This window comes from Paraburkholderia rhynchosiae (assembly GCF_002879865.1).
Lineage (GTDB): Bacteria > Pseudomonadota > Gammaproteobacteria > Burkholderiales > Burkholderiaceae > Paraburkholderia > Paraburkholderia rhynchosiae.
The window spans coordinates 1-54038 of the sequence record NZ_PNXY01000003.1 but is presented as its reverse complement, the minus strand read 5'-3'; the positions used below and the strand labels follow the sequence as shown (position 1 = coordinate 54038).

Sequence of the window (54038 nt, the reverse complement as noted above, 5' to 3'; positions counted from 1 at the left end):
CGATGCAATCCTTCAGAACCAGCGCGCCCACCTTGATGTTCGCGACCGGTTCGAGCGCCGCGCTCTCGCCGCCGAAATACTGGAACTTGTCCGAATGCACCTTGGACATCACCTGCATCAGCCCTTGGGCGCCCACGCCGCTCTCGGCGTAGGGGTTAAAGCCGGATTCGATTGCCATCACCGACAGCAGCAGCAGCGGGTCGAGACCGACTTCGCGGCCGGTATCGAAAGCAGCTTTCACGAGTTCGCTGACGGGCTCCTGCGCCACGCGGTAGCGGCGCGCCAGGTAGGACGCGACCAGATTCTGCTCGCGCGACGAAACGAGCACGCGATCGTCGCGCGCGTCGGCGGTAACGCGCTGCGCCGGGATCAGCCGGGCCAGCGCGGCAACGCTTTGCATGGTGCGCGGATCGAGACCGTTGAGCGCGGCGATGCCCATGCCAGTCGAGCCGGTGCCATCGAACGCGCCGTCGTAGCTAGTATTGCTGACGGTCGCGCCGTTGTTCGCGCGGCTCTGAGCGTCTGTGCGGTTCGAATTGGAGGACAGCGTTTCGTCCGGGGAAGTACGGCCCGGCGGTCCGAAAGCCGGCAGCGGGTTGCCTTGCAGCAGGCGCGCGGGGCCGGCTTGCACGGCGGCGGAAAGGACCGGCATCAGCTTGGCCGCGAGGGCGCCCCGCCACGTCGGCATCAGCCACAGCGCGATTGCCAGCACGACGGCGATGCCGCCGACAATGCTGAACAGGTGATGACTCATTTGCGTCCCGCGACGCACGGCACCGCGCACGACTTGCGCGATACGTTCATCGGGACGCCACGATAACCAGGCGTTCATTCAGATCTCCCATGTTGCATGATCCGCGAACTCCGCCGGACAAACAGGCGGTAACACACGTTCGCAGAGTCAAGACATCGCGCGCTCTGTCTGGTTAGGGCAGCAGCGACGTCGGGAAAACGGCAAATACCGTTTGTGGGGAGCCATCCTGAAAAGCAGTCCGCGGCATGTCGAAAACATGCGGGCGGTGGCTCCCACGCGAAAAACCAGCGTCAGTTAACGCTGGCGAGGACATCAATAAGACCGTCGTATATCGTGCAGGCTTCGGTATACGGTGACGCGTTGCGTCTGATGGGACCGGGGGCAGTGGTAAAAAGGTTCACGCCCTGCAACCAATGTGGACGGATTCTATGCAGGGTTTTATAGATCGTCAACACTATAAATAGGCAAAAGTATAACTAATTGTAATAAAGACCCGCGTCTGGACCGTCCAAAAGACCGTGGCAAGCGCGTCTTCGGCAATTTCACCTCGTCCTTCCGTCCTGGGCCGTTCGGCCGATCTACGTGCGCTACCCAACGCAGGTAAAATCGACAATCGTTCTGGCGCCTCCAACCCCGTTGCGCCACACCCTTTCCGCCGCTCGCCGGCATTGAACCCGCATCAGATGAAATACAAAGACTTGCGTGACTTCATCGGCCGTCTCGAGACGATCGGAGAGCTGCGCCGTATCCCGCAAAAGGTCTCGCCGATCCTGGAAATGACCGAAGTGTGCGACCGGGTGCTGCGCGCCGGCGGTCCGGCTTTGCTGTTTGAGAACAGGGAACGGCATCCGTTCCCTGTTCTCGGCAACCTGTTCGGCACGCCGCGCCGCGTGGCGCTCGGCATGGGCATCGACGCACAGGCCGGGGAAGGCGACGGCGCCGCGCTCGAGTCGCTGCGCGACGTCGGCCGGCTGCTGTCCGCATTGAAAGAGCCCGAGCCGCCAAAAGGCCTGAAGGACGCGGGCAAGCTCTTCTCGCTCGCCAAGGCCGTGTGGGACATGGCGCCCAAGACTGTGAGCGCGCCGCCCTGCCAGGAAATCGTCTGGGAAGGCAATGACGTCGACCTCGAAAAGCTGCCCATTCAGACCTGCTGGCCGGGCGACGCGGGCCCGCTGATCACGTGGGGCCTGACCGTCACAAAAGGCCCGAACAAGAGCCGACAAAACCTCGGCATTTACCGCCAGCAAGTGATTGGACGAAACAAGTTGATCATGCGTTGGCTCGCGCACCGCGGTGGCGCGCTCGACTTCCGCGAGTTCGCGCTAAAGAATCCGGGCCAGCCATATCCGGTCGCCGTTGTGTTGGGCGCGGATCCGGCAACGATTCTCGGCGCGGTCACGCCGGTGCCCGATACGCTCTCGGAATACCAGTTCGCCGGTTTGCTTCGCGGCGGCCGGACGGAACTCGCCAGATGCCTTACGCCCGGCGTCGACGGCTTGCAGGTGCCCGCGCGCGCGGAAATCGTGCTCGAAGGCTTCATTTATCCGCAGGAAGGCGCACCCGCGCCTGCTCCGGCGGGCGCTCCCCCGCGGCCCGCCAAGGGTGCGTCGGCTGCCTACGAGCACGCGCTCGAAGGCCCGTACGGCGACCATACCGGCTACTACAACGAACAGGAGTGGTTCCCCGTCTTCACAGTCGAGCGCATCACCATGCGCCGCGATGCGATCTACCACTCCACGTACACCGGCAAACCGCCCGACGAACCGGCCGTGCTCGGCGTCGCGCTCAACGAAGTATTCGTGCCGCTGCTGCAGAAGCAGTTCGCCGAAATCACCGACTTCTATCTGCCGCCCGAAGGCTGCAGCTACCGCATGGCCATCGTACAGATGAAGAAGAGCTATCCGGGTCACGCGAAGCGCGTGATGTTCGGCGTCTGGAGTTTCCTGCGGCAGTTCATGTATACGAAGTTCATCGTCGTGGTGGACGAGGACGTGAATATCCGCGACTGGAAAGAAGTGATCTGGGCGATTACCACGCGAGTCGACCCGACGCGCGATACGGTGCTCGTGGACCGCACGCCGATCGACTACCTCGACTTCGCCTCGCCGGTCGCGGGACTGGGCTCGAAGATGGGGCTCGACGCGACCAACAAATGGCCCGGCGAGACCGATCGCGAATGGGGTCGCCCAATCGAGATGGACGCGGCAGTGAAACAGCGAATCGACAGTTTGTGGAACGAGCTGGGCCTGTGAGCGCGCCGACCGCATAACCGGATACCGCATAGCCGAATAACAAAACTGATGGAGCCGTTGCGCGGATGCACGCCTTTTCGATGATGTCGGACGGGTTTTTCCTGTCTTTGTCCTTGTGTCTGGACATCGGGCTCGTGAACGTCGCGATGATTTCGCTCGCGTTGTCGCACGGATTCAAACCGGGCTTCTGGCTCGGCCTTGGCTCGTGCGTCGGCGATCTGATTTATGCAGCGCTCGCGCTTGCCGGCATGGCTGCGCTGCTGCGATTCGAATCGGTGCGCTGGGTCGTGTGGATCGGCGGTGCGGCCGTCCTGCTCTTTCTCACGTGGAAGATGGCGCGTGAAGCGATGTTTCCAGCCTCGGCGCCACCTGTCGCCGGCGAGGCGAACGCGGATGCACCGCATCTCCCGGCATGGCGTGGCTTTTTACGCGGCGTGTTGCTGGCGGTATCGTCTCCGTCGGCGATCCTGTGGTTCGCGGCGGTGGGCGGCGCGTTGATCGCCAAGGCCGGCGCGACGAGCGTCGCCACGGCGCCGGTGTTCCTCGGCGGCTTTTTTCTCGGCGGCCTGTGCTGGACGATCTTTATCTGCGGGCTCGGCAGTCACGGCCGCAAACGTGCCGGCACCGGTTTGTTGCGCGCCTGCCATGTGCTGTCCGCGCTGCTGTTCGCCTACTTCTCATATAGCGTGATCATGAACGGTTATCGCGACCTGATCTTGCAAACCGCTCAACAGGCGCCAGTTGCGCAAACGGCGGGCTGACAAAAACCGCCCGCGTCGCGGGCCGGCGTCGATCAAATCAGGCAGGCAGAACGCCCGCAAAGCGCGATCAGGCCAGATACTGTGCGAGCTTCGGGAGGTCGACATTACCGCCGCTCACCACCACGCCGACGCGCTTGCCCTTCACCGGCACCACGCCGTTCAGCACGGCCGCCGCCGCGAGGCAACCGGTCGGCTCGACCACGATCTTCATGCGCTGCGCGAAAAAGCGCATCGTTTCGATCAACTGCTCGTCGGTGACCGTTTCGATTCGCGCAACCAGTTTGCGGATGATCGCAAACGTGTAGTCGCCGAGATGGGTGGAGGCGGCGCCATCGGCGATGGTGCGCGGCGTGTCGATATGCACGATCTCGCCGCGCGCCAGCGATTGCTGAGCGTCATTGCCGGCTTCCGGCTCAACGCCGACCACCGTGCACGCCGGGCTCAATGCCGCCGCGGACAACGCGCTGCCACCAGTCAGTCCGCCGCCGCCGAGGCACACGAACAACATGTCGAGCGGCCCGGTTTCATCGATCAACTCCTTCACAGCGGTGCCCTGCCCCGCGATCACATGCGGATGATCGTACGGCGGGATCAGCGTCATGCCGCGTTCCTCGGCGAGCCGCCGGCCGATCTGTTCGCGGTTCTCCTTATAGCGGTCGTAGGTGATGACTTCGCCGCCATAGCCTTTGGTCGCGGCGACTTTGGCCGCTGGCGCGTCGTGCGGCATGATGATCGTCGCACGGATGCCGGCGAGGCGCGCCGACAGCGCGATGGCCTGTGCATGGTTGCCGGACGAATAGGTCAGTACGCCGGCATTGCGCTGCTCCGCGTCGAAGTGCGAGATGGCGTTGTATGCGCCGCGAAACTTGAAGGCGCCCATCCGCTGAAAGTTCTCGCACTTAAAAAACACCGACGCTCCGGTACGCTCGTTGAACGTGCTGGAGGTCAACACAGGCGTGTGATGCGCGATGCCTTCGAGACGCGCGGCGGCGTCAAGTACGTCGTCGAATGTGGGAGCGGGGAGTGGCTGCATCGGCGGCATGGGCGGGATTCTCCAAAGCGGTAGCGAGGCAGCCATTGTCCCAGCTTCGCCAATGCTTTGGAACGTCGACGGACTTCACCCGGCGCTGTGCAAAACAAAAACGGCGTAACCGGCGATCAAGCCGGCATTACGCCGTTCACACATCCTTTCTGCCGGGTATTTGCGGAAAACTAGCCACTACCGGCTAACGCGATTAGCGCCGATAGTAGCCATGGCCATAACCGCCGCGATAGTAACCATGGCGATAGTAAGGGCGGCCATAACCGTAGTAGCCGCCCACCACGACTGGCGGCGGTTGATAGTAAACCGGCGGCGCATAGACGACCGGCGGAGGCGGCGGATAGTACACCGGCGGCGGCGCGGCATAAACCGGATAAGCCGGCGCGACCGGTACCCCAATACCGATACCGACAGAAACATGCGCCTGCGCGGCGGAGGCAAGCCCCACGCCTAGTGCGGCGGCAACGACAAACGGAACTATCTTTTTCACTTTGTTCTCCTGGCGCGGCCCATTGAAGGTCGCCGACTTCGCATGCGTTACATGCTACGAAATCAATCTATCTAAAAAGGCCACGCGACGCTGTGCACATTTGTTGCAAATTGCAATTGGCAGGAAGGTTTCGCGGCGCTGACCCGCGCGCGGGGTGTGCAGGAGACTGCCAATGTCGTGGAGAATCAAGCCGTTGCGCCGGTTTTCGCACGCGCCCAGCAGTGCTCGACGGCCGATGCCGGTTCATCGGACGCCGCCCCGGTAATCTTTGATTACAAATTAGCTTCAATGCTGACGGCGTAAAGCAACAGCTAATAAAAATGCCCGGCGCAAAGGCCGGGCATCTTCTGATTTCGACGCGGCGGGGAGTCAGCCGACTTTCACATACGCAAATTCGCGCGACACGTTAGGCGGCACATAAGCGCCGCTTATCCGCACACGTGGCTTCAGACGTTTTTTCTGATCCCACCAGCGACGGCGTTGCGCGTGCGTTAGAAACCGCAAGTGCTTCCGGTAAGAAAAAATGCTCATCGTAACCTCCCCGAATCCGATTGCGAAATTGCAAAGCGAGTACCCAATAAACAGCCACTGCCCAACCGGTCATGCGCAAATTGTGCGCAGTTTTCAAGCCCGCGGGGCGGGCGCGACGCAATGACGAACAGCGGGCGACATATCGTCGGCAAACTCATCTGACAACCGCCGCGACGGATCGCGCCGCGCGCTGGCCAATGCGCGATACTGCTGCTTTCCCGTCCACGTCCCGCCTGGAGCCCGCAAACATGTCTGAATCCTCTCTGCCGCGCCTGGGCTTCATTGGCGCCGGGCGGCTCGCGCGATGCGTCGCGCCAGGCTTTTCCCGCGCTGGCTACCCGGTGACGGCGGTGACGAGCCGAACGTCAGCGTCCGCCAGCCAGCTCGCCGGTCAAATCCCCGGATGCGTGGCGCTGGACGATCCGCAACAGGTCGTCGACGCCGCGGATGTTGTCTTTTTAGCCGTTCCCGACGACAGCATCGGTACGTCAGCGCACACACTGCGGTTCGCCCCGGACAGCGCGCACGGCAAGGCGCTCGTGCACTGCAGCGGCGCGTCGCCGGTAGAACTGCTGGCGCCGGCTCGCGACCAGGGTGCGGCGGTCGGCGGCTTTCACCCACTGTATCTCTTCAGCGGCGAGTTTGCGGACCTCGAACGTATCGCCGGCTGCTCGGTGACCATCGAGGCCGATGGCGCGCTGAAGGACACGCTGACGGCGCTCGCCGTGGCGCTGCGCTGCCATCCGCTGTCGATCCCGGCGGGCGGCCGCATGCTGTATCACGGTGCCGCGCACTATGCGGCGAGCTTCGCGCTGTGCAGTCTTGCCGAATGCGTTGCGCTATGGCGCACCCTCGGTTTTTCCGAGGACGACGCGCTGCGCGCGCTTCTGCCGATGCTCGCCGGGACTATCCAGACCGCTCGCGACAAGGGTCTGCCGAACGCGCTCGCCGGCCCTGTGTCACGCGGCGACATCAGCGTCGTGCAGAAGCAGCTGGCGCTGTTCGAAGGCCTGGGCGGCGACCATGCCGCGCTGTACGGCTTGTTGTCACGGCGCGCGGTCGCGCTCGCACAACGCCGCGCCACGCCGCCCGCCGCGATCGCTGCGATCGCCGACGCGGTCGAAGAATCGCTGAACCGGTCGCTGAATCAGGCGGCAGCAGGTGCAAGCGTCAAGTAAGCCGTGATAATGTGACGTCCGGCGCCGCGCGCAATCCGCCGGCGCCTCGCTTCGGGACCAACAGACGAGAACGCACAATGATCAAGGTCAGCATCCTCTATCCGTACCGGGAAAACGGCCACTTCGACGTGGACTATTACTGCACCACGCACATGCCGCTCGCGGCGCAGCTGTTCGGGCCGTCGCTGAAGGGCTGGTCCGTGGACGTGGGCATCAACGCGGGGCCGCCGGGCACGCCGCCGCCGTATGTGGCCGCAGGCCACTTCCTGTTCGATAGCACGGACGATTTCTACAAGGTCTTCAAACCGGCGTCCGAGCGCCTTCTTGCCGACATTCCGAATTACACCGACGGCGGCAACGGCGCGATTCTGATCAGCGAGATCAGAATTTCCGTGTGACCACGCGCGGCTGAGGCGGGCTTTCGCGGCGCATTGTGCTGGCAGTCCGCGTTCCACGTCGAACCAACGGCTCGACGTCGTCAGCCTTAGCAACTGTGCAATGCTTGCGGCCGCGGAAACGGCGCATGCAACCCAAAAAACCGCCGGCGCGCTCAACGGAAAGCGCCGACGCCCAGGCCGTTCAACGGCCGTCACCAGAAGCATAAGGACACGAGATGTTTGGCGATATCGCCCGTTTTCTGCTCAACACTATCTTCACGTTGTTCGGCGCCGCGTTGCTGCTGCGCGCGTGGCTGCAAGTCGTGCGCATGCCGCCGTACAACCCGGTTACGAACGCCGTGTTGCAGGCTACCAACTGGATCGTGCTGCCGCTGCGGCACATCATGCCGAGCACGCGCAGCATCGACTGGGCGAGCCTTGTCGCGTCGCTGATCGCGGCGATCGTTTATGTCGTGCTGATGGTGGTGCTGACGGGCGCCGACCCGCTCACGCTGCTGCCGACGCTGTTGATCGTCGCCGTGCTGACGGTGGTCAAGTGGGCGCTTAATCTCATCATCTGGATGACGATCCTGATGGCGCTGCTGTCGTGGCTCAATCCGCGTTCGCCAGCCATGCCCATCCTGTATCAACTGACCGCGCCGTTTCTCAATCCGCTGCGGCGCGTGGTGCCGAATCTCGGCGGCATCGATCTCTCGCCGATTCTGCTGTTCGTGATCGTGCAGGTGTTGCTGATGGTGGTCACGCGTGCGGCCGTTCAACTCACGTACTTCGTGATCTGACGCCGCTGGGCATGGCCTCGCTTGATGTGGCATAACCAAGGGCAGCGGTGCAATTTGCGCTCGCTGGCCTTTCGCGAGTAAAATAGCGCGCTCTGCGGGCGTCGTATAATGGTAATACCCTAGCTTCCCAAGCTAGAGCCGTGGGTTCGATTCCCATCGCCCGCTCCAGATACTTTCCGGCTTGCAATCTGCCCTGGCAAAAGTATCTGTCACACTGCGGTTCACTTGTTCTGCTCCACGCTGCTTCCGCTCCTCGCCTCCGCGCTTCAGTCACGCGCGAAAAAAACGTTGCGTAGCGCCTCAAATCCACTGATTCGCTTGCCACGCCACGCGCGCGGACGCCGCATTGTGATAGCGGCCCAGAATATATCGAATACCGCCGCGGCATTCTTCGATCGCATCACCGAACGACTTGACTCCGTCCAGATTCAATTCAAATTGCGGCGGCAGCAATTGGTACAACCCACGCGCGCCGGATTTCGGATTGCGCAGATTCGCCGCACCGCCCGACTCCTGCGCCATCAGCCACAGTAAATCGTTGAATTGAGTCAGCGGCACGCCTTCAATCGACATCGCTTCACGAAGGGCATTGCTGGATGTGGTCGGAACCCTAGCCGGCTCAATTGCGGTCCAGCCGGCTTTTGCTGCTTTTGTTTCGCGGTGATTGTGTGCGTACTTACTCATAACGGATATTCGCGTGAATTAATCGTGGAAAGAATTGGCTTGCAGAACGATTAAATCATAGGAAGGGCAATTCCGCGTTATTAAAACGTAATCTCGGCTCAGGTTCCTGTGCCCGCCAATCGCGCTGAGTCTGGACGCGCCCTTTTCCGTTGTGCTACCTTACGCGCACTTGCAACGCCCGCTCCACCTTCCTGCTGAGCCTCAGCAGAAATCCAAGTACGAGCCGCCTCCACGAAGGCGGCTTTTTTATCTGGACGGCTGACCGGCGCGGCAACTCTCGGCGACGCGCTTGCCAGTCAACGACGCGTGTAAAGCGCGGCCTGCGCCGCGTCGTTGCGAGCCGGCGCTGACACGCGCCGCACGTCGCCCGAGCCGCGAAGCCTTCACCCTTGTAGCAGTATCGACCATGATCCACGATCCAAACGACGCCGGCTTGCCCGACGAACTTCCGACGCCCTCCAGCGAAGCCAACGCCCTCCCCGCCGCCGATGCCGCGCCACAGGACGAAGCCCTGCGCCTGCGCCGCATCCGCAGCTTCGTCACACGCGCCGGGCGCGTCTCGACCGGCCAGCGGCGCGCCATGGACGAACTCGGTCCGCGCTTCGTCGTGCCGTTCTCGCCGCAGCAACCCGACTGGAACAGCGTGTTCGGCCGTGAAGCGCCGCGGGTGCTGGAAATCGGCTTCGGTATGGGCGCGAGCACCGCGGAGATCGCCGCGCACCGTCCCGGCGACGACTTTCTCGGCGTCGAAGTCCATGAGCCCGGCGTCGGTGCATTGCTCAAGCTGATGGGCGAACAGTCGTTGACGAATATCCGCATCATCCAGCACGACGCCGTTGAAGTGCTTGAGCAGATGGTCGCGCCGGACAGCCTCGACGGCGTGCACATCTTTTTTCCCGACCCGTGGCACAAGGCGCGTCATCACAAGCGCCGCCTGATTCAGCCGAAGTTCGTCGCGCTGCTCGCGTCGCGTCTGAAGCCCGGCGCCTATCTGCATTGCGCAACCGACTGGCAGAACTACGCCGAGCAAATGCTCGAAGTGCTGAGCGCGGAGCCGGCGTTGCATAACACAGTCGACGGCTATGCGCCGCGGCCTGAATATCGTCCGGTGACGAAGTTCGAGCGACGCGGCCTGCGGCTCGGACACGGTGTGTGGGATCTGGTGTTCCGCAAACGCGACGTCGCGTAAAAGCGCGCGCTGCCAGAAGAACATTGCCGGCAGAAAGCAAAAAGGTCTGCCAAATAAATGGCGGACCTTTTTTATGGCGGCATAAACAGCGCGAGAAACTTAATCAGCCCAACTCAACGCGCCGCTATAACCGACCAGCAGAATCAATAATCCGAAGCCGATGCGATACCACGCGAACGCCGTGAAATCATGCGCGGCGATATAGCGAAGCAGCCAGCGCACGCAGATAAAGGCGCTGACAAACGCCGCCAGGAAGCCCAGCGCGAAGATGCCGAGCGCGTCGGCGGACAGCAGGTGCCAGTCCTTGTACAACTCGTAGCCGGTCGCGCCGAACATGATCGGGATCGCGAGGAAGAAGGAAAACTCCGTGGCCACGCGCCGGTCAAGGCCGAACAGCATCCCGCCGATGATCGTCGAGCCCGAGCGCGACGTGCCCGGAATCAGCGCGAAACATTGAGCGAGACCGACCTTCAGCGCGTCGAGCGGGGTGATGTCGTCCACGCTATGAACGCGCGCGACCTTTTTGGCTTGCCCGCTTTGGCCACGCTGGCGCGCTTCGGCCCATAAGATCACGACGCCGCCCGCCACCAGCGCGAACGCCACAGGCACCGGCGAAAATAGCGCTGCCTTGATGGCCTTTTCGAGCAGCAGTCCGAGCACGACCGCGGGAATGGTCGCGATGATCACGTTAAGCGTAAAACGGCGTGCATCGGGCCGGCTCGGCAGACCGCTCACGACGCTGCCAATGCGGCGGCGAAACTCCCAACACACGGCCAGGATCGCACCGAGTTGAATCACGACGTCGAAGGTCTTCGCGTGTGCGTCGGTGAAATTGAGCAGACTGCCCGCAACGATCAGATGCCCCGTGCTCGACACCGGCAAGAATTCCGTCAAGCCTTCGACGATACCCAGAAACACTGCCTTGCAAGCCAATAACCAGTCCATCCGTGCCCCTCATCGCTATAGATTGTGATTGTCGGAACGAACAGGGCCTGCACGATGAGCGCGGCCCCGCCGGCCACGCGCAACGTCATTTCTCGACGATTTGCACGCGTATACCGTTTGTAAGGATGGTGATTGTACCGGGTTCGTAATTCACGCCGGCAAATTGCAGTTGCTCAGGTTTGAACGTGTAGATCGGGTAATTCGTCAGCAACTGCGTGGCCAGCAGTGCCGCTGCGGCGTTGATCTGTTGCGTGTAGGCCTGCGCCTGCCCGCTCACACTGACGTTGTCCACGTTCGGCGATTTCAGCACGACAGACTTGGTGGCGGCATCGTACGCGAGTTCGCTCGAGAGCGTAAAGACGCCGTCGACCGGTTGCGGCATGAAAGGGCTCACGAGACGCGCGTCGAGTTTCACGGAGACGCGGTTGGCATCCGGCAGGAAGCCGACCACCGGATGAGTCAGCGCGACATCGAACACTTGCGAGACCGTCCGCTGATACGGAAATTTGCGCTGCACGGCCTCCTGCACCTGCTGCTGCGAGAACGTATAGTGCGACGGAATGAACGGAAAGATCGGCGTGGCGCACGCGGTGAGCGAGACGATGCCGAGCGCGCCACAGCTTGTCAGCGCGGCGAGCAGGAAGCGGCGCCGTGCGGGCGCTGCGAGTCGAGTCATACAAATCTCCAATGTCGACCGGAGTTCGTGCTCCAGCGCGTTACTCCGGTCTCATGCAAAGCACGCACTCTGGTCTCATGCAAATTATTGCGGTCGGCCAGCGCCAGTCGTTGCGAAAGCTTTTTCGAGCATCCAATTGCGCTCGCCGTGTATTTGAACAGCGTTGGCATTTTCCCGGATAACGCCGCAATCAGCGCACCTCATCAGCGCGCCGCCGCTTCCGGCCGAGTCTGCGTTTCAAGCTGTGTGAGCCACGCGATTGCTTGCTCTGGATTCGGCCCGCACATTTCCATCTGCGGTTGCAGTCCCGAACAACAGGCCGGTCGCTCGGGCCTCCCGAAAATTGCGCAGCGCAGGTCGTCGCCGAGTTGCACGCAGCGCACGCCTGCCGGCTTGCCGTTCGGCATGCCAGGAATCGGACTCGAAATCGACGGCGCGATACAACACGCGCCGCAATCGGGGCGGCACGCATGACCGGCGACATGAAACGGAGAGTCGCGTTTCGCAACGCGATTCAGCACATTACTCACGGCAAATTTTCCTGAGATCGGAGCGAGGCGCCGCAGCGCCAGACCCGCATTGTGCCACTGCCTGGCGTGCGACCTTTTTACACTATCCGGCCCGAGGGCGGCTCACTTACACTCGGCCGAACCTCAAGGTCACGCTCGAGAGGCGTCCGCGCTGTCATCCCATGTTGCAAAGCTCGCGGGCTCCCGTCTCTTTCACGGTGGCCGTCCGATACGAGCCTCTCATGACCACCGCTAACTCGCTGTTTCGCCCCGACCTGCTCGCCAAGTACAGCGCGAACGGCCCACGGTATACGTCCTATCCAACGGCCCTTCAGTTCCGTGACGACTTCAATCCCGCCGACTATCTTCGCGCCGCCGCCGATCCCGGCGCTTCGGCCACGGAGCTTTCGCTGTACTTCCATATTCCGTTCTGCGACACGGTGTGCTTCTACTGTGGCTGCAACAAGATCGCGACAAAAAATCGCGCGCGTGCGCGGCCGTATCTCGAACAGTTGAAGCGCGAAATGGCCTTGCAGGCAGCATGTTTCGACACGCGGCGCCCGGTGTCGCAATTGCATCTGGGCGGCGGCACGCCCACGTTCATGTCGCAGGACGAAATGGCCGAGCTGATGAGCGCGGTACGCGAGCACTTCACCTTGTTGTCCGACGACGAAGCCGAGTATTCAATCGAAGTCGATCCGCGCGAAGCGTCGCCGGATACCATCGCGCATCTGCGCAAGCTGGGTTTCAATCGGCTGAGCCTCGGCGTGCAGGATTTCGATCCGCTCGTGCAGCAAGCCATCAACCGCATTCAGCCGCTGGAAATGACCGCCTCGGTCATGCAGGCCGCGCGGCACTCGGGCTTTCATTCAATCGGCGTCGATCTGATTTACGGGCTGCCGCATCAAACGGTCGAGAGCTTCAGCCGCACGCTCGATACGATGATCGCTCTCGCGCCCGATCGCCTCTCGGTGTTCGCGTATGCGCATATGCCGCAGCTCTTCAAGATGCAACGACAGATGGACGCGGCCACGCTGCCCTCACCGGCAGTGCGCCTGGCGATCCTGCAACGGGTGGCGGAGCGTCTGACGAGCGCGGGCTATGTCTATATCGGCATGGACCACTTCGCGCTACCCACCGACGAACTGGCACGCGCGCAGGCGCGGCGAAGCTTGCATCGCAACTTTCAGGGCTACAGCACGCGGCCTGAATGCGATCTGATTGCCTTCGGCGCATCGTCCATCGGCAAGGTCGGCGACGTGTACGCGCAGAACGCAAAAGAGCTGCCGGCGTATGGCGCCGCCATCGACGCCGGCCAGCTCGCGATCACGCGCGGCGTGCGCCTCACCGCCGACGACCGTCTGCGCCGCGACGTCATCACGCAGTTGATGTGCAATCTGGAACTGCGCTTCGACGAATTCGAAGCCATGTACGGTATCCGCTTCCCCGATACGTTCAAACCCGAGCTTGAGCGCTTGCGTGGCTTCGAGCAGGACGGTCTTGTGTCGCTGAGCCACCGCAAGCTCGAAGTGCAAATGGCCGGGCGCATGCTGGTACGCAACATCGCGATGGTGTTCGACCGCTATCTTGGCCAGCAGACGCTCGAACGGTTTTCCCGCACCGTTTGACGGCTGCGCGGCGCGCTGGCTGCGACCGGCTTGCCCGTCGTCGAATTTTCGGCCATAATCTGCGTCTTCGCCGCGCGCCAGCTTCTAACGCGTGTGCCGCAAGATCTGCCCAGGTGGTGAAATTGGTAGACGCAGGGGACTCAAAATCCCCCGCCGCAAGGCGTGCCGGTTCGATTCCGGCCCTGGGCACCAAACAAATCTTTTGCGGATTTTTGAGGACGGAAAGAATCCCCTCAAACCCTAGTGTACGCTGGGTTCATCCTTCCGCAAACATCCTGGCCCCTCCCTATCAAGCCGCAATTTCTGTTGGTATATTCGTCGGTATCTTCTCGATACCATCAAAAAGACGGAACGAATACCAACATGCTCACCCAGTTGCAAGTGACCGCCGCGAAGTTCAACCCGGATGGCAAGGGCAATAAGCTGTCGGACGCGGGCGGCCTGTTTCTGATGCTGACGCCGACCGGCAAGCTGTGGCGTCTGGCCTATCGGTTCAATGGCAAGCAGAAGACGCTGGCGCTGGGACGGTTCCCTGACGTGTCGCTGAAGGATGCTCGCGACCGTCGTGCCGAGGCGAAGGCGTTACTGGCCGCCGGAACCGATCCGAGCGAGGCGAAGAAAGAAGGCAAGCGCGAAGCGAAGCTGGCCGCACTGAGCACGTTCGAGGCGGCGGCGCGGGAGTGGATGACGCACCGTGGAGAGACTGTCGAAGCGGCGCAGAATGCGAAGACGCTTGCCCGGTTCGAGGCCGACGTGTTCCCTTGGCTGGGCAAGCGCCCTATAGCTGAGATTGAAGCGCCCGAGATTCTGGCGGTCATCAAGCGCGTGGACGAGCGCGGCGCACGCTTCACGGCGCACCGTCTGCGCTCTGAGATTAGTCGCGTGTTCCGTCGCGGTGTCGTGCTCGGATTGTGCAAGTCGGACCCGGCTCGCGACTTGGTTGGCGCCATTCCTCCGGCGCAGACAGAGCACTTCGCATCTATCGTGGATCCGAAGCAGGTTGGCGAGATGCTGCGCGCGTTCGACGGCTTCACTGGCACGCTGCCGGTGCAGTGCGCGCTGAAGCTGGCCCCGATGCTGTTCGTGCGTCCCGGCGAGCTACGCAAAGCCGAGTGGACCCAGTTCGATCTGGAAAAAGCCGAATGGCGCTACCTGGTGAGCAAGACGAAGACCGATCACCTCGTGCCGCTGTCGAGTCAGGCTGTCGAGATTTTGAAGACGTTGAAGGCGCTGACCGGCGGCGGAAAGTACGTCTTTCCCGGCGCTCGCGACAAAAACCGGCCGATGAGCGATGCCGCCGTGAACGCGGCGCTGCGTCGCCTTGGGTACGACACGCGCACCGAGATTACCGGTCACGGCTTCCGGGCGATGGCCCGAACGATCTTGCACGAGCAACTGGATTTCCCGCCCGAAGTGATTGAACACCAGTTGGCGCACACGGTATCTGACAATTTAGGGACCGCCTACAACCGAACGAAGTTCATTATAAAACGCGTCGAGATGATGACGGCATGGTCGAATTATCTGGACGAACTGAAGGCGAAGACCGCATGAAGGGGCGGGGTGTTCGGGCGCGAGTGGTTTTCAGCAAACGCCCGATAGCCCCCGCCCTTCATGCTGACTTCGTGCTAGTCATCGCGTCCTATGGCTGAAAGATTGTATACACGCAAAACGCGCCGGCTAGGAGCGCGCCGATCCGCGTGCGCGACGACAGGCCGAAGCGGCCCCCAAGCAGCGCGCCACCCACACACCACGCCACCACGCACCAGAACATGAGCCCGACGACTGGATCATGAGGACACACGGTGCGCCACAGAATGGCGATTGACGCGCCCACCTCGGTGTTCGTGCGCGGCGCGACTGCCGCAAGCAGGTAACTGCCGAGGAAATCGCCGAGAAGGTACGCGACCGGTATTCCGACCAGAAATTTATTTCCAGCCGACACGCGCGGCTTATTCGGCTTCTGCGGCTCCGTCAACACTTCGACCTGATCGCTCACTTCGCGTCCCCTTTCGCGTGGGTATGATCGTGAAGATAGATGGCCTCGACAAGTCGCCAGTGCTCGGTTGGTGTCTGCCTACACGCGTATCGGATTTCCTCTATGACGCCGCCGTTCGACAGGGGAAGGCTCCTCATATCCCTGCCACTCCCCGACGCAAGAGCCCAGCCATCGAAGAATCCGAGCAATTTCTCAGTGGCCATAAGCCCAGTAGCGGGGGTATCCAGCGCAGCCTGCATGTCGGCGCAGGTACCGCCGTTTCCAAAGAAGTTCGCCGCGTCACCATCGGCGTGCGCCGCCGTCGCGAGTACGGACAGTGCCAGTGTTACGATGGTCTTTTTCATGGTTTTCTCGTGCCAGGTTAGTTGCCGCCCGCTTGAATGGTCGCTGCCATCTCGTTGCACACCTTCGAGCCGTGCGCAAGAAAGAGCGTCCCTTCGTCGGTCTTGATTTCCGCTGCCTCGCCACCGTGGCCGTACTGGATTGGCGCGTTATGCCAGTGCTTTGCGGAGAACTGCTCTGGCGTTGTCGCGTCCGGGGTAATACCGGCCTTAATTTCAAAAACAGAGAGTGTCTGACAGCCGCCGACGCGCGTGTAAATCTGCCACTCCGAATCCATTTTCTTCGCGAGCGCGGTAAGGTCGTCGGCCCGCTTTCTTTCAGCAGCATCGCTCGCCACACCGTGATCCTCTGACAGCGAGCGAATGTAGTTTTCGTTCTCATCGAACCACGACACGACGCACATGGTATCCGTGCACTTCTGGCGCTCTTTGAACGCCGCAATTGCGTGATCGTGGAACGCCTTCTTGTCGGCGACCGCCTTGCGCGCAGACTGGAATTCACCCCAGTACGCCAAGTCGCGAGCAGCAAGGTCTGCGTCCTCGCAAATCGCGTGCTCCGAGTAAGACACGGCCTTCGAGCAGTCGAAGCTCGTCTGATACGTCGGGGCTGCGGTCTGAGCGTGCACTCCAACGGATGCCAGCGCGATCATGGCGGCGATGCTGGTCTTCTTCATGGTGTTGCTTTCCCCTGTGTGCGGCCGTCTGTGCGGCTCCGTGGTTTAATCTGTCAGGTGGGCGGATTGTACTGTGGTGCGGGTTAGCGGCGGCTTACTCGAAGGCGCGGGGGGCCGCGTGTCGAGCGGCCCGGTGACAATCAACGGCGCGGGTGCTTGCGGAAGTTCGGGCGCGGCGTGCGTGCGTACGGCTCATAGGGCTGGAGGGTCGCCATAACCGACCACACTGCAGCATAGGCGCGGTGAAGGTGCGGGTCTGAACATGACGACTTGAAGTTCGGATAGGTCAGATTCATGACCTGATCCACGAGCGCTTGGGCTACGGACTGGCGCGGTACGGCCGCACGGAAAAGGTAGTCGCGACCGACGACACTGACGACGTTCGCGCCCGGAAACACCTGCTCGATGTCGCCCTCACGGCGCGCGCGCACGAGAAGCGTGCCGGGTTCGGTGCTGGCGTCCACTATGGACAGGAAGCTATCGCTGAGAAAAATCCACATTTCATTTCCTTCAAAATACCTTCCGCGCTTAGTACTGCGAAAGGCTGGTTATGGGCGAGGTACTGGAAAGCCCTCACCCCTGATGCACTACGCTTGTCGATCATCCCCGTGCTGGATAACCGGCCCGCACACAGCACGAGGCTGTGCACGGTCGCTACGCGATTCGCCGGTTACCCACACTCGAACCTGACGCGCTTCGCTTGCCCCAATAACAGGTACGGCAACGTCAAACCCAACCGCTCGCGCTCTAGTAGTGCGGGTGCGCGCTGCTGCTGCACTGCCGACCATCCCCGTTCAAAACCCGCAGGCAGATGGTTATATCTAGATGGGTTTCCGTCTGACGGAGTAGAGACCTCGCCAAAAACACCCTCTACTACTCCGTTAGACGGAGCAGTGCGAGCGCCTACTACTCCGTGGGACGGAGCAAAAAACCGACTCATTGCTACGCCACACGGAGTAAGGGCTGCAATTTCATTTTTAGCCGCGTACCGGGCTTGTCGTCGGCTGCTGGCGCGGTCGAAACGCTCGCCATGTACTCGGCGCTTTGCTTGTACGGCAGCTTCGGCTTGGCTCCCGGCGGCAACCAGTCCTTCATGAAGGCGCACTTCACGAAACCCTTCTTCGCGCCCTCGTCGTATCCGGGGATGTCTGCAAGGTCGTGCCATGTGATCGCGTACCAACCGGCCTTGTTCGGACGCCGACCCTTCGCGGTCTCGAACAGGAACCCGCCTTCGAGCAACTCTTTCTTCGCGCGGTTGAGCGTGTCGGCTGACTTCCATCCGCGCGGCTCCATGACCTTTGCCGTGCAGAGCAATCGCCCGTTGTTGTTGTTGGCGGTGTTGCGCTGCAAGGCGAATTCCAGCAACAGAGAGCGGGCGGTATGCGATAGGTGCAGGTACGCGGGGCACTGCAAGACGACGTGAGGAACGGCGGCAAAGTTACCGGCGACGCGGCTGCTGTCACCAGCCTTGCCCTTCTTGCCTGTCGATTTACCCATTGCCGCCGCTTCCGGTTAGGCTGTACGCAGACGCGGCAGCATCACGCATGAACGGACGCCGGATTGCATCAGGGAAGCGGCTGCGTCAATCCTGCGGTCTTCGGAAGCGTGATAGGTCGTGCAACGTACGTTGTCCACGCGGAACGCGAGCGGGTACGGGCGAAGCAGAGGAATCCCTTGTTCTACCGGGCGAATGTGTTCGAGCGGGTGTTTCATTTGGGCCTCGTCGGGGAGTGATATGGCTGCGACGGGACGAATTTTTGCATTGCATTTATTCCGCAGTCAAGCAAATTATTGCATTGCATTTAATGTGCTAGAATTCGCTCCGCTACAACACCGGAGTCACCAATGACAGAGGAACAAAAGCGAGGTCGCGGTCGGCCGCCAGTAACGGGAGACGACGAACTCGTCACCACCAGTCTTCGCCTCACACGCTTGCAGTTGGACACATTCAAGTCGCTGGGTGCCGGAAGGTGGCTGCGCGAGTATCTGGACAAGCGCCGCGCGAAGATGGCTCGCGACCAGCGGGACGAGTGATCTAGACCGGTCAGCGCAAGTAAAAACGCCCGCCGCGCAGGTCGCATTGGCGGGCGTCTCCGTGGTGATGGTCTGCGCCTGCGGTGATCCGTGCGAACTCCGACTCACCGTGTCGGCATTAACATAGCTCGATTTTCATTCCAAACCCGTCCACCAAGAAAAAACACCTCACCCGGCGAACCGGAGAGGCGCTGAAGGCCCGAAGGCCGGATGATCCCCTCACGGGGTTAATGCAGCCGATTAGATGCGGGGCTTCGCGCCGCTATGGATGAGGTCTTTTAAGGCTGCCGAGGGCTTAAAAAAGTCATGACAGCTTTGCAGGCGGGACTTGATGCGGGCCGATGCAGGCGGATCGATCCGGATAAATTCGTCATACGTGCGGGCGACTTCCTTCAGCAGTTCGGCTTCGACTTCGGCGCAACGTTCGCGCTGGTGACGAGCCAGAATGTCACCACCCTGTGCTGCGAGTTGTTCGCGGTATGCAGCGCGCGCCGCAGCGTGCGTGCTTTCGAGTTCCGTGATCTGGCTGGCAATCTTGTCGGCGAGCACCTGCGCCCCGGATGCGGTCGCGGCATCCTTTGCGACACGGAGCTGGTGCTCCAGCTTGGCGATGGTGGACCCGGCTTCGATAACGGCGTTGGCGGCCGTCGCGACGATCACCGTAAGCTCTGCAACGTCCTGTTCGAGAAACTTCGCGCGCATCGCGAGCGCAGCGAATTCTGCCTCGTTGCCGGGCTTGTCTGCGGCGCGGCACTTGCTGGTCGGGTCGATCAGGTCCGCGCGTGTGGCCGTGAGGCGCTCCATTACGGCGGTGTGGTCGCGCTGTGCGGTGGCGTATTGCTGGTTCGCGACTTCGAGTGCGCTCTCGATCTGCGCGAGAGCCTGGTGTTGTGCGTTCATCTTTTAAGCCTTTGTGAAGTTGATGCGCGCGAGGCGCTGGTTGAATTCCGCGTCGAGTTGGGAGGCCCGTTCCCTGATGCGCTGCTGCTCGGCTTCCTGAGCGCTGGCCGTGGCCGTAGCTGATGCACTCTGTTCGGCATAGAGTGCTGCACGCTGTTCGGCCAGAAACACACGCAGTTCGTGCGTATCGTCCCCGACGATCAATGCGTGCGCGATGGCTGCTTCCGTGCTCACAATGCGTTCTGCGGTCGTCGTGCCGGTCTGCGCAGCGAGGCGCTTGGATGTCGATTTGGTCACTTCTGGTTCCTTGTTTGCGCCCACTGGTTGAGTTCCGATTGACGCCATTTAGGCGTGCGCCCGAAACGGTACGGCGCGACGATTGCGCCGGTCTTGGTCCACTCGCGAAGCGTTCTTTCCGCGATGCCGAACATCGAGGCCACTTCGCTTGCATCGAGCATTGGGTCGTGCCATTCAGTTGCCATCCTTCCTCCCTCAGGTTGTTGACGCATGCCTGAAGACTGAAATCACGACTTGGCAAGTGGCGGCATCTGGTAGCAAGTGGCGGCAATGTCGCGCCGTCACCACATTCCGCGATTGCGTCCGATCTGGACGTGACGGTCCACTGAATTTGCGCGACCGGCGCAATGACAATCGGTAGACCAAGGGCCGAAAATGAATGCATCAATCCGTCAACTGCAACGCCTGTTAGACGATCACCCGACGCCGCCCCAGCACGTCGCGAGCGTGAAGTACGAGGGCATGAAGCCGCTGCTGGGCAAGGCGCTTCAGGCGGGATATAGGTCGGAGAAGCGCGAGTTGCGCGACCGCCTGAACGCCACCAATCCGAAGACGCCGAAGCCGACCGCGCCGAAGACGCCGAGCCGTGCCGCCGCACTGGTGAAGGCCATGACGACGCCGCGCACTAGGTTGCCTCTTAATGGTGATGCGCTGCTCGATATCGGCTCGACCCTGCTGAAGGCTCAACGTATCGACGCCGAAACTGCCGCGAAACTCGCAAGCGCGGTGAGCTTGAGTCAAGTGCCCGATGCCCTGATGCAGACCCTGCGCGAAGCCTGCCATGGGTGATGTGGTGGCTATGGTGGCTTGTGAGAATTTGCGAGCCACCATTTCGAAAACCTGTTGTGTGGGCAACTTTCTGGCCGCCCGGTATCTAGGCTGTCGTGGCTGCAAGCAGGGCGCGGAGAGGGCTGGCGCGAAGCCCCGCACCGCCGCCGACATCGCCCGCGATCCGCACGCCGACGCGCACGTGCGGTCTATGGCTAAGAACGCGTTTCCGTGTATTCGGTGCGGGCGCGGACCCGCCGACTCGAAGACCGTGATCACGCACAGGCTGATATGGTCGTGCTGGTGTCCGTCGTGCGACATGAGGTCCCGCGAGTGCCTGAAGAACGGCGGCATCGGCGCGATCAACTCCAAGGGAGGCCAGAGCACGAAATACCGCTCGTTGCGCGCCACGCGACTGCTCGTGCTCATGGGCGACGCCAAGCTGGTCGATCTGAAGCCAATAGTCTTTGCAGACACGATCGAGGCGCGCCGGTTTCTCGACCGGTTGCATCCGGGCTGGGCGCTGGCAGAGGTGGCATGCGCCGACCATCCAACGATTTATCTTGAAAGGGAGTGACAAGATGGCAGAAGTACACAGGCTGCACGTAATGCGGCACGTCAAGACCAACACGACGACCGCACCGAAAAACCCGGCGAAGTACGTGCGCGAAAGCACCGTGGATGTGCTCAATGATCCGCAGTGGAGTGGTGCGGCGAAGCCCGAGGTGCATCCAACCATGGAGGCGCTCGAAAAGGCGTTGCTCGACGGTGATCTGATGCCGTCCGACTGCTCAAAGGTATGCGCCTGCCTGTCGTTAGGCCGTCCGCTGCCTCTCGACTTGGCTGCTCGCGTCGCGAGCGCGCCGGCTCCGAAGACGAAGACCTGACCACTTCAGGCGGCCGATCTTCTGGCCGCCCTACCACTTCCTGTCGTTTCCTACTTCCGCGTAGAAAACCCGCCGTAGAGCCGATCCCGGCGGCTCGCCTACACCGCACCTTCACCCGATCCGACCGACCGCGCCAGCGACTGCGTACGAGGTCTGACCGCCCATTCGTCCGTAACATTCGGTAAAAAAATAAAGTTTGGCCTTCTGCTTCATAGGCAGAAGGCCAGCCGGTAAGGCTTTTCGAGGTTTTTAGTCCGTTTTTCCTCTGCGTCTCACGCAGAATCTGCTTGACACGCAGAATTCTGCGTGATCCGCATTGGACAAGGAGTTTGGAGGTGGATACAGTTCGTCCAACGTCGCTTTACGGATGTTCTCGCAACCAATCGCGACGGCGAGCGCGTAAAACCGGCGATACGGTTCACGATAATTATGTTCGGAGTGCAGATTTTATGAATACGACGATTGACCCCGCTATGCATCTTTTGCGCCTCCCCCAAGTAAGGGCGATGACGACCCTTAGCCGCACCGCAATTTACGATTCGATGCGCGTTGGCGCGTTCCCAGCGACCGTCAAGCTTGGCCCGAAGCACGTCGCATGGCGCGCTGGCGAGATTGCGAAGTGGCTGGCCGATCCGACCGGCTACCGCTGCGAAGTGGCTGCTGCGTAATGGCTGCCACGACGTTCGTCTTGTACGAATTGACGCTCGACCTGCTTGGCTCGAAGGATGCCAACGGGAAGGCGCTGGCGACGTGCCCTACGCACGGCGAGGGCAATAACAGAGCCCTGCGCATCTGGCGCAAAGCGGACGGCGGCACTGTCTGCAAGTGTTTTGGCGGCTGCGATTGGCGCGATGTTCACGACTGGTTGTGCTCGAAGCTGGGCATCCAATCGACCGAGGCGACGCCCCGCGAGGTTGACGAAGCCGAGATGAAGCGCCGGGCTGATCTGCGTCGCGAGTCAGAGGCGAAGGCCGAGCGCAACAGGGTTCGCGCCGTGACGCGCGTGAAGACCGTCCTGAAGATTTCCGATCACGTCACCGAGCACGGCTACCTGGTGAAGAAAGGCGTTCAACCGACGCCGACGCTGCGCCAGATACCGCTGTTGAAGCTGCTGCGCGTGATCCAGTATCACCCGAAGGACCGCAACGGCGACAAGCTGCGTGGCGACGTTCTGATTGTGCCGGTGAAGTGCGGAGACACGTTCACCAGCATCGAAATGATCGACGGAGATGGCCGCAAGTCCGCGCTGGCCGGCGGCGAAAAAGTCGGCGGTTTTTGGGCGACTCAGAAGCTGCCGGACGCGCGCGAAGTGCTGCTCGTTGGCGAGGGCGTTGCGACGTGCTTGTCCGCGAGCCAGTGTTCGGGATATCCGGCGATTGCGACGTTGTCCGTGTCGCAGTTGGAACGGGTTGTGAGGCTGATGCAGGCCCGCTACCCGGCGTCGAAGATTGTCGTGCTGGCCGATCTGGACAAGTCCGGTGAGCCGCACACTGAAGCTGTACGTGTTTCGAAAGAATTTGACACTTTCCTTGGACTCCCCGGTGGCGAAGGTGGGTGCGAATTGGCGGAGATGGATTTCAACGATTTGCACCTGATGTGTGGAATTCAATCCGTTCAAACCGCCATTCAAAAGGCGTTAGAACAAAAACGGTGATTTTCGTAGATGAAAGATGATTCTGATGGTGTAACGCCCGATTTTTTCGCTGGCAGTGTTGAGGCCCGCCCCCTTGATGCGGATGTGGAGGGCATTGCACTCACCGAGGCTGACCGTTGCGACGATGGCGAACTGAAGGACGCGCATGAAGGCGAAGGTCTCCCGTCCGCCGCTGGCAATCCCGCGCCCGCGCCGGAGCCGGAAAGTGACGAGGACGCAATCGCGCGCCTGTCCAAGCTGAGCGCGTTCGATTTCGACCGCTGCTACAAAGACGAGGCGAAGCGCATGGGCGTATCCGTCGCGACCCTCAAAGACGCCGTGAAGGATGCCAAGTCGCGCCGCGGTAGCGACGAATCCGCGCCGTTTGACGATCCTGAAGCATGGGGTGATCCGGTTGACGGTGCCGAACTTCTGAGCGAAATCGCTCACACGATCCGCCGCTTCATCATTTGCGACGACGAGACCGTCACAGCTACAGCGCTGTGGTGCGCAATGTCGTGGACACTCGAAGTCGCGAAGGTGTGCCCGATTCTGCTGATTAGCGCGCCCGAGAAGGCGTGCGGCAAGACGCAGCTTCTGACCGTTGTCGGCTTCCTCGTGCCGCGCCCCGCGCAGGCCGCCGGAGTCAGTCCGAGCGTCCTGTTCCGCATGATCGACATGTACCGTCCGACCGTTCTGGTTGACGAGATCGAAACCGTCCTGAAGGGTGACGAGGAACTGCGCGGCCTGCTGAATGCCGGTCACACGAAGCAGAGTGCGTTCGTTTGGCGCAGCGAGCCGGACGGTGACGGCGGGTTCGTGCCGACAAAGTTCAGTGTATTCGGATTCAAGTCGTTTGCTGGTATCGGGGCCGACCGCCTTGCTGAGACAGTCACAAGCCGCAGCGTGATCGTTCAAATGCGTCGCAAGATGCCCCACGAGGCCGCAGAACGCCTGCGCCACGCCGACCCGCTCGCATTCGATGTGATGCGCTCCAAGCTGGCGCGCTGGGCGGCGGACAACATGCGCGCCATTAGCGCCGCACGCCCCGACCTGCCGGACGCGCTCGATGATCGCCAGCAAGACAACTGGGAGCCACTGCTTGCGATTGCCGGTCTGGCTGGTGGCGAATGGCCTGAACGTGCGATGAAGGCGGCGCTGAAGCTGTGCGCCCCGACCGATGCCGGAAAGAGCGCGGGCGTCGAACTGCTCACCGATATCGAGGATGCGTTCGACAGTCACGGCTCGACCAACAAAAACAGGGTACGGGGCATCTTCCAGTCTGTACTGCTCGACGCGCTGTGCGAAGACGAGGAAAAGCCGTGGGCAACACTCAATCGCGGCAAGCCGATGACGGCAAACCAACTGCGCGAGCGTCTGAAGCCGTACGGCATTCACAGCAAGCAAGTCCGCATTGGGTATGAAGGCAAAAAGGGCTTTGAGCTTGACCAGTTCAAGGACGCGTTCCGTCGCTACGTTCACGGCGGCGAGGCCGAAAAAGTCGAAACAACGAAACAGCCCAATGCTGGCGGGGCTTCCGACGTTTCCGGCGCGCTTCGCGTTTCGAATGCAAGCGAAACACACTCGCAGCACCCCGGCAATGTTTCGGGCGTTTCGAAACACGAATCTGAGCCTAAACGCGTAGAGCCTTATAGCACGGGCGTTTCCGGCGAATGTTTCGGTGGTTCGGCCGCTTCGGGTGCGGCTGAAGAAAACTATTCGGTCGAAGTATGAGCGCGGCCGCTCTTATCGAAAGGGCGGCTTCTTCGGGCGTCACTATCCGTCTGGACGGTGACCGCTTGAAGATCAACGGCCCACGCGAAACGTGTGACGTGCTGCTGCCCGAGATTCGCGAGCACAAGTCGGTGATCGTCGCGTATTTGCGCGAGGCAGGTGACGAACTGCCGGACGACGCTCAGCACATGAGCGCGGGCGAGTTCGAGAAGCTGCGCACCGAGGTTGTCTGGCTGATTACCGAGTTGTTCGTGTTGGAGCGCTGGAGCACGTCCCTTCTCGATGGCGTTCTCGATGACGCGATGGCTGGATCACTCGCCTCCCTGATGCCGAATCTCGAATATTTCCGCGAGCGCGTTGCCGGTGTTCACACCGAGATCATCGCTCGCGAACTGGCCGCCGAGCGCGTGTACGTGATAACCGCCGAGGTGCTCGCAAGCCGTCGCGGTTGCCATCCGACGTGCGACGCATCGAGGTGTGTAGGCAAGCGTCTGCGCTGTAGTCGCGATGGCATCGAGCCGCCGCAAACATACAACTGATTGGAGTTTTACCGTGAAGAAAGTAGCAGCAAAACCGAAGCGCCTGCCGCGCCCGCGCGTGACGCGGTGGACCAGGGAAGTTGTGTCCGAGCGTGCGCTTGACTTGTACGCCTGCGAGCGCGTCGCCGAGCACGCCCACGCCCGCGCTATCGAGAAGTGCAACCAGTTCAAGGAAAAGGTCGGCGTCGAGCGCGTCGATCACAACGATCCTTCCTTCCGCCGCTACACGGCAAGGACTTGGGCCACGTACGTCGAGGCGCGTCACCAGGCCAATCTCGCGAAGCGTCGCCTGACGACCGCGTGCCGGAACCATCTTTGCACGCCGGTTCGCGCTGACAAGGTGCTCGCGCGCATGCTGAAGAAGTCGAAGCCGGTGGCACCGAAGCCGGTTCCGCAGGCCGATGACTGGCTGGTCACTCCGTTCTAGGCGATTTGACGCGCGGCCCCGCTCCCTTGATGCCGGGGCCGCCTTTGGGAGATCGGCATTGAAATTCGATGATCTGCTGCAAGACGTTCTCGAACACGGCCTGAAGGTAGCGGCCGAGGACGGAACTGCTGGATACCGCGCTGCCGCGGTGGTGCTGATTGCGGGATTCAGCGCGTCGCTGCACCTGCCCGCGCTCGCCTGCCGCAAGGCGTCTCGCCAACTATTCAACGCAGTAGCCGAGCGCCCGCACCGCGACGACATTGGCCGCGCCGTGGAACTGCTGGAAGAGATCAAGGCCGCGCCGTTGTCGAAGCGTTCCGCCGACAAGCTGACGAAGGCGCTGGCCCTGATCGGTGACGATGCGGTGCTCGCAGTCCTGAATGCCGTAGCCGCAAAAACCTTTATTGAACCGAAGGAAGCAGCATGAGCCTGCCACGTTCCACGCCACGCCCGGTGCTGCGCGGTGACCGCAATGAATGCCCGGTGTGCCTGCTGCCGTTCAACTCGACAGCCGCATTCTCGAAGCACAAGACTGGCGAGATCGGCGCTGGCCGCCGCTGCCGTACCGTGAGTGAAATGCTTGACGCGGGCATGGCCGTGAACACTTCCGGATTTTGGGTCACGCGCTTGATGGATGGCGATGTGCTGGCGAATCGTACCGGTGACGATCCCGATGACTGTGGCGGTGATCGCGCCGATAGCAAGCAACCTGAAGAGGTGGTGGCTTAATGGAACGCAACTACTCGAAGAAGTTCACGCCTACTGTGCTCTTGAAGGCGCACGGCTCCGCTATGTCTGCGAAGGCTTTCAACGTGGCCGCCGTGGCCTCCGGTCTGCTGGCGGAAGACGGCCGCCCCAGTTCGAAGCACCCGACCGAACGCCGCCGCTTCCTGAAGCTGACGCCCGCCGGTCTGTCGTACGGCGTGAACGAGACCGACGAGCACGGGACGATCACGGCACGGTGGCGCGAGGATACGTTTAGCCAGGTGCTCGACCTGATTGGAGGCGCGTGATGAGGAAGACAGTTGCCATGTCCGCGCTGATGAAGGGGATGCCCGACTTCGACGCCGACGACAATCTCGAAGGGGCTGCGGCCGAGTTGTGCGCCGCGCTGTGGCAACTGGCCGCCCAGCGCATTTGCGATGGCTCCGAGGTGGACCCGCAACGCGCGGTGATTGCCGCTCGCGAGCGGGCGTATGCGCAGGGTGCCGGGGCTGCAATCTACGGGCAAGGCGTCGTGGACGGCTGCGCGGAATACATCCGTTTCACGTTCGCGCAGGCCGTCGAATCTTCGTGATGTGAGCATGGGAACCGTACTGTACGGCGTACAGCTAGACCGTACAGCCGCACAGTACGACCCGATTGAATGGAGGTGGCCGCGATGGCCGGTGGACGCATCAAAATTAGTGAAGAACGCTGGGCATACGCGAGGCGCGAATTCGAAAGCGGGAATCTCCCGTCCCTTGGCAAAGTGGCTGCGATGCTGGGCTGCGCGAAGAATGCGGTCGCGGAACGTGTTCGACGTGAGGGGTGGAAACGGCCCGGTGAGGTGGTTGGCGAGGCTGCCGAGGTTTTCGGTCAAGCCGCTGCCGCGTTTGAGAAAAATGCCCGCGCAGGGCAGGCAAGCGCGTCCGGAAAAAACTCTGACCGTGTACAGCAAAAGCCGTTGCCGGTGACCGAGGTGAAGCTGATTGCGATGGACGGTGGCGCGTCTGGCGGCGATGGACGTAATGCCCCGCCCCCTGATGCCAATGGCGGTTCTTCGGCGGACGACAACGCTCCGAAGCATCCGATGAGCGCGCCATTCCCGACCGTCAACCATCGCATGACCGTGGCCGAGCAACGCAGGCGTATCGACTGGCACACGGCTGAACGCGGGCGGGCCTTGACCCAATGGCACGCGCTGGAACTGGCGAAATTGAATATGGCTGTCCAGACCGGGCTCGATCTGGCGGCGGCCGGGAATCCCGATGGCCTGATCCAGGTGAAGACATGCCAACTGGCCGCGAAGTTGTTGATCGACAAGCAGGCACTTGAACGGGCGCAACTGGACGCGCAGCACAAGGATGCGCTCGCGAGCATGAACTACGACCCGGCGCATGAAGCCGAGATGACAGCGAGGCCCGAAAAGAAGTGGGACGGGCCTTCCACCGTGTCGCTAGGCATTCAGGGCACGAAAGAAGCGCAGGATGTTGAGTCGAAGCCCGCGCCGGTAAGCGCCGAGATTTTGAAACTGGTTCGTCACACGGTGCGCCGCGCGAACGGCGCGACCGAGGTGTACGAGTCGCCAATTGAATGAGGGTGAGGATGGAAACGCGTGTCGAGACTGAGATTTTGGACTTCGAGGGGATGGGCGATGATGGCGGCACGCTGCGCATCGTGGCTCACCACGTCGAGGGGTTGAACCTGAACGACCCGAATAGTCAGGTGCTGGACCGGAAGCCGTATGGCGGTCCGGATGATCGTTCTGCCGGGTGGCATGGCCGCGCGCTGCTGCACATGTACGGCTCGTTCGAGAACGTCCCCGACTACGAGATGATCGCCAGTCACCCCGACCGCGCGACCGCGACGCTGGATGCGATTTTCCGCTGGCCGGACTAGACCAAAGGGCGCATGAAGTGTGAAAGTCGGGACTCGACCCACTCCGGTCAGACAAGTTTCTCCAAACCGGTCAGTCAGCCAAATCCAGATTTTGCAAACTGGAGTGCCACTAGACGGCCGTTGGCGACCTCACCCAATCGGCCAGTTCCGCACATTGATCAACACCTGCTCCGAGCCATTTGAGTGTCAGTACCATGTCCGCCAACTGTCGTTCGGATAAAGGCGGCTATTACGCATGACACAGTTTGTGGCCCTGGGGCGGGACTCACTGGTAAGATTGCCACGCGCACGCAAGGACAAGGCGCTTGATCGGGCATCAGAGCGAGGGATATTAAAAAAATCATGGAAACAGTCACACCTGAATTATCCGCCTTTTCGATTGCCGGCTTGCACGGTGAAAGGGATGTGAACATCCGATTTGATGGGCCAATAAAAATACTAGTTGCCGAAAATGGCGCAGGAAAAACGACAATTCTTAATGCGCTGCATGCTTTCATATATGGCGACCACATAAAGCTCAGCCGACTCGTTTTTGATTCCATGTCTTTAGAGTTTAACAATGGCGTGCGCATTGAATTGACAAAATCGGATTTTTCGCCGAGCTTTGAGACGGTGAAGCAGTCGGGCATGCTGAATCACCTTAGAGGCTTCCTTAGCAGTGAAGAGATAGCTCGTTTATACGAGCATCATCGTCTTCACAGAGCGACTGTGAAGACGTCTGAGCATTTTATAGCGGCGATACGCGCATTCCAAAGAAAATTTCATCAGATTTCGGATGATAATTTTGTTCAGTGGCTCGATATTCTCGTGTCGGAGTTTGCCAGCATTGATGTTTACGGCGAGAAGCTGAACGAAGCCAGGGTTTTGATAAAGGAAAACTTTCCCTTTGAAGCGATATATCTCCCAACGTATCGAAGGATTGAGGAGGATTTCGCCAAATTGACGGGCGCACCGATTAATCTAGATGGCAACATAAATGTCATTCAGTTTGGCATGTTGGATGTGCAGCAAAGTTTTGATCGAATAACTTCTGAAATCAAGAATTCTTCAATTCAGTGGTTTGCAAAAGTTAACGGCCAGATGTTGGGTCAATTGATCAACGGAATTAATATAACTAAAGAAATGAAGGAAAGTCTTTACGACAAAGACGCTCTTCGAATTGTCCTGGAGCGGATTGGGGACAATATGCCAGCCCAAGATAAAGCACACATGTTAGAGCTAATCGAGACCGGCGACATATTTCGCGACCATGATCCTTTGGCTTACTTTCTGGCAAATCTCGTGAAAGTCTACGAGCAGCAGAAGGTTAATGATAATGCCATAAAAAATTTCGTCGATATAAGCAACAAGTATCTTGTCGATAAGAAGGTTGTGTACGACGAAAGCGCAGTCGAAATTGCAATCCGCCGAAAGAAGAATGATGCGATTGTCGATATTGACACGCTGTCGTCAGGCGAGAAACAGGTAATTTCGCTTTTTGCGCGACTTTTCCTGAGAAAATCGGATGATATCGCGATATTCTTTGACGAGCCCGAGCTTTCGCTTTCGATAGAATGGCAGCGTCAAATTTTGCCCGACATATTGAACTCTGGCGCATGTAAATTCATGATTTGTACGACACACTCTCCTTTTATATTTGACAACGAACTGACGCAATATACAACCGATTTGGGTAAATACATTCGGGAACTGTGATGACCGATCGAGTCGCAATGCTCACAGCCGAGCGAGACACGGCGCCTGTATATTTTATGACGTTTATGCGGTTGAAGGCCCGCAATCCTGATGCGCTAATATGTCTGTTTGAGGGTGAAGATCGCAAATATTATGGTGTCCGATTAGACCTGTTACTGACGAATGTTCCGTGGCATGGGATAGACTGCGGGGGGAAAAAGAATGTCATAGATCTCTATAATTTAATTCGTAGAAACGAATCTTACTCAGAATCCCTGATTGCTGGTTTTGTGGACCGTGATTTCGATGATCCAATTGATTTGGCGCTGAGGAATTATATTTACGAAACGCCAGGTTACTCCATTGAGAATTTTTATTGCTCAAGTAATTGTGTCGAAAGGATTTTATCGATAGAGTTTAAGTTGGACTCGTGCGAGGAAAAACCAGACTTGTTGTCGTCAGCGATGGCCGATTTCAAGAGGTGTCAGCATGAGTTCCACGATGCGGTGCGACCGTTCAATTTATGGATATTCGCACATCGTCGCCGGGAGAGGCAGATGGGAAATCGAAAATTGAATTTGAACAATGTAGGGCTTTCTCAATTTGTCCGCACACCCGCAGAAGGGGCAAGGCAGGAGATTGACATCAGGAATTTTGGGGAATTATTCCCAGGATCCTACAATCTCACGGAAGCTGACTTGCAGGAGTGTGCCGGATTATTGCCGGCGCTAGACGATGGGTCAAACTATCGCGGAAAGTACGAAATTGAGTTTGTTCGGAAATACTTAGAAAAACTGCGCGCCCAATGTGCGAATAAAGATTCTGAGTTGTACGCACCGGGGGTGTCAGTCAAGCTGTCCCTGTCGAAAGGGAATTTTATCTCCGAAGTATCGCAGTATGCGGATACTCCGGAGGATTTGAAGAATTTTGTTTCAGGTATTGCTGCGACACTGCGCCAACCTGACGAGCGCCGCGTGGCGTAATGACGCTGGGTTATTTTGACCCCCTAACGCGCTGACGTCAGCAGTCGCTCTACCCGCGCGGTGGCCGCCGGGGAGCGGCGTAATAAACGTCTCCTGCGCGTCGGGTTGCGTCAGCCCGCTCTTCAAATTCATCGCCGGAAAGCGGCCAGTGGAATTCCGCTTCCCCGGAAGCGGCCAGTCGGCAGTGCGTACTCCCGACCCTTATCCGCCGATCGCAAAATTCCGAAGCTGCCATTCGCCACCCGCTCGCTGAAGCGAAGCCGCCGCGCGGCACATGCGGACAACAACTCACCGATGGCATGCGGTGGATGTGGAACTGAAGTTAAATACGGGATGGCGCGTAAGCGCAGTTGTTGTCCTTTGACCCCTACGAGAGTTTCCGCGATGACCGTTAGCATTCTCTGGCGCAGCGAAGGGCGCCTCCACCTAGCCTCAGATTCAAGAATGTCCTTCGGGGCTGCTGGTGCCACCGACATCGGCGTCAAGGTCATGCGGCTCCCGATTCGCATCAGAGGCTGCGACCCGGACGAGAATGGCGTCCTGAACACCCTCTTCGCGGCGACTTATGGTTTTGCGTACGCCGGCAGCTTGTCAAATGCCGCCACCTTCAAACAGTTCATCGAGGACATCCTCCTCGATGTGCAGTATGTGGACGCGTTCACGCCGCTCTCGTTCGAGCTTATCTGTGAATTTCTGTGCCGCTTTAGTGAGCGCATTTCCACCGAGGTGGTGTCGCGCTTGGCAGAGCGCGGTCAATACACGTTTCTACTCGCCGGCTACTGTCCATCAGCCGAGCGACTCCGCGGCGCCTGCTTTACGTTGGCGCAAGACGGAGGTCGTAGCGTCGCGTCGTTTCAGGAGGTTGCCCAAGAGCATGGTCAATACGTCGCTGTCGGTACTGGCAAGACGGAATTTGAAAAGCACATTGCGGGGCAACCGGTGTCGGTACAAACAGTCCTACTGGCGCTCAATAAAGTTATCGATGAGGAAGTCGTCGCCTCGGTTGGCGGAGACATCCAATACGGGAGCTTCGGGAAAAACGGCGACTTCACGGTGTCTGGGATTACTCGCATTAGCGTCGAAGACGCTGACGATGGCGAAAGGCACTATGGGCCAAGCACGGAGCGCATCTTGAAGTATCGTGGTTTCGAAATCTATGCAGGCTGGACAGTTGACGGAGACAAGTTTTGGCCCTCGCCGGGGTTTATCGAACTTGAAGTGCCGTCTAACAAAGACTCGAAGGAACGCTTCATTGAAAGCTGCCGAGCACTAATCGCTGGGGGCCAATAAGGACTGCCCTCGGGGCCGCTCCACCGGCAGCTTTCGGGAAGTGTGCTGGGCCAGTGACTTCTTTGTAGAAGAGTGCTGGACTGGCGGCTCTTGCCGGGTTAAGGCAGTGCCACCGGCAATTTGCTCGCCGGAAACCGGCCATTGAGGGGGGGACGAGACCTTCGCAATGGCAACCTCGACCGGCGGCTTGTGGCCGGATCGAGGCAGTGTCATCCGTGATTCGCTCGCCGCAAAGCGGTCGTTGAGCAAGGGGCTATGAGACCCCGGGCATATAAACTGGACGACGACCTCGAACGGCCGTTCATGGCCGAATTGAGCCAGACGATCGGACATCGTCTGGCCGACCAAGTCCAGACTTTTACACATGAAGGACGGGGTTCACCAGCCTTATCGGTGAATCTCCCGCCGCCTCTCGGCGTCAACCTGATTGTCGGCGTCAACCCGTTGCGCGCCATCCACGTCGAACGATATTCGTTAGCATTCCTTGGCATTGATACGCACCGAATGCTACTATTTGACTCACGGAATCACCGCCGTTTGTTTAAGACATCCTTCGATCCCCGCACCGCCGGGGATTTTTTTTGTCTGTCGCTCGACCATCCAACCTCCCTTCTCCCGCCCTGAAATAACCGAAACATCGAAACAATCCCCGGAGAGCCTTATAAACAGTGGCCTAAAGCGTTTCACTTGCGAGCGAAACAAGGCCGAAACGGGAAATGCGAGAAACGAAACGCCGACCGTGTTTCACTTCGAGGCCCAGTGTTTTAGTTGCGTTTCATTTGCAATCGAAACGCTGGGAGCCTTATAAACAGTACGTTTCCGGGCGATGTTTCGACGTTTCGGAAATTTCCCGCGAGCATCAAATAGGGGGTTGATGTGTCAGCCGAGTTGCTTCGCCACTTCCGCGATGGTCTGCTCGATACGTTCATTCGCGGTGGCGTCGTCTATCTCGCCATGTTCTGCCGCCGTCCGGAAGCCGACGACATGCTTTGCGACGAGCATCGCGAGCCTAGGCGTCTGAGGATGATCGAAGTCTTCCGCAAGTCGTTCGGCCGCCATCCCGATCATTTCGCAGGCGCTAGACCATTCGAAGCCGGGAGTGCCCGATTTGGATGCAGATAAGCACTCGTCGCAGAATCCGGCGAAGTCCTGAAGTCGTTCGTGTGTTGTTTTTTTGTTCATGGCTCGACCTATGCGAATGATTCTTATTTTCGATAGACGGTTAATCCACCGCCCCTTGATGCCGCTTTGCCTTTCCGATTTTGCTCCAGCCCCATATAATTGTTGGTATTTGTGTTGGTACTTTTGAAGGTAAATTTCAGCAATGCCACGTCTGCATTGAATTAGCGAGGATTATTCGATTACGGCCCTGGGCACCAAACGTTTATTGAGTCGTCAGTCGCAAGACGTACCGCCAAACCCGCGAGAGCCTAAACGCTTCGCGGGTTTTTTGTTTTTAGCGCGGCTGCTCACGTCGAACGGGCCGCACAAAAATAAAGCCCGCGCACCGCCGAACAGCGCGAGCGCGAGCGCAAACCGACTGCCCGCGCGCCGCCTCACCCAACTCCTACCGTCCCACCACTCCCGCCGCGCCATGCGTCGCCGCGCGACGGCGCTTGAACGCATAGCCCGCCCACATCACCACGAGCCAGGCAGGCACGAGCCACACCGACACCGACAGACCCGGCGTCATCGCGAGGATCACGAGGATCAGCGCCATGAAGGCCAGACAGATCCAGTTGCTGACAGGAAACCAGAACGACTTGAACACGAGCGTCTCGCCCGCCGCGACCATCGCCTTGCGCGACTTCAGATGCGTGAGACTAATCAGCGCCCAGTTCAACACCAGGGCCGCGACGACGAGCGCCATCAGCAAGCCGAGCGCTTCCGCGGGAATCAGATAGTTGACGATGACGCAGGTAAACGTGGCCAGCGCCGACAGGCCTATCGCCATGTACGGCACGCCGCGGCGGTCGACCTTCATCAGCGCACGCGGCGCATTACCCTGCTCCGCGAGACCATACAGCATGCGGCTATTCGCATACACGCCGCTGTTGTACACCGACAGCGCCGCGGTCAACACCACCACGTTGAGCACATTCGCGGTCAGCGTCGAACCGATCTGCGAGAAGATCATCACGAACGGGCTGCCGCCGGCCGCCACTTCGTTCCACGGATACAGCGACAGCAGCACCGCGAGCGAGCAGATATAGAAAATCAGAATCCGGTAGATGACCTGATTCACGGCCTTCGGAATGCTCTTTTGCGGCTCGTCCGCTTCGGCCGCCGTGATGCCGATCAGTTCCAGCCCGCCGAACGAAAACATGATGACTGCGAGCATCGTGAAAAGTCCATGAAAGCCGTGCGGGAAAAATCCGCCGTGGCTCCAGAGATTGCTAATCGACGCTTGCGGACCGCCATGACCGCTGAAGAGCAGATAGCCGCCGAACAGAATCATCCCGATCACCGCCACGACCTTGACGATCGCAAACCAGAATTCGGTCTCGCCGTAGGCTTTGACGTTCGCGAGGTTGATCGCGTTGATCCCCGCGAAGCACACCAGCGCGGACACCCACGTCGGCACGCCTGGCCACCAGTAATGCACATACGTGCCGACCGCCGTCAATTCGGCCATGCTGACAAGCACATACAGCACCCAGTAATTCCAGCCAGACAGAAAGCCGGGAAAGTCGCCCCAGTACTTGTAGGCGAAGTGACTGAACGAGCCGGCCACCGGTTCCTGCGCGACCATTTCGCCCAGCTGCCGCATGATCATGAACGCGATGATGCCGCCGATTGCGTAGCCGAGAATCATCGACGGGCCGGCCGCCTGCAACACGCTCGCGGAGCCGAGAAAGAGGCCGGTTCCGATGGCGCCGCCCAGTGCAATGAGCTGGATATGGCGATTCTTGAGCCCGCGCTTCAGGCCGTCCTGCTGTAGTGCATTGTTCAAATTGCGCCCCAGTGTATGGTGGATGTCGATCGCCCGACCGGACTTGTGGTCCGCTCCGGCAGAACCGAAAATTCTACCCCGGGCCGATATTACCCAAATACTGGTGGCAACCCGCGCCTGGTGCTGCGTCGCACCGAAGCGCGAGGAAGTGATTGTCACTGCCGCGCCGGTTCTGTATGTTGCGTAGTCGGGTTTTCAGCTTCCGGAGATTCAACATGTCGCTCAAACGCCTGCTTTGCGCCGCTATCTTGTGTCTCTGCTTCGGAGGCACCGTCTCGTTCGCCCAGAACGCCACGCCGAATCCGGCACCCGCCGCTGCACCTATCACCGCACCCACGCCCGAGCCTGCTGCCGAACCGCCCGTGGCACCGGCCGCCGAAGCGAGCGCCCCCCCGGCGCCTCCTCCCGCTTCCGTGGCGCCCGCCGCGCCGCCTGCCAAGGCTGCCGCGTCCCGGCCCGCTGCGACGCCGATGAGCGGCCCCGTGCGCAACGTCGTGCTGGTTCACGGCGCGTTCGTCGACGGGTCGAGCTGGAACGGCGTCGTCGCCAAGTTGCAGCAGAAGGGCTATCGCGTGAGTTCGGTGCAGAATCCGCTGACCTCACTTGCCGACGATGTCGCCGCGACGCGTCGCGTGCTGGCCCGCCAGCAAGGTCGGACGATACTGGTCGGCCACTCGTGGGGCGGCGTCGTGATCACCGAAGCAGGCGCGAACGCGCCGAACGTCGCCGGCCTCGTGTATGTCGCGGCTGTCGCGCCGGATCTGCACGAGTCCACGATGGACCTGATGAAGCGCGCCGCGCCGATGCCCGCAGGCCAGGGCATCGTCAAGGATGCGAGCGATTTTCTCTGGCTCGACCGCAGCAAGTACCACGCCGACTTCGCCGCCGACGTCCCCGAGAATCTGACCCGCGTACTGTCCGCCGCGCAAGTGCCGATCGCGGCGAAGGCCTTCGGGGAAACGGTCAGCCAGGTCGCGTGGAAAGAGAAGCCGTCGTGGTATGTGGTAACGACGAAAGACCGCGCGGTGTCGCCGGAAGTCGAGAGATTCATGGCCGAGCGGATGGGCGCGAAGATCGTGCCGATCGCGTCGAGCCATCTGGCGCCGGTGTCGCATGCAGGCGCGATTGCGGACGTAATCGACCGCGCGGCGCGCGAGTTGAGCCGGCAGCAGTAGCGCTGCGCGAGGCGCCAGGAAGCGGCTCGCGGGGCGTTCTTTTTCGCCCATCAACCGTAGCGGAAGCAGCCCGCTTTGGCGTTGTAGTTTCCGCTACGAGCCTGATCCGTTGGCCCACAGCATGCTGCGAAGTCGAACCTGAAGCAGTCAGCATTCCCCGCTATCGCAGCATGAACGACATGGCCGACAGACAGTTGAGCATGCGCACGGCATGTTCCGCCGACGCCGCGCCAAAGCGCAGCGTGACCCCGTCGATGCGAGTAAGCGTCGGCCATTGGCAGAACAGATCCGCGAGCGCACTGGTTTGCACGCGCAGTTCGCATTCCACAGGCTTCGCCGCGGCACGCGTCGCATGCGGCGCATGCCCGTTGGCGAGATGCTGTCGCACGACCTCGCGCGCGGCGGCTTCGATCGCAGCACGAGCGGTTGCCGGCGATTGCGTGACACCGCTCGCGTGCCCCGTCGCGCTCTTGGTCACGACAAAACGCGCGCCCGGAAAACGCGGCGCGGTTTCCTCGGCGAATACGTCGTCGCCGGATAAAAGCGCAACCTGTGCGCCATATTCTTCTGCCAGCGCCCCATACAACCCCGCCTCGCCGACCTCCACGCCGTTCAGCGAAACCCGGGCGAACGCGAAGCTGTTGATGGTGTGCGCGAGAATGCCGCGCGTTTGCGACATTGCGTGATAGCCGATCATGAAGACGAGCGCCGCGCCGTATTCGAGGCCGGCCATCATGCCAAGTGTGCGCGGTTTGCCGAGCACCACCTGAACGCGCGCGTCGAGTAGATTGGGCAGCAGATTGCGAAAGCCGCCGTGCGAATCGTTGACCCACACTTGCGTCGCGCCGCCGGCGAACGCGCCTTCGATCGCAGCGTTGGCTTCAAGTGTCATCCAACGGCGCGCGGCCTCGTATTCGCCGTTGCCCGCGCGCGTTTGCTCGGGATGAAACACGCCGGCAATGCCTTCGATGTCGGCGGAAATAAGGACTTTCATCAGGAAATGTGCTTGAGTAATGAGGCGAAGTCGGGGACGCTCTCGCGTAGTGATGGACGCCGATGGCCATCGCGGCCGGTAACGGATTCCGCGCTCCACAAAGCATCGACAATGGCCTGGTCGACGCTGTCGGCACAGGCGCGAAACAGCGGGTCCATGCGTTGATCGGCGAGCAACGGCGGGAGTGTGATGAAATCGGCAAGGTGCGGCACCGTGTAGGCCGTTGAAAACGCCAGCGCGATATCGCCGCTGCCGTGGCCATACACGGAGCCGGTTCGCGCCAGGCCAGCGCCCGCGCGCAACGATAGACGCTTGAGTTGACGCGCGTCGAGTGGCGCATCCGTGGCGACGATCATGATGATCGAGCCTTGCTCGGGCTTGACAGCTTTCGTCGCCGCTTGGGTTGCCGCTTGTGTCGCCGCCTGGGTGGCAGCGCGTTCAGCAAGTATGCGCCCAAGCGGCGTCCCATCGACGATCAGCATCGGCAAGCGCCCAAAATTCGCGAGCACTAGCGCGCCGACCGTGTAACCGCGCCCCGCTATCTCGACCACACGCGAAGCGTTGCCGACGCCGCCCTTCAGATCGAAGCACGACATGCCGCGCCCCGCGCCGACCGACCCGCTCGCGACGCTCGCATTTGCCGCAGCGTAGGCGTCGTTGAAATGCTGTTCGTTCACGGCCAGCGCCTGGATATCGTTCAGATATCCGTCGTTGCATTCGAACACCAGCGGATTGACCGTCGGCCACTCGCGCCCAATCCGCGGATTGGCTTTACACGCAGCACGAATTTGCGCCTGCGCGACCGCGGCCACGCCAAATGTGTTGGTCAACGCAATCGGCGTTTCGAGCGTGCCGAGTTCTTCGAGTTGCACGAGCCCGACGCTTTTGCCGAACCCGTTGATCACCGACGCCGCCGCCGGCACCTTGTCGACAAACGGATCCCCAGCATGCGGACGAATCACCGTTACGCCGGTTTGTATCGGGCCTTCATCGAGCGTGCAGTGTCCGACCGTCACGCCATGCACGTCGGCAATCGTACCGAGCGGGCCGCTCGGCAATTCGCCGATGTGCGGCGCGCCCGGCAAGCCTTGCAACTGCGGCAACTGCGCCAACTGCGTCGGACTCATGGGCGGTCGAGCTTCGGATCGAGCGCATCGCGCAAACCATCGCCGAGCAGATTGAACGCCAGCACGGTCAGGAAAATCGCGAGACTCGGAAACAGCGCGATGTGCGGCGCCGTCACCATATCGGCGCGCGCTTCGTTGAGCATCGCGCCCCACTCGGGCGTCGGCGGTTGTGCGCCGAGTCCGAGAAACGACAGGCTCGCCGCGGTGATGATCGAGGTGCCGATACGCATTGTGAAGTACACGACCACCGACGAGATCGTCCCCGGCAAAATATGCCGCACGATGATGGTCCAATCCGACGCGCCGATGCTGCGCGCCGCCTCGATATACGTGAGCTGCTTGAGCATCAGCGTATTGCCGCGCACCAGCCGCGCAAATGCCGGGATGCTGAAAATCGCCACCGCGCAGATCACATTGATCATGCCGTTGCCGAGAATCGCGACCACGCCGATTGCAAGCAGAATGCCGGGGAAAGCAAACAGAACGTCGGCCACGCGCATCGTGATGCGATCCCACCAGCCTTCGTAGTAGCCAGCGAGCAGGCCGAAGAACGTACCGATCGCCGCGCCGATCGCGACAGACAGAAACCCCGCTTCGAGCGAAATACGCGAACCCGCGAGAATACGGCTGAAAATATCGCGGCCCAACGAATCGACACCGAACCAGTGCGCCGCCGATGGCCCCGCGTTCAACGCGTCGTAATCGAAGAAATTTTCCGGGTCGTAGGGCACGATATGCGGCGCGGCAATCGCGACCGCAACGAGCAGCAGCACGAAAATGCCAGCGGCGAGCGCCACGTGCTGCTTGCGGAACTTGCGCCAGAACTCGCTCCATGGCGTGCGGATCGCGCGCTCGGCGCTGGATGGTTTGGCCGCATCCGGCTCGGTGGCTGTCGTGCTCATGCGGGCCTCACTTGAAACGGATAGTCGGATTGATCACGGCGTACAGCACGTCGACGACCAGATTGATGATGATGAATTCGAGCGAGAACAACAGCACCTCAGCCTGAATCACCGGATAGTCGCGCATCGATACGGCATCCACGAGCAGGCGCCCGAGGCCCGGCCAGTTGAACACGACCTCCACCACGATCGAACCGCCTAGCAGAAAGCCGAACTGAAGCCCCATCATCGTGATGACGGGAATCATTGCATTGCGCAGGCAATGTTTGACGATCACGAGCCGCTCGGGCACACCCTTCGCGCGCGCGGTGCGCACGAAGTCTTCGTTCATCACTTCGACGAACGATGCGCGCGTGAAGCGCGCCATCACTGCGGCAACGGCCGCGCCGAGCGTAATCGACGGCAGGATGTAGCTCTGCCACGAGCCGTCTCCGACAATCGGCAGCCAGCCGAGCTTCACCGAGAAAATCTCCATCAGCAGCATGCCGAGCGCGAAGGCGGGAAACGAAATGCCCGACACCGCGAGCGTCATGCCTAGCCGGTCGGGCCAGCGGTTACGCCATACCGCCGAGACGATCCCGATACCCATGCCCAACACGACCGCCCACACCATGCTCGCGAGCGTGAGCAGCAGCGTCGGCATGAAACGCTCGCCGATCTCCTGGCTGACGGGCCGCTTGCTGCGCGTGGAGATGCCGAAATCGCCGTGCGCGATCTTCACGAAGAAGTGCGCGAACTGCTGCGGCATCGGCCTGTCGAGCCCGAGATCGGCGCGCACCAGTGCGACCGTCGCTTCGTCGGCATCGGGGCCGGCGGCGAGCCGCGCCGGATCGCCCGGCAACAGATGCACGAACAGAAACACCAGCACGGCGACGATGAAGAGCGTCGGTAGCAGGCCAAAGAGACGTTTGACGAGGAAGTTCAGCATTGAAGCTCATCCGGCAATGATGCGGCAACGAAGTGTCATGTGCGGCGGCAATGCGACCGTGCGGTCCTGCATGTTCGTGAAGCAACACGTGAAGCGACATGCAGGACCGCTCGATCAATTCATCACTTGATCGCAATCTCGTCGAAGTTGAACGAGCCGTCCGGCGCCACATAAGCCCCCGACAGACGCTTGCTGCGCGCATACACGACCTTTTCCTTGACGAGGAAAATCCACGGCGCGTCGGCCCAGATGCGTTTTTGCGCGTCGGTGTAGAGCGCGGCCTTCTGCGTACGATCGGTGGTTTCAAGCGCCTGCTTCAGATCGGCGTCGACGGCATCGTTTTTGTAGTACGCGGTGTTCATCATCTTCGGCGGGAACGAGACGGAGGCGAGCAACGGCGTGACCGCCCAGTCGGCTTCACCCGTCGACGACGACCAGCCCGCGTAATACATCCGCACCGGCGCGGTAGCCGCGTCTTGCGCGCTTTCGACCTTGGCGACGCGCTGTCCTGCCTCGAGCGCCTCGACCTGCGCCTTGATGCCCACTTGCGCGAGTTGCTGCTGCACGAACTGGATGACCTTCTGCGCGGTCGAGTAGTTATACGCGGACCACAGGGTGGTTTCGAAACCGTTCGGATAGCCCGCTTCCTTCAGCAACGCACGCGCCTTCGCCGGATCGTACGGCCAGGGCCCAAGCTTCACCGCGTAGTCGACGCCTTGCGGCACGACGCCGTCAGCCGGCGTTGCATAACCGCCGAATACAACCTTCGTCAGCGCCTCCTTGTTGACCGCGTAGTTCAGCGCCTCACGCACCTTTGGATTGTCAAACGGCTTCTGATTCATGTTCAGGCTGATATAGCGCTGAATGATCGACGGCGACGCGATCAGATCGACCTTCGGGCTCGACTGCAATTGCGCGGCCTGTTCGAACGGCACCTGGAACGCGAAGTCCGCTTCGCCCGTGCGCATCAATGCGGCCCGCGTGTTGTTGTCGACTACGGGCTTCCAGTCGATCGCATCGACCTTGGGATAGCCCTTCTTCCAGTAGCCCGCGAACTTCTTCACCGTCAGGTCGCCTGCCGGGTCCCACTTCACGAGTTCGAACGGACCCGTGCCGACCGGATGGAACGCGATGTCCTTCCCGTATTTCTTCAGCGCGTCCGGCGAAATCATCACCGCCGACGGATGCGCTAGCACATTGACGAATGCCGAAAACGGCGCCTTCAACGTGATCTTCACCGTGTACGGATCGACGACTTCCGTCTTTTCGATGCGATTGAACATGTTGTAGCGCTTCAACTTGTTCGCCGGATCGGTCACGCGGTCGAAGTTCACCTTGACAGCGGCGGCGTTGAAGTCGGTACCGTCCTGAAACTTCACGCCGTGACGCAGCTTTAACGTATAGACGCGCGCGTCCGGGCTCGCTTCATAACTGTCGGCCAGCACGTTGACCAGCTTCATGTCCTTATCGAAGCCGTACAGCCCTTGATAGAACGACTTGGCGACGGCTTGCGAGAGCGTGTCGTTGGCATCGTATGGATCGAGCGTCGTGAAGTTCGTGGCAACGGCCATCACTGCCGTGGTTTCGGCATGCGCCACATTGCCCGCGAGCATCGCGAACACCACCGCGCCGCCGCTGATCAGCGCGCGCAAACGAAATGTAGAAGACGGCACCAGCAGGTTCATGAGTTGGCTCCAGGCTGCGAAATGAAATGGTTTAAGTGGCTTCTTGATGATTGGCTTGGGGTCTTGCGTCGTGTTGTTGCGTCGAATTGTTTGTCTAACCGCTTTTTCAATACGCGCCGCCGACGCGATGCTGTGCGACGAAGTGATCCGGTCCTACTGCGACGAGCGGCGCCACGGCCGGTTCATCGTTCAATGAGCGGATAGGACTCGGGATTTCATCGGCGGCGAGCATGCGTTTCGCGTGACGCCGCGCCGGATCGGCAACGGGCACCGCGCCCATCAGCTTTCTCGTATACGGATGCTGCGGCGCTTCGAACACCGCGCGGCGGGGACCGATCTCGACGATCTGTCCGAGATACATCACCGCCACGCGATGACTGACGCGCTCGACCACGGCCATGTCGTGCGAGATGAACAGATAGGCGACGCCGAGTTCGCGCTGCAGATCGAGCATCAGATTGACGATCTGCGCTTGCACCGAGACGTCGAGCGCGGAAACGGATTCGTCCGCGATCACCACTTTCGGATTCAACGCGAGCGCGCGCGCAATCGCAATGCGTTGCCGTTGGCCGCCGGAGAATTCATGCGGATAACGGCGTGCGGCTTCGGGCGGCAAGCCCACCTTTTCAAGCAGCCATGCGACGCGCGCCTGCGCTTCGGCCCCTTGCGCAACGCCATGCACGAGCAGCGGCTCCATGATCGAGAAGCCCACCGTCAGGCGCGGATTGAGCGACGCAAACGGGTCCTGAAAAATAAACTGGATGTCGCGGCGCAGTGCCTGCAACGCGGGGCCAGTCAGCGAACTGATGTCCTTGCCGTCGAATTCGATGGACCCGCTCTGGCTTTCGACTAGCCGCAACAGCGAGCGGCCCGTAGTCGACTTGCCACAACCCGATTCGCCGACGAGCGCAAGCGTTTCGCCCGGCCGCAAATCGAAGCTGACTCTTTCGACCGCATGCACGCGGCCCGTCAAACGGCCAAAGAGACCGCTCTTGACCGGAAAGCGGGTAACGAGGTCGCGCACACGCAGAATAGGCGGCGTACTTTGCGCGATGACCGGCTGCGCTTCTTTCGCGACAGCCGCTGCGGGACGCACCGCTTCGTCGCCGCCGCCGACGCTCGCCTGTTCGACCGTCAGAATCGGAAACTTCGCGGGTTGGTCGGTGCCTTGCATGGCGCCCAAACGCGGCACGGCCGCGAGCAGCGCCTTCGTATAAGGATGCGACGGCGCCGCAAAGAGAGCATCCGACGCGCCCTCTTCCACCTTTTCGCCGCGATACATCACCAGCACGCGGTCGGCCACTTCGGCGACCACGCCCATGTCGTGCGTGATGAAGATCACGCCCATGTTCATCTCGTCCTGCAGGCCGCGAATCAGTTGCAGGATTTGCGCCTGGATGGTCACGTCGAGCGCGGTGGTCGGCTCGTCCGCGATCAGCAATGCGGGCTTGCACGACAGCGCCATGGCGATCATCACGCGCTGGCGCATGCCGCCAGACAGTTGATGCGGAAAGCGCGCCGCCACGCGCCGCGCCTCGGGAATCCGCACGAGTTCGAGCAGCCGCAGCGTTTCCGCAAAGGCCGCCGAACGGCTCTTGCCCTGATGCAACGAGATCGCCTCGCTGATCTGATCGCCGACTGTGAACACCGGATTGAGCGACGTCATCGGCTCCTGAAAGATCATCGCGATGTCGGCGCCGCGAATCGAGCGCATCGTGCCGGACGACGCTTTCGCGAGGTCGAGCACGCTGCCGTCGCGGCGCCGGAATGCGATGCTGCCGCCGGCAAGGCGCCCACCGCCATGCTCGACCAGCCGCATCAACGCGAGCGATGTCACCGACTTGCCCGAGCCCGATTCGCCGACTATCGCGAGCGTTTCGCCGCGCTCGACCGTCAGCGACAGATTGCGCACCGCGTTGAACGTCGTTTCGCCGCTGCGAAACGCGACCGACAGGTCGTCAACCGTGAGCACGCGCTGCGGCGGCATGGTTTCGATGAGCGAGCGGGCGGTGTGCGATGGAGTCGGCACGGTAGTTCCTTTGAATTCGAACGCGCTAGCGAATGTTCAACAATATTAAGGGAACCGAACTAACGGTAGATCGCCGTGACGGGCATTTCGCCGTGACGCGCGAAACCGCGGTACATGCCCTCGGTATTGAACGGCAGCGCGATGTTGCCGCGTGCGTCGACGGCGATCAGACCGCCGCGGCCGTCGATCTTCGGCAAGCGGTTCATTACGACATCGTGCGCGGCTTCCTGCAACGAGACGCTGCGGTAGGCCATTTGCGCGGCGACATCGTAAGCCGCGACCATGCGCATGAACATTTCTCCGGAGCCGGTGGTGGAGACCGCGCAGGTTGCGTCGTCCGCATAGCAGCCCGCGCCGATCAGCGGCGTGTCGCCGACACGGCCCACCTGCTTGTTGGTGACGCCGCCCGTCGACGTCGCCGCCGCCACGTGGCCGTGCAGATCGAGCGCGACCGCGCCGACAGTGCCGAACTTGCGGTTGGGATCGATCGGCTCGCGAGGCGCGGGATCGTCGTTGTTAGTCGCGAACGATGAAGCCGCGAACGTCGCGCCGTCGTGATCGAGCATCGCGCGGTTTCGGTCCCGCGCAAGCAGCCATTGACGATGACGCGCTTCGGTATGGAAATACTCCGGCTCGACGAATTCGAGCCCCTGCGCGGCCGCGAAGCTTTCCGCGCCTTCGCCGGTGAACAACACATGCTCGCTGCGCTCCAGCACGCGGCGAGCCGCCAGAATCGGATTGCGCACCCGCTTCACGCAGCAGATCGCGCCGGCTTCGAGTGTGCTCCCGTCCATGATCGCCGCGTCGAGTTCGTGCGTGCCCGCCGCTGTGTAGACGGAGCCGCGGCCCGCATTGAAGAGCGGACAGTCTTCGAGCAGGCGCACGGCTTCGCTGACCGCGTCGAGCGCGCTGCCGCCATCCGCGAGCACGCGTTGGCCGGCGGCGAGCGCCGCGTGCAAGGCCGCGTGATAGTCAGCCTCGACACTCGCCGACATCGACGCGCGCAAAATCGTGCCCGCCCCGCCATGAATCGCAATGACTGCGTTGGTGTTCATCGTTTATGTTTGGGTTTTGCCTGGATGGTGCGGGATTTTGCAACTGCGCTTGCAACTGTGGTCTCAACCGCGGCGCCCGTCTTCCGGCGGCCTACCGCATGCCCAGTGCGCACCAGTTCGCGCGCGGCAACGCCCGCCACACCCGTGGACACGGTCAGCGGATCGGTGAGCCACGGCAACACGAATTCGGTGACTTCGGCGGCCGCCTTGACCGAGCGTTTCGCGCGATACGCGACCGCGTCGCACAGCGCTTCGATTACGGCGAGAACCGCAGCGTCCGCGTTCGCCGCGAGCCGGCGTTCGGAGCGCACATACAACGAAAGATCGGCGAATTGCGCGAGCGGCGAGCGCGGGCCGTCGGTCAGCGCAAGCACGCGTGCGCCGCGAGTGGCTGCACGGCGCGCAAGTTCGATGGTGTCGTCGACATAACGCGGAAATGCAATGCCGATGACGAGATCGCCTTTATCGCAATTGAAAAGACGCCGCGCGGCATGCGACGGTCCGCCGATGAAGGCGAGCGACTGCACGTTGTCGTGATACGCCATCAAGCCGTGCTCCATCAGCCCGGCGAGAAACGCGCTCGTGCCTGCGCCCAGCACGAATACGCGGCGCGCGGCAAGGATCGCTTCGACCGCGGCCTCGGCGGCGGCGTTGTCGATCGCGGTGCGTGTCAAGTGCAGATTGTTGGCCGCCTGTTCGAGCGACGCGTCGACGACGTCGTCGCCGGCAGCAAGCGACTCCTGAGCGCTGCGCAGCCGCTCGACCGGCGCAAGCGTCGCCTCGAAGCCGCGCACGAGCGCTTCACGAAACTGCGGATAGCCGTCGAAGCCGAGCGCGCGGGCGAAGCGATTCGCCGTCGCAACCGACGCGCCGACCACGCTCGCCAGTTCGTCGATCCGCATGGTGGCCGCGCGGAACAGGTTGGCCAGCACGTAATCGCCCATGCGCCGATGAATCGGCGTAAGCGTGGGCCTGGCGGCCTCGATGCGCGTGGCGATGGCCTGCTCGGCGGTGTTGGATGCAACGGACGGTTGATGGATCATGCGAGCCAAGCGGCAGGGTAAGCGTGGTAGTTGTCTCCCGAAGGGCCGTCCCTCCGGGTGCAATCAAAATGCATGAAAGTATATTTACATGGAAACCCGTCAGAAAAAAATTCATTTTCATTTTCCGCGGGTTTGCCCTGACGTCTGTTATGCGATGAATTGATCTTCAGCAAGCTGCGGCACGTTGCTGGGGAATGGCCGCGAGCCGCGCCGCCGGCGACATCACGATGATCAGCGCCTGCACGACAAAGCCCGCTGCCGCTGCGACAAGGCAGGCGTCCATGTTCCAGCGCGCGCTGATCGCGGCGCCGAGCAGTGCGCCGACCGGCCGGGCGCCATAGGTCGCCGTGCTGTTCAGCGCGGACACGCGGCCCATCATCCGTTCGGGCGTGATGGCCTGACGCAGCGTGGTCGAGCCGACCACCCACAGAATCGGTCCGGCGCCGAGCAGGAAAAAGCTCAGCATCGCGAGCCAGAACGATGGCGCGACGAGCGTCGCCACCATCACGAGCGATGCGAGCAGCCCACACGACGGACCGATGATCAGCACGCGCCCAAACGCGAGGCGTCTCGCGATGGCGGGCGCGGCCAGCGCGCCGCACACCATGCCAACGCCATACGCGCCGAGCGTGATGCCCACCGCCGACGCGCTCAGTCCGAGCCGATGCACCGCGTACGGCACATACACCGCTTGCAGCACGAAGAAGCCGAGGTTGAAAAAAACCGCCGTCGCGAGCATGGGAAGGAGCAGCGGGTCGTGCAGCACAAAGCGCGTGCCGTCGCGCAGCTCAAGCATGAAGTGACGCGCCGGCGCTGCCGCGCGCGGCGGTTCACGCAATCCCGCAAGCAAGCCCACGGCGAGCGCCGACAACGCGGCCGCGCAGCCGTATGCCCACCCCGCGCCGATCCATCCGACCAGCAGGCCACCGAGCGCCGGTCCCGCCGAATAGGCAACGCTGCGCGCAAGTTCGAGACGGCCATTCGCGCTGGCGTACGCTTCACGCGATACGATCGACGGCACCAGCGAAGGCGCGGCGACGTTATAGGCCACCGTGCCGGTCGCGGCAATGAAACCGAGTGCGGCTAGCAATGGCAGGTTCAGCGCATGCGTCATCAGAAGCAGCAGCACGCACAGCATCGCAACCACGCGCACGCTTTCTGCGAGCGCCATCAGCGTGCGGCGCGAGCGGCGGTCGGCCCACACGCCGAGCGGGATGGAGAGCAACAGGAACGGCAACGTCTGCGCCGTTTGCAGGAGCCCAGTGCCCTGCGCGTTCGCGCCGAGCGTGAACACTGCGACGAGCGGCGCGGCGGCGAGGCTGATCTGCTCGGCGGATTGGGCGACCTGGTTCGACCACGCGAGCCGCTGAAAAGCGGCCGGCAAACGGATCGCGGATGAATACGACGTGGCGTGCATCGATGGCTCCTGCAACGGAATAGGAAGTCACCATCGTGGCCGGGATCGCGCAGCGGGGCGCTCCGCTTCTTGCGGTGTTATTCTTCGCTCGCCATGAATCTCGAAAGCATTCTTTTTACTCAGGGCTTCGGCTCGCGCCGCCAATGCCGCGCGCTGATCGGCGACGCTCGCGTGAGCATCGGCGGCACGGTGTGCACCGACGCCGACGCCGATTTCCCCACCGACGACCCATCGTTCCGCTTCAGCGTCGACGGCATGTGGTGGCCGTATCGCGAGCGCGCTTATCTGCTGCTCAACAAGCCGGCCGGCTACGAGTGTTCGCGTGATCCGCAGCATCACCTGAGCGTGTTCAGCCTGCTGCCGCCGCAGTTCGCGGAGCGAGGCGTGCAATGCGTGGGCCGGCTCGATCAGGACACGACCGGTCTTCTACTGCTCTCCGACGACGGCAAGTTCGTCCATCTGTTCACGTCGCCGAAACGCAAGGTGCCGAAGGTGTATCTCGCGACGACCCGTCATCCCATCGACGACGCGCAATTGAGCGCGCTGCGCGAAGGCGTGTTGCTGCATGGCGAGTCGAAGCCGGTCGCGGCAGTGGACGCGCATGCACGCGGCGAGCACTCCTTGGCGCTCACGGTGATGGAAGGCAAATATCACCAGGTCAAGCGGATGATCGCGGCGGCCGGCAACCGTTGTGAAGCGCTGCATCGCGAGCGGATCGGCGGACTCGCGTTGCCCGCGACACTCGCACCTGGTGCATGGCAATGGCTCGATGAAACCGACCTCGGATCTTTACGGAGCGGGTAAACAGGTACTGCCCGCGTAAGCGTCTGATGACACTCGAATATCAGTGTTCGCGCGCGCACGTTCGAGCGGTCCGGCACGCGTGGGACGCTGCGGCGCAGCATGCTCTTGGTCATCGCTCCCTCTATACTCGTTTAAACAAAGACCAGAAAGAGTTCAAGGAGGGGCCATGATCATCCATAACGGAATCATGAACTCGTACGTGATGGTGACGTTTGTGTGCCTCGGGGTGCTGGTGATCGGCGGACTGTTGATCGCCATGCGGCTGCGGCACAAATACCATCCGAATCTGATCGGCGCGTTGATCGGCGGGTTGCTGTGTTTCCTGCTGCTCGAAGCACTGCCGGCGCTGACCTGAACGGCGAGGCGCGCGGTATCGCGCGATGGGGTTATCGCCGCTTAACACCTTGCTTCGCACTTGCGGCGTCACGCAAAAAATCCTCGACGCGCGGATAACGCAGACGCACGCCCAACTCTTCCTTTAAGCGGCGATTCACGAGCCGCCTCGACTCACGCATGAACGACAGCAAGGTTGGTTCGATCTGCTGTTCGGCCTGCGCTCGCGTGATACGCGGCGCACGTGCGAGGCCGAACGCGTCGGCGACCCGATCGAAGTACTCTGCCATTTTCAGCGACGAGTCGTCGGACGCATGGACCACGCGCGCCGGCCGGCCATGCGTGGCAAGACGCACGAGAATCGCGGCGAGATCGTCGGCGTGAATGTGGTTGGTGTAGACGTCATCGGCATCGGCGAGCGCCGGCGTGCCTTTCTCGAGCCGCGCGAGCGGCAGCCGGTTGTCCGCATAAATGCCCGGAATCCGCGCGATGCTGGCGGCCACCGTGCCACGAACGGTTGCGCGCCGCAATTGCCGCTCCGCCGACACGCGGCGTTTGGCGCGTGCATTGGCTGGCTGCGTGACGCGCGTCTCGTCGATCCACTCACCGCCACAATCGCCATAGACACCCGTCGTGCTCGCGTAGACGAAGCGCAGCCGCGCGCGCGAAGCGGCGGCGCGGCGAAGACCGTCGGGTACAATATTGGCTGGTTCCGCTTGTGCTCGTGCCTGTATCCATGAGGCGCGCGTGCGGCGCAAGCGCCCGACCGGCGCGATCGCGGCATAGGTCCCACGTGCGCCAGACAGCGCACCAACGCCCCGCGTGCCGAGGGTCGCAAGCAAGGCGCGGGTACGGCGGTCGTCGTCGCCGGTTTTCTGCGGCGGTGCGAGATGCAGTACCGTCGGCGCGAGGCCCGCGAGCCGTTTCAGGCTGCGGCGCACATCGAGATCGCCGACTAACGGCGAGACGCCCGCGGCGCGCAGCTCGGCGCTGCGCGCGGCGTGACTGGTGAGTGCAAAGACGTGGGCGCGCGGCCGCAGCAGGGGCACACAGCGCATGCCGACATCGCCGCAACCCACAATCAACACGCGCGGACGGCGGAAGTTTCGTGTCGCTTTCATGGTGCACGCATTGTAGCCGTCAGGCGCGGCGGGCATCGGGCGGCAATGTCGCCGGTCCGCCGATCCCATAACGATTACCGACTTTTCTTCGATTTCGAACACTTTATGGCATTTAACGTCACGCTCCGGCAAAGCGGCCGGCAGTTTCAGGTAGAACAGGACGAACCGGTGCTGAGCGCCGCCTTGCGCCAAGGCGTCGGGCTGCCGTACGGCTGCAAGAACGGCGCGTGCGGTTCGTGCAAAGGCGCCGTGGTCAACGGCCAGGTGGAGCAGCGCGCGCACTCGTCGTCGGCTTTGTCGAACGAGGAAAAAACGCGCGGCATGGCGCTCTTCTGTTGCGCGACGGCATGCTCCGATCTCGAGATCGACATCCGCGAAGTGGCGGGCGTCGGCGACGTGCAGGTGAAGAAGCTGCCCTGCCGCGTGAATGCAATCGAGCGCAAGGCCGACGACGTCGTCGTGCTCAAGCTGCAACTGCCGGCTAATGAACGTCTGCAATATCTGGCCGGCCAGTACCTCGAATTCATTCTGAAGGACGGCAAGCGCCGCAGCTATTCGATGGCGAACGCCCCGCACGCCGAAGGCCCGATCGAACTGCACATTCGGCACATGCCTGGTGGCGCATTCACCGACCACGTGTTCAACACGATGAAAGAGCGCGACATTCTGCGCTTCGAAGCGCCGCTCGGCACGTTCTTCCTGCGTGAAGAGTCGGACAAGCCGATCGTGCTGCTCGCTTCCGGCACGGGCTTCGCGCCGCTGAAGGCGATCGTCGAGCATGCGGTGTTCAAGAAACTGAACCGCCCGATGACGCTGTACTGGGGCGCGCGTCGCAAGAAAGACCTGTATCTTCTCGAACTGGCCGAACAATGGGCGCGCGGGATTCCAAACTTCAAGTTCGTGCCGGTGCTGTCGGAACCGGACATGAGCGATGCGTGGACCGGCCGCGTCGGCTTCGTGCATCGCGCGGTGATCGAGGACCTGCCCGATCTGTCGGCGTACCAGGTCTATGCATGCGGCGCGCCGGTGATGGTCGAATCGGCGCAGCGCGATTTCACGCAGCATCACAGCCTGCCCGAAGACGAGTTCTACGCGGATTCGTTCACGAGCGCGGCGGATCTGGCGAACGCAGTCTGATCCGAAACGCGATGCAGAACACGTCCGGATCGTTACGACGATCGGGACGTGCTTGAACAACGTGTCATCATGAAGACGGGCGCGCAAAAATTCCCATCGGCGCGCGTCGCTGTGAATTCATGCAAATTCATGCAAATTCATGGTTTACACCGGCGCTTTCCTTGTCGTATTCTTTCGCGCATGAACCGCATCCAGTCCGAACTTCGACGTCGCCGCTCGCCGCTTCCCTAGGGACGCCGCCGGCTTCGTCACGGATTCGCGCTACAAAAAAGCGCAAGCAGTTCGAATCATGAAAGCCACGGCATGCCGTGGCTTTTTTGTTTTCCGGCCCGTTCGCTGATTGGCTGACGGGCGCCAACGCCTCATCCACCCTTTTACCCGCTGTCTGGAGCCTGCCGTCATGAATTTCAATGAGTATCCGATCGAGTCGCTGATGTACATCACGAACCGGCCCGAAATCGTTTTCACGCACGGCAAGGGCTCGTGGATCTACGACAACAACGGCAAGCGATATCTGGACTTCATCCAGGGCTGGGCGGTCAATAGCCTCGGTCACTGCAACGAAGGCATGCTCGATGCGCTGAACCAGCAGGCGAAGCTGCTGCTCAACCCGTCGCCGGCTTTCTATAACGAACCGATGGCGAAGCTCGCGAACCTGCTCACGCAACATAGCTGCTTCGACAAGGTGTTCTTCGCGAACAGCGGCGCGGAAGCGAATGAAGGCGCGATCAAGCTCGCGCGGAAGTGGGGCAGGAAGTTCAAGGACGGCGCGTTCGAAATTATCACGTTCGATCACAGCTTCCACGGCCGCACGCTTGCGACGATGTCCGCAAGCGGCAAGCCGGGCTGGGACACGATCTACGCGCCGCAAGTGCCGGGCTTCCCGAAGGCGGATCTGAACGACATCGCTTCGGTGGAAAAACTCATCAACGCAAAGACGGTCGCGGTGATGCTCGAACCGATCCAGGGCGAAGGCGGCGTGATCCCGGCGACGCGCGAATTCATGCAGCAACTGCGTGAGCTGACCCGCAAGCACAACGTGCTGCTGATCGTCGACGAAGTGCAAAGCGGCTGCGGCCGTGCCGGCACGCTGTTCGCCTATGAGCTGTCGGGCATCGAGCCGGACATCATGACGCTCGGCAAGGGTATCGGCGGCGGCGTGCCGCTCGCGGCGTTGCTCTCGAAGGCGGAAATCGCCGTGTTCGAAGCGGGCGATCAAGGCGGCACGTACAACGGCAATCCGCTGATGACCGCGGTCGGCTACTCGGTGATCTCGCAACTCACCGCGCCGGGCTTCCTCGAAGGCGTGCGCTCACGCGGCGAATATCTGCGCGCGAAGCTGCTGGAGTTGTCGGAAGAGCGCGGCTTTAACGGCGAGCGCGGTGAAGGACTGCTGCGGGCGCTGCTGCTGGGCAAGGACATTGGCAACGAGATCGTCGAAAAGGCGCGCGACATGCAGCCCGACGGCCTGCTGCTGAATGCGGCGCGCCCCAATCTGCTGCGCTTCATGCCGGCACTGAACGTCACGACCGCAGAGATCGACCAGATGATGGCGATGCTGCGTTCGATCCTCGACACGCTGTAATCGAAGCGCAACGCGTATGACGACGACCGCGACGCTCTCGATCCGCCGCTTCGACGCAAGCGACTCCGACGCCGTGGTCGCGCTGTGGCAGCAAGCCTTTCCTGAGTATCGGGATGCCACGAAGCCGCAGCGCAACCCGCATCTGTCGATTGCGAACAAGCTCGCGACGCAGCCGGAACTGTTCTTTGTGGCGGTGCTGGGCGAGCGAGTCGCCGGCACGGTGATGGGTGGATACGACGGCCATCGCGGCTGGCTATATTCTCTTGCGGTGGACGAGTCGTTGCGACGGCATGGCATCGGCTCGCGTCTTGTCGCGCACGTCGAACAGGCGTTGACCGCGCTCCGCTGCCCGAAGCTGAACCTGCAGGTGTTGTCCGCCAAGAGCGACGTGCGCGCGTTTTACGAGGCGCTCGGTTACCGCGCGGATGCGGTGGTCAGTTTCGGCAAACGTCTGGGTTAGTTGGCAGACCCATCGACGGTTTAGTTTTCAAGAGGTCTTGCCTCGCAAAAGAAAAAGGCCGCATGCGTTGCACTCACGCATGCGGCCTCTTTTCATCAGGCAGTTCGGCTCGACGGGTTTATTCCCCCAGATAAGCTGCCCGCACCTTCGGATCATCCAGCATCTGCTTCGCGTCGCCCGACATCGTGACGAGACCCGAGTCCATCACATAGCCGCGGTTCGCCGCCTGCAACGCGAGGCGCGCGTTCTGCTCGACCAGCAGCACGGTCATGCCTTCGCCAGAAATCGCGCGCACCACTTCGAAGATCTTCTCGACCATGATGGGCGACAGACCCATCGACGGTTCGTCCAGCAGCAACAGCTTGGGACGAGAGATGATCGCTCGCGCCATCGCCAGCATCTGCTGTTCGCCGCCCGAGAGCGTGCCCGCGTACTGCGTGGCGCGCTCCTTCAGACGCGGAAAGAACCCGAACATGCGGTCGACGTCGGCCTTGATGCCGTCGTTGTCGGTGCGCAGATACGCACCCATCTGCATGTTCTCGACGATCGACATGCGTGCGAAGATGCCGCGACCTTCCGGCACCATCGCGAGTCCGCGCTTCAACAGCTCGTGCGGCGGTATGCCCTTGATCGACTGGCCCATGTACTCGATGTCGCCCGCGGCATACGGCTTGAGCCCCGTAATCGCCTTCA

General features: G+C 61.3%; 63 protein-coding genes and 2 tRNA genes (1 of these 65 running past the window's edge). 35 read left to right on the top strand and 30 right to left on the bottom strand.

Going from position 1 to position 54038, the window contains the following annotated elements; all coding sequences use genetic code 11:
- A protein-coding gene (locus tag C0Z16_RS04900; protein ID WP_102631079.1) for a transglycosylase SLT domain-containing protein crosses the window boundary here: on the bottom strand, positions 1-832 show its 5' portion. Its footprint begins 350 nt before the window's first position; only the first 832 of its 1182 coding nucleotides appear in the window; it begins with the start codon at positions 830-832; its stop codon lies beyond the left edge, outside the window.
- Positions 833-1437: 605 nt separating this feature from the next.
- Here C0Z16_RS04900 and C0Z16_RS04895 point away from each other — a divergent pair.
- Together C0Z16_RS04895 and C0Z16_RS04890 are read left to right on the top strand one after the other, a co-directional pair.
- The gene (locus C0Z16_RS04895) at positions 1438-3006 is read left to right on the top strand and encodes a UbiD family decarboxylase (RefSeq protein ID WP_102631078.1); all 1569 of its coding nucleotides are present in this window, start codon (positions 1438-1440) and stop codon (positions 3004-3006) included.
- A 65-nt stretch (positions 3007-3071) separates the two neighbouring features.
- Positions 3072-3767, top strand: a complete 696-nt coding sequence (locus C0Z16_RS04890; RefSeq protein WP_102631077.1) for a LysE family translocator — start codon at positions 3072-3074, stop codon at positions 3765-3767.
- 67 nt (positions 3768-3834) lie between these two features.
- Here C0Z16_RS04890 and C0Z16_RS04885 read toward each other — a convergent pair whose 3' ends face one another.
- The 3 genes from C0Z16_RS04885 to C0Z16_RS38065 all read right to left on the bottom strand — a co-directional run bounded on the left by C0Z16_RS04885 (position 3835) and on the right by C0Z16_RS38065 (position 5830).
- On the bottom strand, positions 3835-4800 hold the full coding sequence (locus C0Z16_RS04885; protein ID WP_102631339.1) for a threo-3-hydroxy-L-aspartate ammonia-lyase: 966 nt from the start codon (positions 4798-4800) through the stop codon (positions 3835-3837).
- 202 nt (positions 4801-5002) lie between these two features.
- Positions 5003-5299: a hypothetical protein gene (locus C0Z16_RS04880; protein ID WP_102631076.1), complete on the bottom strand. Its 297-nt coding sequence runs from the start codon at positions 5297-5299 to the stop codon at positions 5003-5005.
- A gap of 369 nt (positions 5300-5668) precedes the next feature.
- Positions 5669-5830: a hypothetical protein gene (locus C0Z16_RS38065; RefSeq protein ID WP_167403485.1), complete on the bottom strand. Its 162-nt coding sequence runs from the start codon at positions 5828-5830 to the stop codon at positions 5669-5671.
- A 248-nt stretch (positions 5831-6078) separates the two neighbouring features.
- On the opposite strand from C0Z16_RS38065, the gene C0Z16_RS04875 reads away from it, so the two are divergent.
- The 4 genes from C0Z16_RS04875 (at position 6079) to C0Z16_RS04860 (ending at position 8353) form a co-directional block, all read left to right on the top strand.
- A complete protein-coding gene (locus C0Z16_RS04875; RefSeq protein ID WP_102631075.1) occupies positions 6079-7008 on the top strand; it encodes a Rossmann-like and DUF2520 domain-containing protein in 930 nt (309 codons plus the stop codon).
- A 77-nt stretch (positions 7009-7085) separates the two neighbouring features.
- The gene (locus C0Z16_RS04870) at positions 7086-7406 is read left to right on the top strand and encodes an EthD family reductase (protein WP_102631074.1); all 321 of its coding nucleotides are present in this window, start codon (positions 7086-7088) and stop codon (positions 7404-7406) included.
- Positions 7407-7621: 215 nt separating this feature from the next.
- Complete coding sequence (locus C0Z16_RS04865) at positions 7622-8185, top strand: YggT family protein (RefSeq protein ID WP_102631073.1); 564 nt, start codon at positions 7622-7624, stop codon at positions 8183-8185.
- Between the two features lie 94 nt (positions 8186-8279).
- Positions 8280-8353, top strand: a tRNA-Gly gene (locus C0Z16_RS04860).
- 132 nt (positions 8354-8485) lie between these two features.
- On the opposite strand, the gene C0Z16_RS04855 is transcribed toward C0Z16_RS04860, so the two are convergent.
- Positions 8486-8869, bottom strand: a complete 384-nt coding sequence (locus C0Z16_RS04855; protein ID WP_102631072.1) for an aggregation-promoting factor C-terminal-like domain-containing protein — start codon at positions 8867-8869, stop codon at positions 8486-8488.
- 406 nt (positions 8870-9275) lie between these two features.
- Here C0Z16_RS04855 and trmB point away from each other — a divergent pair, with 406 nt between their 5' ends.
- A complete protein-coding gene (gene trmB / locus C0Z16_RS04850; RefSeq protein ID WP_102631071.1) occupies positions 9276-10058 on the top strand; it encodes a tRNA (guanosine(46)-N7)-methyltransferase TrmB in 783 nt (260 codons plus the stop codon).
- A 99-nt stretch (positions 10059-10157) separates the two neighbouring features.
- Here the strand turns inward: trmB and C0Z16_RS04845 are convergent, their stop codons facing one another.
- From C0Z16_RS04845 to C0Z16_RS04835, 3 genes are all read right to left on the bottom strand, one after another.
- Positions 10158-11003, bottom strand: coding sequence for an undecaprenyl-diphosphate phosphatase (locus C0Z16_RS04845; protein ID WP_102631070.1), 846 nt, complete (start codon positions 11001-11003; stop codon positions 10158-10160).
- An 85-nt stretch (positions 11004-11088) separates the two neighbouring features.
- Positions 11089-11679 (bottom strand): DUF1439 domain-containing protein, encoded by a 591-nt coding sequence (locus C0Z16_RS04840; protein ID WP_102631069.1) that lies wholly within the window; start codon positions 11677-11679, stop codon positions 11089-11091.
- A 203-nt stretch (positions 11680-11882) separates the two neighbouring features.
- Complete coding sequence (locus C0Z16_RS04835; RefSeq protein ID WP_102631068.1) at positions 11883-12209, bottom strand: YkgJ family cysteine cluster protein; 327 nt, start codon at positions 12207-12209, stop codon at positions 11883-11885.
- Between the two features lie 221 nt (positions 12210-12430).
- Between C0Z16_RS04835 and hemN the strand changes: the two genes are divergently transcribed.
- From hemN to C0Z16_RS04820, 3 genes are all read left to right on the top strand, one after another.
- Entirely contained in the window at positions 12431-13816 is a 1386-nt protein-coding gene (gene hemN / locus C0Z16_RS04830) for an oxygen-independent coproporphyrinogen III oxidase (RefSeq protein ID WP_102631067.1), read from the top strand.
- A 107-nt stretch (positions 13817-13923) separates the two neighbouring features.
- Positions 13924-14008, top strand: a tRNA-Leu gene (locus C0Z16_RS04825).
- Positions 14009-14179: 171 nt separating this feature from the next.
- Entirely contained in the window at positions 14180-15370 is a 1191-nt protein-coding gene (locus C0Z16_RS04820) for a tyrosine-type recombinase/integrase (protein ID WP_102631066.1), read from the top strand.
- Positions 15371-15458: 88 nt separating this feature from the next.
- On the opposite strand, the gene C0Z16_RS04815 is transcribed toward C0Z16_RS04820, so the two are convergent.
- The 5 genes from C0Z16_RS04815 to C0Z16_RS04795 form a co-directional block, all read right to left on the bottom strand.
- Positions 15459-15815, bottom strand: coding sequence for a hypothetical protein (locus tag C0Z16_RS04815; protein WP_102631065.1), 357 nt, complete (start codon positions 15813-15815; stop codon positions 15459-15461).
- The gene (locus C0Z16_RS04810; protein WP_102631064.1) at positions 15812-16159 is read right to left on the bottom strand and encodes a hypothetical protein; all 348 of its coding nucleotides are present in this window, start codon (positions 16157-16159) and stop codon (positions 15812-15814) included. The genes C0Z16_RS04815 and C0Z16_RS04810 overlap by 4 nt, the downstream gene beginning before the upstream one ends.
- A 17-nt stretch (positions 16160-16176) precedes the next feature.
- Positions 16177-16830: a lysozyme inhibitor LprI family protein gene (locus C0Z16_RS04805; protein ID WP_102631063.1), complete on the bottom strand. Its 654-nt coding sequence runs from the start codon at positions 16828-16830 to the stop codon at positions 16177-16179.
- Between the two features lie 140 nt (positions 16831-16970).
- Positions 16971-17330, bottom strand: a complete 360-nt coding sequence (locus tag C0Z16_RS04800; protein WP_175130619.1) for a hypothetical protein — start codon at positions 17328-17330, stop codon at positions 16971-16973.
- 442 nt (positions 17331-17772) lie between these two features.
- Complete coding sequence (locus C0Z16_RS04795) at positions 17773-18327, bottom strand: hypothetical protein (RefSeq protein ID WP_102631062.1); 555 nt, start codon at positions 18325-18327, stop codon at positions 17773-17775.
- A gap of 348 nt (positions 18328-18675) precedes the next feature.
- Between C0Z16_RS04795 and C0Z16_RS04785 the strand changes: the two genes are divergently transcribed.
- Positions 18676-18864, top strand: a complete 189-nt coding sequence (locus C0Z16_RS04785; protein ID WP_102631060.1) for a hypothetical protein — start codon at positions 18676-18678, stop codon at positions 18862-18864.
- 240 nt (positions 18865-19104) lie between these two features.
- On the opposite strand, the gene C0Z16_RS04780 is transcribed toward C0Z16_RS04785, so the two are convergent.
- The 3 genes from C0Z16_RS04780 to C0Z16_RS04770 are packed head-to-tail and all read right to left on the bottom strand — an operon-like array spanning position 19105 to position 20246.
- Entirely contained in the window at positions 19105-19764 is a 660-nt protein-coding gene (locus tag C0Z16_RS04780; RefSeq protein WP_102631059.1) for a hypothetical protein, read from the bottom strand.
- 3 nt (positions 19765-19767) lie between these two features.
- Entirely contained in the window at positions 19768-20061 is a 294-nt protein-coding gene (locus C0Z16_RS04775) for a hypothetical protein (protein WP_102631058.1), read from the bottom strand.
- Positions 20058-20246, bottom strand: a complete 189-nt coding sequence (locus C0Z16_RS04770) for a helix-turn-helix transcriptional regulator (protein ID WP_158244478.1) — start codon at positions 20244-20246, stop codon at positions 20058-20060. Before C0Z16_RS04770 ends, C0Z16_RS04775 begins: the two co-directional genes overlap by 4 nt.
- A gap of 190 nt (positions 20247-20436) precedes the next feature.
- On the opposite strand from C0Z16_RS04770, the gene C0Z16_RS04765 reads away from it, so the two are divergent.
- The 5 genes from C0Z16_RS04765 to C0Z16_RS04745 all read left to right on the top strand — a co-directional run bounded on the left by C0Z16_RS04765 (position 20437) and on the right by C0Z16_RS04745 (position 23370).
- A complete protein-coding gene (locus C0Z16_RS04765; protein ID WP_102631056.1) occupies positions 20437-20850 on the top strand; it encodes a hypothetical protein in 414 nt (137 codons plus the stop codon).
- On the top strand, positions 20843-21406 hold the full coding sequence (locus C0Z16_RS04760; RefSeq protein WP_146014288.1) for a hypothetical protein: 564 nt from the start codon (positions 20843-20845) through the stop codon (positions 21404-21406). The genes C0Z16_RS04765 and C0Z16_RS04760 overlap by 8 nt, the downstream gene beginning before the upstream one ends.
- 4 nt (positions 21407-21410) lie before the next feature.
- Positions 21411-21716 (top strand): hypothetical protein, encoded by a 306-nt coding sequence (locus C0Z16_RS04755; RefSeq protein ID WP_146014287.1) that lies wholly within the window; start codon positions 21411-21413, stop codon positions 21714-21716.
- A 449-nt stretch (positions 21717-22165) separates the two neighbouring features.
- Positions 22166-22384 (top strand): AlpA family phage regulatory protein, encoded by a 219-nt coding sequence (locus C0Z16_RS04750; protein WP_102631053.1) that lies wholly within the window; start codon positions 22166-22168, stop codon positions 22382-22384.
- Complete coding sequence (locus tag C0Z16_RS04745) at positions 22384-23370, top strand: toprim domain-containing protein (RefSeq protein ID WP_102631052.1); 987 nt, start codon at positions 22384-22386, stop codon at positions 23368-23370. The genes C0Z16_RS04750 and C0Z16_RS04745 overlap by 1 nt, the downstream gene beginning before the upstream one ends.
- Here C0Z16_RS04745 and C0Z16_RS38630 read toward each other — a convergent pair.
- Entirely contained in the window at positions 23353-23799 is a 447-nt protein-coding gene (locus C0Z16_RS38630) for a hypothetical protein (RefSeq protein ID WP_244201182.1), read from the bottom strand. The two genes, C0Z16_RS04745 and C0Z16_RS38630, sit on opposite strands and share 18 nt — an antisense overlap.
- 219 nt (positions 23800-24018) lie before the next feature.
- Between C0Z16_RS38630 and C0Z16_RS38625 the strand changes: the two genes are divergently transcribed.
- The 13 genes from C0Z16_RS38625 (at position 24019) to C0Z16_RS37350 (ending at position 33221) form a co-directional block, all read left to right on the top strand.
- Entirely contained in the window at positions 24019-25083 is a 1065-nt protein-coding gene (locus tag C0Z16_RS38625) for a DUF3631 domain-containing protein (RefSeq protein WP_244201181.1), read from the top strand.
- The gene (locus tag C0Z16_RS04735) at positions 25080-25622 is read left to right on the top strand and encodes a hypothetical protein (RefSeq protein WP_102631050.1); all 543 of its coding nucleotides are present in this window, start codon (positions 25080-25082) and stop codon (positions 25620-25622) included. Before C0Z16_RS38625 ends, C0Z16_RS04735 begins: the two co-directional genes overlap by 4 nt.
- 13 nt (positions 25623-25635) lie before the next feature.
- Complete coding sequence (locus tag C0Z16_RS04730; protein ID WP_102631049.1) at positions 25636-26049, top strand: hypothetical protein; 414 nt, start codon at positions 25636-25638, stop codon at positions 26047-26049.
- Positions 26024-26476, top strand: a complete 453-nt coding sequence (locus C0Z16_RS04725) for a hypothetical protein (RefSeq protein WP_146014286.1) — start codon at positions 26024-26026, stop codon at positions 26474-26476. Before C0Z16_RS04730 ends, C0Z16_RS04725 begins: the two co-directional genes overlap by 26 nt.
- Positions 26473-26778: a hypothetical protein gene (locus tag C0Z16_RS04720; protein ID WP_102631047.1), complete on the top strand. Its 306-nt coding sequence runs from the start codon at positions 26473-26475 to the stop codon at positions 26776-26778. The genes C0Z16_RS04725 and C0Z16_RS04720 overlap by 4 nt, the downstream gene beginning before the upstream one ends.
- Complete coding sequence (locus C0Z16_RS04715) at positions 26778-27062, top strand: hypothetical protein (protein WP_102631046.1); 285 nt, start codon at positions 26778-26780, stop codon at positions 27060-27062. Before C0Z16_RS04720 ends, C0Z16_RS04715 begins: the two co-directional genes overlap by 1 nt.
- The gene (locus C0Z16_RS04710) at positions 27062-27346 is read left to right on the top strand and encodes a hypothetical protein (protein WP_102631045.1); all 285 of its coding nucleotides are present in this window, start codon (positions 27062-27064) and stop codon (positions 27344-27346) included. Before C0Z16_RS04715 ends, C0Z16_RS04710 begins: the two co-directional genes overlap by 1 nt.
- A 69-nt stretch (positions 27347-27415) precedes the next feature.
- The gene (locus tag C0Z16_RS04705) at positions 27416-28348 is read left to right on the top strand and encodes a hypothetical protein (protein WP_146014285.1); all 933 of its coding nucleotides are present in this window, start codon (positions 27416-27418) and stop codon (positions 28346-28348) included.
- An 8-nt stretch (positions 28349-28356) separates the two neighbouring features.
- Complete coding sequence (locus C0Z16_RS04700) at positions 28357-28650, top strand: hypothetical protein (protein ID WP_102631043.1); 294 nt, start codon at positions 28357-28359, stop codon at positions 28648-28650.
- Positions 28651-28992: 342 nt separating this feature from the next.
- A complete protein-coding gene (locus C0Z16_RS04695; RefSeq protein ID WP_102631042.1) occupies positions 28993-30345 on the top strand; it encodes an AAA family ATPase in 1353 nt (450 codons plus the stop codon).
- Positions 30345-31307 (top strand): DUF4435 domain-containing protein, encoded by a 963-nt coding sequence (locus tag C0Z16_RS04690; protein ID WP_102631041.1) that lies wholly within the window; start codon positions 30345-30347, stop codon positions 31305-31307. Before C0Z16_RS04695 ends, C0Z16_RS04690 begins: the two co-directional genes overlap by 1 nt.
- 384 nt (positions 31308-31691) lie before the next feature.
- On the top strand, positions 31692-32597 hold the full coding sequence (locus tag C0Z16_RS04685; RefSeq protein ID WP_102631040.1) for a hypothetical protein: 906 nt from the start codon (positions 31692-31694) through the stop codon (positions 32595-32597).
- 303 nt (positions 32598-32900) lie between these two features.
- Complete coding sequence (locus C0Z16_RS37350) at positions 32901-33221, top strand: hypothetical protein (protein WP_146014284.1); 321 nt, start codon at positions 32901-32903, stop codon at positions 33219-33221.
- A 255-nt stretch (positions 33222-33476) separates the two neighbouring features.
- On the opposite strand, the gene C0Z16_RS04680 is transcribed toward C0Z16_RS37350, so the two are convergent.
- Together C0Z16_RS04680 and C0Z16_RS04675 are read right to left on the bottom strand one after the other, a co-directional pair.
- A complete protein-coding gene (locus C0Z16_RS04680; protein WP_102631039.1) occupies positions 33477-33779 on the bottom strand; it encodes a hypothetical protein in 303 nt (100 codons plus the stop codon).
- A gap of 385 nt (positions 33780-34164) precedes the next feature.
- Complete coding sequence (locus C0Z16_RS04675; protein ID WP_102631038.1) at positions 34165-35550, bottom strand: amino acid permease; 1386 nt, start codon at positions 35548-35550, stop codon at positions 34165-34167.
- A gap of 215 nt (positions 35551-35765) precedes the next feature.
- On the opposite strand from C0Z16_RS04675, the gene C0Z16_RS04670 reads away from it, so the two are divergent.
- Positions 35766-36725 (top strand): alpha/beta fold hydrolase, encoded by a 960-nt coding sequence (locus tag C0Z16_RS04670; RefSeq protein ID WP_102631037.1) that lies wholly within the window; start codon positions 35766-35768, stop codon positions 36723-36725.
- 160 nt (positions 36726-36885) lie between these two features.
- On the opposite strand, the gene C0Z16_RS04665 is transcribed toward C0Z16_RS04670, so the two are convergent.
- From C0Z16_RS04665 to C0Z16_RS04625, 9 genes are all read right to left on the bottom strand, one after another.
- A complete protein-coding gene (locus C0Z16_RS04665; protein ID WP_102631036.1) occupies positions 36886-37719 on the bottom strand; it encodes a M55 family metallopeptidase in 834 nt (277 codons plus the stop codon).
- Positions 37719-38846 (bottom strand): DmpA family aminopeptidase, encoded by a 1128-nt coding sequence (locus C0Z16_RS04660; RefSeq protein WP_102631035.1) that lies wholly within the window; start codon positions 38844-38846, stop codon positions 37719-37721. The genes C0Z16_RS04665 and C0Z16_RS04660 overlap by 1 nt, the downstream gene beginning before the upstream one ends.
- Positions 38843-39748 (bottom strand): glutathione ABC transporter permease GsiD, encoded by a 906-nt coding sequence (gene gsiD / locus C0Z16_RS04655; protein ID WP_102631034.1) that lies wholly within the window; start codon positions 39746-39748, stop codon positions 38843-38845. The genes C0Z16_RS04660 and gsiD overlap by 4 nt, the downstream gene beginning before the upstream one ends.
- A 7-nt stretch (positions 39749-39755) precedes the next feature.
- Complete coding sequence (gsiC, locus tag C0Z16_RS04650; protein WP_102631033.1) at positions 39756-40676, bottom strand: glutathione ABC transporter permease GsiC; 921 nt, start codon at positions 40674-40676, stop codon at positions 39756-39758.
- A gap of 122 nt (positions 40677-40798) precedes the next feature.
- A complete protein-coding gene (gsiB, locus tag C0Z16_RS04645) occupies positions 40799-42361 on the bottom strand; it encodes a glutathione ABC transporter substrate-binding protein GsiB (protein ID WP_102631032.1) in 1563 nt (520 codons plus the stop codon).
- A 106-nt stretch (positions 42362-42467) separates the two neighbouring features.
- Entirely contained in the window at positions 42468-44390 is a 1923-nt protein-coding gene (locus tag C0Z16_RS04640; RefSeq protein ID WP_102631031.1) for a dipeptide ABC transporter ATP-binding protein, read from the bottom strand.
- Between the two features lie 59 nt (positions 44391-44449).
- Complete coding sequence (locus tag C0Z16_RS04635) at positions 44450-45445, bottom strand: isoaspartyl peptidase/L-asparaginase family protein (protein ID WP_102631030.1); 996 nt, start codon at positions 45443-45445, stop codon at positions 44450-44452.
- Complete coding sequence (locus tag C0Z16_RS04630; protein ID WP_102631029.1) at positions 45442-46488, bottom strand: MurR/RpiR family transcriptional regulator; 1047 nt, start codon at positions 46486-46488, stop codon at positions 45442-45444. Before C0Z16_RS04630 ends, C0Z16_RS04635 begins: the two co-directional genes overlap by 4 nt.
- Before the next feature lie 166 nt (positions 46489-46654).
- Complete coding sequence (locus tag C0Z16_RS04625; protein WP_102631028.1) at positions 46655-47905, bottom strand: MFS transporter; 1251 nt, start codon at positions 47903-47905, stop codon at positions 46655-46657.
- A gap of 93 nt (positions 47906-47998) precedes the next feature.
- Here C0Z16_RS04625 and C0Z16_RS04620 point away from each other — a divergent pair, with 93 nt between their 5' ends.
- On the top strand, positions 47999-48709 hold the full coding sequence (locus C0Z16_RS04620) for a pseudouridine synthase (protein WP_102631027.1): 711 nt from the start codon (positions 47999-48001) through the stop codon (positions 48707-48709).
- A 166-nt stretch (positions 48710-48875) separates the two neighbouring features.
- Complete coding sequence (locus C0Z16_RS04615) at positions 48876-49064, top strand: hypothetical protein (protein WP_102631026.1); 189 nt, start codon at positions 48876-48878, stop codon at positions 49062-49064.
- 31 nt (positions 49065-49095) lie between these two features.
- On the opposite strand, the gene C0Z16_RS04610 is transcribed toward C0Z16_RS04615, so the two are convergent.
- Positions 49096-50163: a Rossmann-fold NAD(P)-binding domain-containing protein gene (locus C0Z16_RS04610; RefSeq protein ID WP_102631338.1), complete on the bottom strand. Its 1068-nt coding sequence runs from the start codon at positions 50161-50163 to the stop codon at positions 49096-49098.
- 105 nt (positions 50164-50268) lie between these two features.
- On the opposite strand from C0Z16_RS04610, the gene C0Z16_RS04605 reads away from it, so the two are divergent.
- From C0Z16_RS04605 to C0Z16_RS04595, 3 genes are all read left to right on the top strand, one after another.
- On the top strand, positions 50269-51300 hold the full coding sequence (locus C0Z16_RS04605) for a CDP-6-deoxy-delta-3,4-glucoseen reductase (protein ID WP_102631025.1): 1032 nt from the start codon (positions 50269-50271) through the stop codon (positions 51298-51300).
- Between the two features lie 400 nt (positions 51301-51700).
- Positions 51701-52885: an acetylornithine transaminase gene (locus C0Z16_RS04600; RefSeq protein ID WP_102631024.1), complete on the top strand. Its 1185-nt coding sequence runs from the start codon at positions 51701-51703 to the stop codon at positions 52883-52885.
- 16 nt (positions 52886-52901) lie between these two features.
- Positions 52902-53345 carry a GNAT family acetyltransferase gene (locus C0Z16_RS04595; RefSeq protein WP_102631023.1) on the top strand — a complete coding sequence of 148 codons (444 nt, stop codon included), beginning with the start codon at positions 52902-52904 and terminating at the stop codon, positions 53343-53345.
- Positions 53346-53463: 118 nt separating this feature from the next.
- Here the strand turns inward: C0Z16_RS04595 and C0Z16_RS04590 are convergent.
- Positions 53464-54038: ABC transporter ATP-binding protein (locus C0Z16_RS04590; protein WP_102631022.1), on the bottom strand; the 575-nt coding region annotated here is incomplete at its 5' end.

Coding starts and splice junctions, on each gene's coding strand:
- C0Z16_RS04895 (WP_102631078.1), top strand. CDS start 1,438: ATGAAATACAAAGACTTGCGTGACTTCATCGGCCGTCTCGAGACGATC.
- C0Z16_RS04890 (WP_102631077.1), top strand. CDS start 3,072: ATGCACGCCTTTTCGATGATGTCGGACGGGTTTTTCCTGTCTTTGTCC.
- C0Z16_RS04885 (WP_102631339.1), bottom strand. CDS start 4,800: ATGCAGCCACTCCCCGCTCCCACATTCGACGACGTACTTGACGCCGCC.
- C0Z16_RS38065 (WP_167403485.1), bottom strand. CDS start 5,830: ATGAGCATTTTTTCTTACCGGAAGCACTTGCGGTTTCTAACGCACGCG.
- C0Z16_RS04875 (WP_102631075.1), top strand. CDS start 6,079: ATGTCTGAATCCTCTCTGCCGCGCCTGGGCTTCATTGGCGCCGGGCGG.
- C0Z16_RS04870 (WP_102631074.1), top strand. CDS start 7,086: ATGATCAAGGTCAGCATCCTCTATCCGTACCGGGAAAACGGCCACTTC.
- C0Z16_RS04865 (WP_102631073.1), top strand. CDS start 7,622: ATGTTTGGCGATATCGCCCGTTTTCTGCTCAACACTATCTTCACGTTG.
- C0Z16_RS04855 (WP_102631072.1), bottom strand. CDS start 8,869: ATGAGTAAGTACGCACACAATCACCGCGAAACAAAAGCAGCAAAAGCC.
- trmB (WP_102631071.1), top strand. CDS start 9,276: ATGATCCACGATCCAAACGACGCCGGCTTGCCCGACGAACTTCCGACG.
- C0Z16_RS04845 (WP_102631070.1), bottom strand. CDS start 11,003: ATGGACTGGTTATTGGCTTGCAAGGCAGTGTTTCTGGGTATCGTCGAA.
- C0Z16_RS04840 (WP_102631069.1), bottom strand. CDS start 11,679: ATGACTCGACTCGCAGCGCCCGCACGGCGCCGCTTCCTGCTCGCCGCG.
- hemN (WP_102631067.1), top strand. CDS start 12,431: ATGACCACCGCTAACTCGCTGTTTCGCCCCGACCTGCTCGCCAAGTAC.
- C0Z16_RS04820 (WP_102631066.1), top strand. CDS start 14,180: ATGCTCACCCAGTTGCAAGTGACCGCCGCGAAGTTCAACCCGGATGGC.
- C0Z16_RS04810 (WP_102631064.1), bottom strand. CDS start 16,159: ATGAAAAAGACCATCGTAACACTGGCACTGTCCGTACTCGCGACGGCG.
- C0Z16_RS04805 (WP_102631063.1), bottom strand. CDS start 16,830: ATGAAGAAGACCAGCATCGCCGCCATGATCGCGCTGGCATCCGTTGGA.
- C0Z16_RS04800 (WP_175130619.1), bottom strand. CDS start 17,330: ATGTGGATTTTTCTCAGCGATAGCTTCCTGTCCATAGTGGACGCCAGC.
- C0Z16_RS04795 (WP_102631062.1), bottom strand. CDS start 18,327: ATGGGTAAATCGACAGGCAAGAAGGGCAAGGCTGGTGACAGCAGCCGC.
- C0Z16_RS04785 (WP_102631060.1), top strand. CDS start 18,676: ATGACAGAGGAACAAAAGCGAGGTCGCGGTCGGCCGCCAGTAACGGGA.
- C0Z16_RS04780 (WP_102631059.1), bottom strand. CDS start 19,764: ATGAACGCACAACACCAGGCTCTCGCGCAGATCGAGAGCGCACTCGAA.
- C0Z16_RS04770 (WP_158244478.1), bottom strand. CDS start 20,246: ATGGCAACTGAATGGCACGACCCAATGCTCGATGCAAGCGAAGTGGCC.
- C0Z16_RS04765 (WP_102631056.1), top strand. CDS start 20,437: ATGAATGCATCAATCCGTCAACTGCAACGCCTGTTAGACGATCACCCG.
- C0Z16_RS04760 (WP_146014288.1), top strand. CDS start 20,843: ATGGGTGATGTGGTGGCTATGGTGGCTTGTGAGAATTTGCGAGCCACC.
- C0Z16_RS04755 (WP_146014287.1), top strand. CDS start 21,411: ATGGCAGAAGTACACAGGCTGCACGTAATGCGGCACGTCAAGACCAAC.
- C0Z16_RS04750 (WP_102631053.1), top strand. CDS start 22,166: ATGAATACGACGATTGACCCCGCTATGCATCTTTTGCGCCTCCCCCAA.
- C0Z16_RS04745 (WP_102631052.1), top strand. CDS start 22,384: ATGGCTGCCACGACGTTCGTCTTGTACGAATTGACGCTCGACCTGCTT.
- C0Z16_RS38625 (WP_244201181.1), top strand. CDS start 24,019: ATGATCGACATGTACCGTCCGACCGTTCTGGTTGACGAGATCGAAACC.
- C0Z16_RS04735 (WP_102631050.1), top strand. CDS start 25,080: ATGAGCGCGGCCGCTCTTATCGAAAGGGCGGCTTCTTCGGGCGTCACT.
- C0Z16_RS04725 (WP_146014286.1), top strand. CDS start 26,024: ATGACTGGCTGGTCACTCCGTTCTAGGCGATTTGACGCGCGGCCCCGC.
- C0Z16_RS04720 (WP_102631047.1), top strand. CDS start 26,473: ATGAGCCTGCCACGTTCCACGCCACGCCCGGTGCTGCGCGGTGACCGC.
- C0Z16_RS04715 (WP_102631046.1), top strand. CDS start 26,778: ATGGAACGCAACTACTCGAAGAAGTTCACGCCTACTGTGCTCTTGAAG.
- C0Z16_RS04710 (WP_102631045.1), top strand. CDS start 27,062: ATGAGGAAGACAGTTGCCATGTCCGCGCTGATGAAGGGGATGCCCGAC.
- C0Z16_RS04705 (WP_146014285.1), top strand. CDS start 27,416: ATGGAGGTGGCCGCGATGGCCGGTGGACGCATCAAAATTAGTGAAGAA.
- C0Z16_RS04700 (WP_102631043.1), top strand. CDS start 28,357: ATGGAAACGCGTGTCGAGACTGAGATTTTGGACTTCGAGGGGATGGGC.
- C0Z16_RS04695 (WP_102631042.1), top strand. CDS start 28,993: ATGGAAACAGTCACACCTGAATTATCCGCCTTTTCGATTGCCGGCTTG.
- C0Z16_RS04690 (WP_102631041.1), top strand. CDS start 30,345: ATGACCGATCGAGTCGCAATGCTCACAGCCGAGCGAGACACGGCGCCT.
- C0Z16_RS04685 (WP_102631040.1), top strand. CDS start 31,692: ATGACCGTTAGCATTCTCTGGCGCAGCGAAGGGCGCCTCCACCTAGCC.
- C0Z16_RS37350 (WP_146014284.1), top strand. CDS start 32,901: ATGGCCGAATTGAGCCAGACGATCGGACATCGTCTGGCCGACCAAGTC.
- C0Z16_RS04680 (WP_102631039.1), bottom strand. CDS start 33,779: ATGAACAAAAAAACAACACACGAACGACTTCAGGACTTCGCCGGATTC.
- C0Z16_RS04670 (WP_102631037.1), top strand. CDS start 35,766: ATGTCGCTCAAACGCCTGCTTTGCGCCGCTATCTTGTGTCTCTGCTTC.
- C0Z16_RS04665 (WP_102631036.1), bottom strand. CDS start 37,719: ATGAAAGTCCTTATTTCCGCCGACATCGAAGGCATTGCCGGCGTGTTT.
- C0Z16_RS04660 (WP_102631035.1), bottom strand. CDS start 38,846: ATGAGTCCGACGCAGTTGGCGCAGTTGCCGCAGTTGCAAGGCTTGCCG.
- gsiD (WP_102631034.1), bottom strand. CDS start 39,748: ATGAGCACGACAGCCACCGAGCCGGATGCGGCCAAACCATCCAGCGCC.
- gsiC (WP_102631033.1), bottom strand. CDS start 40,676: ATGCTGAACTTCCTCGTCAAACGTCTCTTTGGCCTGCTACCGACGCTC.
- gsiB (WP_102631032.1), bottom strand. CDS start 42,361: ATGAACCTGCTGGTGCCGTCTTCTACATTTCGTTTGCGCGCGCTGATC.
- C0Z16_RS04635 (WP_102631030.1), bottom strand. CDS start 45,445: ATGAACACCAACGCAGTCATTGCGATTCATGGCGGGGCGGGCACGATT.
- C0Z16_RS04630 (WP_102631029.1), bottom strand. CDS start 46,488: ATGATCCATCAACCGTCCGTTGCATCCAACACCGCCGAGCAGGCCATC.
- C0Z16_RS04625 (WP_102631028.1), bottom strand. CDS start 47,905: ATGCACGCCACGTCGTATTCATCCGCGATCCGTTTGCCGGCCGCTTTT.
- C0Z16_RS04620 (WP_102631027.1), top strand. CDS start 47,999: ATGAATCTCGAAAGCATTCTTTTTACTCAGGGCTTCGGCTCGCGCCGC.
- C0Z16_RS04615 (WP_102631026.1), top strand. CDS start 48,876: ATGATCATCCATAACGGAATCATGAACTCGTACGTGATGGTGACGTTT.
- C0Z16_RS04610 (WP_102631338.1), bottom strand. CDS start 50,163: ATGAAAGCGACACGAAACTTCCGCCGTCCGCGCGTGTTGATTGTGGGT.
- C0Z16_RS04605 (WP_102631025.1), top strand. CDS start 50,269: ATGGCATTTAACGTCACGCTCCGGCAAAGCGGCCGGCAGTTTCAGGTA.
- C0Z16_RS04600 (WP_102631024.1), top strand. CDS start 51,701: ATGAATTTCAATGAGTATCCGATCGAGTCGCTGATGTACATCACGAAC.
- C0Z16_RS04595 (WP_102631023.1), top strand. CDS start 52,902: ATGACGACGACCGCGACGCTCTCGATCCGCCGCTTCGACGCAAGCGAC.